The 55867-nt window shown below is 65.7% G+C and carries 52 protein-coding genes (1 of these 52 running past the window's edge); 26 read left to right on the forward strand and 26 right to left on the reverse strand.

The features are described 5' to 3' along the window. Window positions 1-908, reverse strand: the 5' portion of a protein-coding gene (locus tag ACGTNF_RS05090) for a TolC family protein (protein WP_394600715.1). The gene continues 457 nt to the left of window position 1, outside the view; only the first 908 of its 1365 coding nucleotides appear in the window; it begins with the start codon at window positions 906-908; its stop codon lies beyond the left edge, outside the window. Window positions 909-1225: 317 nt separating this feature from the next. Here ACGTNF_RS05090 and ACGTNF_RS05095 point away from each other — a divergent pair, with 317 nt between their 5' ends. The 3 genes from ACGTNF_RS05095 (at window position 1226) to ACGTNF_RS05105 (ending at window position 4018) form a co-directional block, all read left to right on the forward strand. After that, a complete protein-coding gene (locus ACGTNF_RS05095) occupies window positions 1226-2167 on the forward strand; it encodes an ABC transporter ATP-binding protein (protein ID WP_152479254.1) in 942 nt (313 codons plus the stop codon). Next, window positions 2164-2925, forward strand: a complete 762-nt coding sequence (locus ACGTNF_RS05100) for an ABC transporter permease (RefSeq protein ID WP_035596830.1) — start codon at window positions 2164-2166, stop codon at window positions 2923-2925. The genes ACGTNF_RS05095 and ACGTNF_RS05100 overlap by 4 nt, the downstream gene beginning before the upstream one ends. Before the next feature lie 91 nt (window positions 2926-3016). Further along, window positions 3017-4018: a nucleoid-associated protein gene (locus tag ACGTNF_RS05105; protein WP_394600717.1), complete on the forward strand. Its 1002-nt coding sequence runs from the start codon at window positions 3017-3019 to the stop codon at window positions 4016-4018. Between the two features lie 26 nt (window positions 4019-4044). Here the strand turns inward: ACGTNF_RS05105 and trxC are convergent, their stop codons facing one another. From trxC to ACGTNF_RS05120, 3 genes are all read right to left on the reverse strand, one after another. After that, window positions 4045-4482, reverse strand: a complete 438-nt coding sequence (trxC, locus tag ACGTNF_RS05110) for a thioredoxin TrxC (RefSeq protein ID WP_016855394.1) — start codon at window positions 4480-4482, stop codon at window positions 4045-4047. 99 nt (window positions 4483-4581) lie between these two features. Beyond that, complete coding sequence (locus tag ACGTNF_RS05115; protein ID WP_394600718.1) at window positions 4582-6945, reverse strand: DNA polymerase II; 2364 nt, start codon at window positions 6943-6945, stop codon at window positions 4582-4584. Window positions 6946-7466: 521 nt separating this feature from the next. Continuing rightward, a complete protein-coding gene (locus tag ACGTNF_RS05120; protein ID WP_394600721.1) occupies window positions 7467-8351 on the reverse strand; it encodes a LysR family transcriptional regulator in 885 nt (294 codons plus the stop codon). A gap of 108 nt (window positions 8352-8459) precedes the next feature. Here ACGTNF_RS05120 and ACGTNF_RS05125 point away from each other — a divergent pair, with 108 nt between their 5' ends. Then, window positions 8460-8963 (forward strand): lactoylglutathione lyase family protein, encoded by a 504-nt coding sequence (locus ACGTNF_RS05125; protein WP_016855397.1) that lies wholly within the window; start codon window positions 8460-8462, stop codon window positions 8961-8963. An 87-nt stretch (window positions 8964-9050) separates the two neighbouring features. Here the strand turns inward: ACGTNF_RS05125 and ACGTNF_RS05130 are convergent, their stop codons facing one another. The 3 genes from ACGTNF_RS05130 to ACGTNF_RS05140 all read right to left on the reverse strand — a co-directional run bounded on the left by ACGTNF_RS05130 (window position 9051) and on the right by ACGTNF_RS05140 (window position 12229). Then, window positions 9051-9914 (reverse strand): glycine betaine ABC transporter substrate-binding protein, encoded by an 864-nt coding sequence (locus tag ACGTNF_RS05130; protein WP_394600722.1) that lies wholly within the window; start codon window positions 9912-9914, stop codon window positions 9051-9053. Window positions 9915-10051: 137 nt separating this feature from the next. After that, window positions 10052-11302, reverse strand: a complete 1251-nt coding sequence (locus ACGTNF_RS05135) for a M24 family metallopeptidase (RefSeq protein WP_394600723.1) — start codon at window positions 11300-11302, stop codon at window positions 10052-10054. A 36-nt stretch (window positions 11303-11338) separates the two neighbouring features. Further along, the gene (locus ACGTNF_RS05140; RefSeq protein ID WP_394600724.1) at window positions 11339-12229 is read right to left on the reverse strand and encodes a HalD/BesD family halogenase; all 891 of its coding nucleotides are present in this window, start codon (window positions 12227-12229) and stop codon (window positions 11339-11341) included. A gap of 111 nt (window positions 12230-12340) precedes the next feature. Here ACGTNF_RS05140 and ACGTNF_RS05145 point away from each other — a divergent pair, with 111 nt between their 5' ends. Then, window positions 12341-13261: a LysR substrate-binding domain-containing protein gene (locus ACGTNF_RS05145; protein ID WP_394600725.1), complete on the forward strand. Its 921-nt coding sequence runs from the start codon at window positions 12341-12343 to the stop codon at window positions 13259-13261. A gap of 16 nt (window positions 13262-13277) precedes the next feature. Here ACGTNF_RS05145 and ACGTNF_RS05150 read toward each other — a convergent pair whose 3' ends face one another. Then, window positions 13278-14195 carry a LysR substrate-binding domain-containing protein gene (locus tag ACGTNF_RS05150; protein WP_394600726.1) on the reverse strand — a complete coding sequence of 306 codons (918 nt, stop codon included), beginning with the start codon at window positions 14193-14195 and terminating at the stop codon, window positions 13278-13280. A gap of 186 nt (window positions 14196-14381) precedes the next feature. Between ACGTNF_RS05150 and ACGTNF_RS05155 the strand changes: the two genes are divergently transcribed. From ACGTNF_RS05155 to ACGTNF_RS05170, 4 genes are all read left to right on the forward strand, one after another. Next, entirely contained in the window at window positions 14382-15860 is a 1479-nt protein-coding gene (locus ACGTNF_RS05155) for an aldehyde dehydrogenase (protein WP_394600727.1), read from the forward strand. 10 nt (window positions 15861-15870) lie between these two features. After that, window positions 15871-17076, forward strand: coding sequence for an iron-containing alcohol dehydrogenase (locus ACGTNF_RS05160; protein WP_016855404.1), 1206 nt, complete (start codon window positions 15871-15873; stop codon window positions 17074-17076). Continuing rightward, entirely contained in the window at window positions 17073-18263 is a 1191-nt protein-coding gene (locus tag ACGTNF_RS05165) for a mandelate racemase/muconate lactonizing enzyme family protein (RefSeq protein ID WP_394600728.1), read from the forward strand. The genes ACGTNF_RS05160 and ACGTNF_RS05165 overlap by 4 nt, the downstream gene beginning before the upstream one ends. A gap of 153 nt (window positions 18264-18416) precedes the next feature. Then, entirely contained in the window at window positions 18417-20042 is a 1626-nt protein-coding gene (locus tag ACGTNF_RS05170) for a BCCT family transporter (RefSeq protein WP_394600730.1), read from the forward strand. Window positions 20043-20209: 167 nt separating this feature from the next. Here ACGTNF_RS05170 and ACGTNF_RS05175 read toward each other — a convergent pair whose 3' ends face one another. The 7 genes from ACGTNF_RS05175 to ACGTNF_RS05205 form a co-directional block, all read right to left on the reverse strand. Continuing rightward, window positions 20210-20578: a tautomerase family protein gene (locus ACGTNF_RS05175; RefSeq protein ID WP_394600731.1), complete on the reverse strand. Its 369-nt coding sequence runs from the start codon at window positions 20576-20578 to the stop codon at window positions 20210-20212. A gap of 171 nt (window positions 20579-20749) precedes the next feature. Further along, entirely contained in the window at window positions 20750-23260 is a 2511-nt protein-coding gene (locus tag ACGTNF_RS05180; RefSeq protein ID WP_394600732.1) for a CoA transferase, read from the reverse strand. Between the two features lie 74 nt (window positions 23261-23334). Further along, on the reverse strand, window positions 23335-24897 hold the full coding sequence (locus ACGTNF_RS05185) for a BCCT family transporter (protein WP_394600734.1): 1563 nt from the start codon (window positions 24895-24897) through the stop codon (window positions 23335-23337). 62 nt (window positions 24898-24959) lie between these two features. After that, window positions 24960-25799 carry an enoyl-CoA hydratase gene (locus ACGTNF_RS05190; RefSeq protein WP_394600735.1) on the reverse strand — a complete coding sequence of 280 codons (840 nt, stop codon included), beginning with the start codon at window positions 25797-25799 and terminating at the stop codon, window positions 24960-24962. Between the two features lie 186 nt (window positions 25800-25985). Then, window positions 25986-27386, reverse strand: a complete 1401-nt coding sequence (locus tag ACGTNF_RS05195) for a CaiB/BaiF CoA transferase family protein (RefSeq protein ID WP_394600737.1) — start codon at window positions 27384-27386, stop codon at window positions 25986-25988. A 27-nt stretch (window positions 27387-27413) separates the two neighbouring features. Further along, window positions 27414-29078 (reverse strand): GMC family oxidoreductase, encoded by a 1665-nt coding sequence (locus ACGTNF_RS05200; RefSeq protein ID WP_394600738.1) that lies wholly within the window; start codon window positions 29076-29078, stop codon window positions 27414-27416. 108 nt (window positions 29079-29186) lie between these two features. Then, window positions 29187-30698, reverse strand: a complete 1512-nt coding sequence (locus ACGTNF_RS05205; protein WP_394600739.1) for a CoA-acylating methylmalonate-semialdehyde dehydrogenase — start codon at window positions 30696-30698, stop codon at window positions 29187-29189. Between the two features lie 176 nt (window positions 30699-30874). Here ACGTNF_RS05205 and ACGTNF_RS05210 point away from each other — a divergent pair, with 176 nt between their 5' ends. The 3 genes from ACGTNF_RS05210 (at window position 30875) to acuI (ending at window position 33642) form a co-directional block, all read left to right on the forward strand. Beyond that, window positions 30875-31780 (forward strand): LysR family transcriptional regulator, encoded by a 906-nt coding sequence (locus tag ACGTNF_RS05210; protein ID WP_016855412.1) that lies wholly within the window; start codon window positions 30875-30877, stop codon window positions 31778-31780. A 165-nt stretch (window positions 31781-31945) separates the two neighbouring features. Beyond that, window positions 31946-32584: an acrylate utilization transcriptional regulator AcuR gene (gene acuR / locus ACGTNF_RS05215; RefSeq protein ID WP_444875007.1), complete on the forward strand. Its 639-nt coding sequence runs from the start codon at window positions 31946-31948 to the stop codon at window positions 32582-32584. 71 nt (window positions 32585-32655) lie between these two features. Then, entirely contained in the window at window positions 32656-33642 is a 987-nt protein-coding gene (gene acuI, locus ACGTNF_RS05220) for an acrylyl-CoA reductase (NADPH) (RefSeq protein ID WP_394600740.1), read from the forward strand. Window positions 33643-33792: 150 nt separating this feature from the next. On the opposite strand, the gene ACGTNF_RS05225 is transcribed toward acuI, so the two are convergent. The 4 genes from ACGTNF_RS05225 to ACGTNF_RS05240 all read right to left on the reverse strand — a co-directional run bounded on the left by ACGTNF_RS05225 (window position 33793) and on the right by ACGTNF_RS05240 (window position 37373). After that, on the reverse strand, window positions 33793-35472 hold the full coding sequence (locus tag ACGTNF_RS05225; RefSeq protein ID WP_394600741.1) for a bifunctional diguanylate cyclase/phosphodiesterase: 1680 nt from the start codon (window positions 35470-35472) through the stop codon (window positions 33793-33795). 263 nt (window positions 35473-35735) lie between these two features. Beyond that, the gene (locus tag ACGTNF_RS05230; protein WP_394600742.1) at window positions 35736-36044 is read right to left on the reverse strand and encodes an AzlD family protein; all 309 of its coding nucleotides are present in this window, start codon (window positions 36042-36044) and stop codon (window positions 35736-35738) included. After that, entirely contained in the window at window positions 36041-36769 is a 729-nt protein-coding gene (locus ACGTNF_RS05235; RefSeq protein ID WP_394600744.1) for an AzlC family ABC transporter permease, read from the reverse strand. Before ACGTNF_RS05235 ends, ACGTNF_RS05230 begins: the two co-directional genes overlap by 4 nt. A gap of 280 nt (window positions 36770-37049) precedes the next feature. Continuing rightward, a complete protein-coding gene (locus ACGTNF_RS05240) occupies window positions 37050-37373 on the reverse strand; it encodes a gamma-glutamylcyclotransferase family protein (RefSeq protein WP_394600746.1) in 324 nt (107 codons plus the stop codon). Between the two features lie 206 nt (window positions 37374-37579). Between ACGTNF_RS05240 and ACGTNF_RS05245 the strand changes: the two genes are divergently transcribed. Both ACGTNF_RS05245 and ACGTNF_RS05250 read left to right on the forward strand, forming a co-directional pair. Continuing rightward, window positions 37580-38110, forward strand: a complete 531-nt coding sequence (locus ACGTNF_RS05245; RefSeq protein WP_394600747.1) for a TetR/AcrR family transcriptional regulator — start codon at window positions 37580-37582, stop codon at window positions 38108-38110. Then, window positions 38097-39155: an alcohol dehydrogenase family protein gene (locus tag ACGTNF_RS05250; RefSeq protein WP_394600748.1), complete on the forward strand. Its 1059-nt coding sequence runs from the start codon at window positions 38097-38099 to the stop codon at window positions 39153-39155. Before ACGTNF_RS05245 ends, ACGTNF_RS05250 begins: the two co-directional genes overlap by 14 nt. A gap of 150 nt (window positions 39156-39305) precedes the next feature. On the opposite strand, the gene ACGTNF_RS05255 is transcribed toward ACGTNF_RS05250, so the two are convergent. Beyond that, entirely contained in the window at window positions 39306-40214 is a 909-nt protein-coding gene (locus tag ACGTNF_RS05255; RefSeq protein ID WP_394600749.1) for a LysR family transcriptional regulator, read from the reverse strand. A gap of 391 nt (window positions 40215-40605) precedes the next feature. Here ACGTNF_RS05255 and ACGTNF_RS05260 point away from each other — a divergent pair, with 391 nt between their 5' ends. Next, window positions 40606-41622, forward strand: a complete 1017-nt coding sequence (locus ACGTNF_RS05260) for a zinc-binding alcohol dehydrogenase family protein (protein WP_394600750.1) — start codon at window positions 40606-40608, stop codon at window positions 41620-41622. A 131-nt stretch (window positions 41623-41753) separates the two neighbouring features. Here ACGTNF_RS05260 and ACGTNF_RS05265 read toward each other — a convergent pair whose 3' ends face one another. Further along, the gene (locus ACGTNF_RS05265) at window positions 41754-42311 is read right to left on the reverse strand and encodes a carboxymuconolactone decarboxylase family protein (protein WP_394600751.1); all 558 of its coding nucleotides are present in this window, start codon (window positions 42309-42311) and stop codon (window positions 41754-41756) included. A 204-nt stretch (window positions 42312-42515) separates the two neighbouring features. On the opposite strand from ACGTNF_RS05265, the gene ACGTNF_RS05270 reads away from it, so the two are divergent. After that, the gene (locus tag ACGTNF_RS05270) at window positions 42516-43136 is read left to right on the forward strand and encodes a TetR/AcrR family transcriptional regulator (protein ID WP_394600752.1); all 621 of its coding nucleotides are present in this window, start codon (window positions 42516-42518) and stop codon (window positions 43134-43136) included. 384 nt (window positions 43137-43520) lie between these two features. Here the strand turns inward: ACGTNF_RS05270 and ACGTNF_RS05275 are convergent, their stop codons facing one another. Further along, window positions 43521-44243: an SDR family oxidoreductase gene (locus ACGTNF_RS05275; RefSeq protein ID WP_394600754.1), complete on the reverse strand. Its 723-nt coding sequence runs from the start codon at window positions 44241-44243 to the stop codon at window positions 43521-43523. Between the two features lie 137 nt (window positions 44244-44380). On the opposite strand from ACGTNF_RS05275, the gene ACGTNF_RS05280 reads away from it, so the two are divergent. Then, window positions 44381-45292 carry a LysR family transcriptional regulator gene (locus ACGTNF_RS05280; RefSeq protein ID WP_394600755.1) on the forward strand — a complete coding sequence of 304 codons (912 nt, stop codon included), beginning with the start codon at window positions 44381-44383 and terminating at the stop codon, window positions 45290-45292. 124 nt (window positions 45293-45416) lie between these two features. Here the strand turns inward: ACGTNF_RS05280 and ACGTNF_RS05285 are convergent, their stop codons facing one another. After that, on the reverse strand, window positions 45417-46310 hold the full coding sequence (locus tag ACGTNF_RS05285; RefSeq protein WP_394600756.1) for a LysR substrate-binding domain-containing protein: 894 nt from the start codon (window positions 46308-46310) through the stop codon (window positions 45417-45419). Window positions 46311-46443: 133 nt separating this feature from the next. Between ACGTNF_RS05285 and ACGTNF_RS05290 the strand changes: the two genes are divergently transcribed. The 4 genes from ACGTNF_RS05290 to ACGTNF_RS05305 are packed head-to-tail and all read left to right on the forward strand — an operon-like array spanning window position 46444 to window position 49960. After that, on the forward strand, window positions 46444-47625 hold the full coding sequence (locus tag ACGTNF_RS05290) for an MFS transporter (RefSeq protein WP_394600757.1): 1182 nt from the start codon (window positions 46444-46446) through the stop codon (window positions 47623-47625). A 58-nt stretch (window positions 47626-47683) separates the two neighbouring features. Beyond that, window positions 47684-48646, forward strand: a complete 963-nt coding sequence (locus ACGTNF_RS05295) for a TIGR03571 family LLM class oxidoreductase (protein ID WP_394600759.1) — start codon at window positions 47684-47686, stop codon at window positions 48644-48646. Then, complete coding sequence (locus ACGTNF_RS05300) at window positions 48636-49616, forward strand: alcohol dehydrogenase catalytic domain-containing protein (protein ID WP_394600760.1); 981 nt, start codon at window positions 48636-48638, stop codon at window positions 49614-49616. The genes ACGTNF_RS05295 and ACGTNF_RS05300 overlap by 11 nt, the downstream gene beginning before the upstream one ends. A 29-nt stretch (window positions 49617-49645) precedes the next feature. Then, a complete protein-coding gene (locus ACGTNF_RS05305) occupies window positions 49646-49960 on the forward strand; it encodes a putative quinol monooxygenase (RefSeq protein ID WP_394600762.1) in 315 nt (104 codons plus the stop codon). Window positions 49961-50049: 89 nt separating this feature from the next. On the opposite strand, the gene ACGTNF_RS05310 is transcribed toward ACGTNF_RS05305, so the two are convergent. Then, complete coding sequence (locus ACGTNF_RS05310) at window positions 50050-50544, reverse strand: DUF2938 family protein (RefSeq protein ID WP_394600763.1); 495 nt, start codon at window positions 50542-50544, stop codon at window positions 50050-50052. Window positions 50545-50841: 297 nt separating this feature from the next. On the opposite strand from ACGTNF_RS05310, the gene gcvA reads away from it, so the two are divergent. From gcvA to ACGTNF_RS05335, 5 genes are all read left to right on the forward strand, one after another. Further along, on the forward strand, window positions 50842-51753 hold the full coding sequence (gcvA, locus tag ACGTNF_RS05315; protein WP_394600764.1) for a transcriptional regulator GcvA: 912 nt from the start codon (window positions 50842-50844) through the stop codon (window positions 51751-51753). A gap of 153 nt (window positions 51754-51906) precedes the next feature. After that, complete coding sequence (locus ACGTNF_RS05320; RefSeq protein ID WP_394600765.1) at window positions 51907-52494, forward strand: TetR/AcrR family transcriptional regulator; 588 nt, start codon at window positions 51907-51909, stop codon at window positions 52492-52494. After that, complete coding sequence (locus tag ACGTNF_RS05325; protein ID WP_394600766.1) at window positions 52491-53435, forward strand: DMT family transporter; 945 nt, start codon at window positions 52491-52493, stop codon at window positions 53433-53435. Before ACGTNF_RS05320 ends, ACGTNF_RS05325 begins: the two co-directional genes overlap by 4 nt. Before the next feature lie 299 nt (window positions 53436-53734). Continuing rightward, window positions 53735-54544, forward strand: coding sequence for a 2,5-didehydrogluconate reductase DkgB (gene dkgB / locus ACGTNF_RS05330; RefSeq protein ID WP_394600768.1), 810 nt, complete (start codon window positions 53735-53737; stop codon window positions 54542-54544). A 227-nt stretch (window positions 54545-54771) separates the two neighbouring features. Then, window positions 54772-55065, forward strand: coding sequence for an ArsB/NhaD family transporter (locus ACGTNF_RS05335; protein WP_394600769.1), 294 nt, complete (start codon window positions 54772-54774; stop codon window positions 55063-55065). A gap of 130 nt (window positions 55066-55195) precedes the next feature. Here ACGTNF_RS05335 and ACGTNF_RS05340 read toward each other — a convergent pair whose 3' ends face one another. Beyond that, window positions 55196-55345 carry a hypothetical protein gene (locus tag ACGTNF_RS05340; protein WP_394600770.1) on the reverse strand — a complete coding sequence of 50 codons (150 nt, stop codon included), beginning with the start codon at window positions 55343-55345 and terminating at the stop codon, window positions 55196-55198. Between the two features lie 60 nt (window positions 55346-55405). Then, window positions 55406-55720, reverse strand: a complete 315-nt coding sequence (locus ACGTNF_RS05345; protein ID WP_202802766.1) for a winged helix-turn-helix transcriptional regulator — start codon at window positions 55718-55720, stop codon at window positions 55406-55408. Between the last annotated feature and the right edge of the window lie 147 nt (window positions 55721-55867).

Below are 55867 nucleotides of genomic sequence, written 5' to 3' on the forward strand. Positions count from 1 at the left end.
AGCGAGGGCAGCAGGTCCTTGTAGGCCACGTCGGTGCGGCGCTCGGCGGCTTCGATCGCCGCATAGGCGGCCTGGAGGTCCGGACGCCGCGCCAGGGTCTGCTCCGGCAGCTCGGGGCGCACCAGCAGGGTCTCGGGGAAGTCGTCCGGCACCGCGATCCGCTCGGCCGAGGAACGCCCGAGCATTTCCGCCAGCGAGCGACGCCGCTGGGCCAGCGTCTCGCGCTGCTCCTCGAGCGTGGCCCGGGCGCTGGCGACGTTGCTGCGCGCCGTGTCGAGGTCCTCGAGGCTACCGAGGCCCGCGCGATACTGATCGATGATCAGCGCCTGGTTGGTCTTGAGGGTCTCCAGGCGGCGCGACTGGATCGCCACGGCGCGTCGCTGTGCAATCAGGCCCACCCAGGCGCTCATCACCTCACCGGCCAGGGTGTCTCGCGCGGACTGGTAGAGCCCCCGTTCCTCGGCGACGTCCGCCACGGCGGCGGCCTGCTCGTCGGCGAGCTTCCCCCACAGGTCAACCTCCCAGTCGATGCTGACGCTGCCCGTGTAGCCGGCCGCGGCGTTTTCGTCACGGGAGCCTGACAGCCCCGCTTCCAGGCCTGGCCAGCGGTCGCCCGTGGTCTGACGCAGCTCGGCCTGGCGGGTGCGCAGCGTCAGCCAGGTCTGGCGCAGCCCGGGATTGGCGACCAGGGCCTCATGCACCAGCGCCGCGAGATTGTCCGACGGGATCAAGGCGTCGAGCGAACCGGCGCTCTCCGCTTCCGACAGCGCGGGCCAGGCGGCCACCTCCGAGCGATCCGCCTCGGCCCGATCGGCGAGGCCGCCATCGGCGTGATCGAACGTGCTGCAGGCCGACAGCAGTAGCGTCAGGGGCAATACCCAGACGGGCAGCCAGGAACGGTGGGGCATCTCGGCAGACTCCGAAGGCACAGGGCAGCCGGCATTCGCCGGCCAGAAAATGTCGAGGAATGATGCACAATAATGAGGCGAGAGAATGTTAACGAATTCAGCAAATACACCGCCGTTCGAGGGGCGAGAGGCAAAAAAGAGCCGCCCGGGACAGGCGGCCAAGGGAACAGGGAATCACGCCTCTCTCGAGGCAACGCCAGCATGTACCGTCGGAGGTTAGGAAAGCGTTAAGGTGTCGGACGAGGACGCCCCGGACGCGAGGCGTTGCCGACGGGCCAGCCCCTCGCCAGGGCCCACAGCCAGGGAGGTATCGAGCATTGAGCAAGCAAAGCGTGATCCGCGTCGAGGCGCTGTCGAAGACCTACGACAGCGGCTTCGAGGCCCTCAAGGGAGTGGATCTCGAGATCCGGCGCGGCGAGATCTTCGCCCTCCTCGGCCCCAACGGCGCCGGCAAGACCACCCTGATCAGCGTGATCTGCGGGCTGGTCAACGCCTCCGCCGGCCGCGTGCTGGTGGACGGGCACGACAACGTCGCCGACTATCGCCAGGCGCGCCGCCTGATTGGGCTGGTGCCCCAGGAGCTGACCAGCGAGGCCTTCTCCACGGTGTGGGACACGGTGAGCTTCAGCCGCGGGCTGTTCGGCAAGCCGAAGGACCCGGCCCACATCGAGCGGGTACTGAAATCGCTGTCGCTGTGGGACAAGCGCCGCAACCGCCTGATCACGCTCTCCGGCGGCATGAAGCGCCGGGTGCTGATCGCCAAGGCGCTGGCCCACGAGCCGCAGATCCTGTTCCTCGACGAGCCCACCGCCGGCGTCGACGTGGCGCTGCGCCGCGACATGTGGGAGGTCGTGCGCCAGCTGCGCGACAGCGGCGTGACCATCATCCTTACCACCCACTATATCGAGGAGGCCGAGGAGATGGCCGACCGCATCGGCGTGATCCGCTCGGGCGAGCTGGTGCTGGTCGAGGAGAAGCGCGAGCTGATGCGAAAGCTCGGCCGCAAGGAGCTGACCCTGCAGCTCCACGAGCCCCTCGAGCGCCTGCCCGGGGCACTGGCGGCCCACGGCCTGGAGATCGCCGAGGACGGCCAGGCGCTGATCTACACCTACGACGGCCGCCACGACGGCGACGACGCGAGCGGCATCGCCGAGCTGCTCGCCGACCTGGACGCCGCCGGCATCCACTTCAAGGACCTCCACACCCGGCAGAGCTCGCTGGAGGACATCTTCGTCAGCCTGGTCAGGGAGGCCCCATGAACCTCGAATCCGTGAAGACCCTCTACGTCGCCGAGATGTCGCGCAGCCTGCGCACCGTGCTGCAGAGCATCGTCTCGCCGGTGATCTCCACCTCGCTCTACTTCGTGGTCTTCGGCGCCGCCATCGGCACCCGCATCAGCGAGGTGGAGGGCGTCAGCTACGGCGCCTTCATCGTGCCCGGGCTGATCATGCTGATGCTGCTGACCCAGAGCGTCTCCAACGCCTCCTTCGGGATCTTCTTCCCGCGCTTCTCGGGCTCGATCTACGAGATCCTCTCGGCGCCGGTCTCCTACTTCGAGGTGGTGCTGGGTTTCGTCGGCGCGGCGGCCACCAAGTCGGTGATCCTGGGGCTGATCGTGCTCGGCACCGCGAGCCTGTTCGTGCCCTTCACCATCGCCCACCCGCTGGTGATGCTGCTGTTCCTGGTGCTCACCGCCCTGACCTTCAGCCTGCTCGGCTTCATCATCGGCATCTGGGCCGACGGCTTCGAGAAGCTGCAGCTGGTGCCGCTGCTGGTGATCACCCCGCTGACCTTCCTCGGCGGCACCTTCTATTCCATCGACATGCTGCCGCCGCTGTGGCAGGCGGTGACGCTGGCCAACCCGGTGGTCTACCTGGTCAGCGGCTTCCGCTGGAGCTTCTATGGCATGGGCGACGTCAGCATCTGGGCCAGCCTGGCGGTGATCGGGCTGTTCCTGGCGGTGGCCCTCGCCGTGGTCAACGGGATCTTCCGCAGCGGCTATCGGCTCAAGCCCTGACCGTCCCGACTGGATACCCGCCGCGCTATCGCCGCCGCGCCGCGGCGGGTATCATCCCTGCCCCCGTTCACCGAGCCCAAGGGAGGTTCCCATGCCGATCCTGCACAGCATCATCCACCGCATCGACAAGGGAGACGGCGAGACGCCGGCCCGCCTCGTGCCCGCCGAGGCGCCGCTGGCGGCGTCCACGGCCCTGGACGACCTGGTCTCGGGGCTCAACGACGCCTATCACGGCAAGGCCAAGAACTGGGGACGCTTCGCCGACGACGAACCGGCCACCTTTCCCGCGGCCCTGTCGAGCTTCCTCGACGGCGAGCGCGACTTCCCCGGCCTGACCCGGGCGCTGGCCGAGCAGATCGTGCCGCTGATCGACGACCACCTGCCCGTGGGCGGCCACCTGCTGGTCGTCGACCATCGCCAGGGCGAGGCCCGCTACCTGATGCTCGCGCTGCTGCATCACCGCGACGGCTTCGGCATCGACGATGCCCTCGGCGTGGTGCCCGCCCGCCAGCTCAACCTGGCCCAGATGACGCTGGCCGCGCGCCTCGACGTCAACCAGTGGCAGAACGGCTCGGCCTCGCATCCGTATCTCTCCTGGACCCGCGACCGCGGCGGCAAGAAGCTGTCCGAGGCCTTCGCCGAGGCGCTGGGCGCCCGCGAGCAGCGCGACGCCGGCGAGGAGACCCGCACCCTGCTCAAGGCCTTCAGCGACTTCGTCGAGAACGAGGACCTGCCGGAAGAAGCCAGCCGCGAGAAGACCGACGCCCTGGTCGACTACGCCAGCGACCAGGCCAAGCTCGGCGAGCCGATCACCCTCGAGGACCTCTCCGAGCTGGTCGACGAGGAGCGCCCCAAGGCGTTCTATGAGCACATCCGCAACAGCGACTACGGGCTGAACCCCGAGATCCCGCCCGACAAGCGCACCCTCAACCAGTTCCGGCGCTTCACCGGCCGCGCCGCCGGCGTCTCGATCAGCTTCGACTCCCATCTGCTGGGCGCCGCCGTGGAGTACGACGAGGACGGCGACCGGCTGATCATCAAGAAGGTGCCCAACGGGCTGCGCGACCAGCTCAAGCAGCGCCAGGGCGACTGACGCCGGCCGCCCCGATCATCCGCGCCTCAGCCGAGGTGCGGCGCCAGCCACTGGCGCAGCTGCGGCCCCTGCAGCAGCCCCGGCTGGCGGGCCGCCTCCTGGCCGTGCTTGAACAGGATCAGCGTCGGGATGCTGCGGATGCCGAAGCGACTGGCCAGGGCCTGCTCGGCCTCGGTGTCCAGCTTGGCGAAGCGCAGGCGCGGCTCCAGCTCGCGGGCCGCCTCGGCGAAGATCGGCGCCATCGCCTTGCACGGGCCACACCAGCTGGCCCAGAAGTCAACCACTACCGGCAGCGAACTGCGCGCCACCAGCGATTCGAAGTTGGCAGCGGTCAGCGTCAACGGCTCGCCGGTGAACATCGGCTGTTGGCACTTGCCGCAGCGCGGGCCGGCCGAGAGACGCTCGGGGCGAACCCGGTTCATGGCATGACAGTGGGCACAGCCCAGCAGCAGGGCATCGGACATGATGGGACTCCAGAGGGGAAAGACCCGAGAAACTATGTCGCCTGATGCCGGCGCCATCAAGCGCGCCACGAGGATCGGCCATGGCGAACAGGGTCGGGCTCAGAACAGCCCGAGCTGACGGTCGATCAGGGTCGCGAAATCGTCTCCCACGAACGGCAGGATGGCATCCGCCACCGGCTGCAGCTGACGGGTCAGGTAGTGATCGGTGTCGATGGCCGAACACTGCTGTTCCAGAGGCTCCGGCCCCGCCACCGTCATCACGTAGCGAATCCATCCGCCGTGCTGATACCGGCGTGGCCGGCCGAGCCGTTCGCTGGCCTCGTCGGCGAGCCGCGCCGCCCGCACATGGGGCGGCACGTTGCGCTGATAGTCGGCCAGGGAACGACGCAGCCGCTTGCGATAGACCAGTCGATCATCGAAGTCGCCGGCCAGGGTGCGGCGCACATAGTCGCGGACGAAATCCCGATAGGGGTCGCCGTTGAAGATGCGCCGATAGAGCTCCTGCTGGAAGTCCTTGGCCAGGTCCGTCCAGTCGCTGCGCACGCTCTCCAGCCCCTTGAAGACCATCCGCTCGCCCCCGGACGCGTCGCGCACCAGCCCGGCATAGCGTTTCTTGCTGCCCGCTTCGGCACCGCGAATGGTCGGCATCAGAAAGCGTCGGTAATGGGTCTCGAACTGCAGCTCCAGCGCGCTCGCGAGGCCATATTCCCGGGCCAGGTGGTCACGCCACCAGGCATTGACGTGTTCCACCAGGCGCCGGCCGATGGCCTCCGCCTGCCGTTCGGGATGCTCGCGACCGAGCCACACGAAGGTGGAGTCGGTGTCGCCGTAGATGACGGTATAGCCTTCGGCCTCGATCAGCTCGCGCGTGCGTCGCATGATCTCGTGCCCGCGCATGGTGATCGACGAGGCCAGGCGCGCATCGAAGAAGCGACAGCCCTTCGATCCCAGCACGCCATAGAAGCTGTTCATGATGATCTTCAACGCCTGGGAGAGCGGCGCGTTGCCTGCGCGCTTGGCGGCCTCGCGCCCCTCCCAGACCCGCGCCACGATCGCCGGCAGTGCGTGCTGCGACCGCGAGAAGCGGGCCCCGCGAAACCCCGGCACCGAGGCCGCGTCCGAGGGATCGGCGAGCCCCTCCACCAGGCCCGCCGGGTCGATCAGGAAGCTGCGGATGATCGAGGGATACAGGCTCTTGAAGTCCAGCACCAGCACCGAGTCGTAGAGGCCGGGGCGTGAATCCATGACGAAGCCGCCGGGGCTCTCGGCGGCCTCTGCCTCGCCGAGATTCGGCGCCACGAACCCCAGGCGGTGCAGGCGCGGCAGGTAGAGATGGGTGAAGGCCGCCACCGACCCGCCGCTGCGGTCGGCGGACAGCCCGGTGACCGTGGCCCGCTCCAGCAGGAAGTCGAGCAGTTCGGTCTCGGCGAAGATCCGCGTCACCAGCTCGCAGTCCTTGAGGTTGTAGCGTGCCAGCGCCGGCTTGTCCTCGGCGAACATGCGCAGGATGTCATCCAGCCGCTGGTAGGGGTTGTCGATGGCCTTGCCCTCGCCGAGCAGGGCCTGGGCCACGTGTTCCAGGGAAAAGGAAGCGAAGTGCCAGGTGGCCGAGCGCAGCGCCTCGATGCCGTCGATGATCAGCCGCCCCGCCGCCGAGGCGACGAAGCGATGGGCCTGATGGCCCTGGGCACGCCACTCCATCACGGCGCCGCCGCGCCCCAGGCGCAGGGCAACGCCGAGCCGCCGCGCATGTTCGTGGAGGATGCGCAGGTCGAACTGCACGAGATTCCAGCCGATGATGGCATCCGGGTCGTGCTCGGCGAACCATCGGTTGAGCCGCTCCAGCAGGGCCGAGCGGCTATCGCAGTACTCGAGGTCGAAATCGAGCCCCTCGGCCGCCCCGTTGGGCGGCCCCAGCATCAGTACCCGGCGTTCCTGCCCGCTTTCCAGGGCAATGGAATACAGCTCGCCGCTCCCGCTGGTCTCGATGTCCAGCGACACCACCTTGAGTCGCGGACGATAGTCCCGCGCCGGCCTGAGCCGCGTCGCCATCAGGCCGCCCGCGCCGTCGGGCTCCCCCTCGACGCTCACCGGTGCGGTGATGAAGCGCTCCATCAGATAGCGCTCCGGCGGCCGGATATCGGCCTCGTAGACCTCCACGCCGGCGTGCTTCAGGCGTCTTTCCAGGGCCGTCAGCCGCTGATGCTGCCGACAGTAGAGCCCCAGCACGGGGCGCCGATGAAAGTCGCGCAGCGCGAGGGAGCGCAGTTCGACCCCGGGCTCGCCGTGCAGCACTCGATCCGCGCGCCCTCGCTGCTCCGCCGGCAGGAAGGCGACCGACGGCCGCGGCGGCACGCGTACTCGCAGAGGCCCCTCATCGGTGGCCAGCCAGAACTCGCCCTGGGGGCCTTCGGACGTCTCCTGCCAATGTCGGGTCAGGATGAATCCCTGCCGTATCGCCACCACTGCTCCAGGTCTGCCCGCGTGTCGACATGATCTTACCGTGCCATCCGTGGCTTCACACCTCGCTCATCAGATCGGAAATGACAGCGTCCGACATCGATGGGGTTTCGGTGAGCAGGGCTCGGCTCTTATCCACGCCAGCCCTTCCACTCGGCGCGCCCCGGAGACCGAACAAGCACAAAAAAAGCCTCCCCGAAGGGAGGCCAGTTGGAGCACGCCAGCTCACTCGTCGGGCCGGTCGTTATGCTGCGACGCAGGGACGACCGCCGACACCCACCCATTAGCAACGCCTAGACCACAAAGCTGGGAAAGCCTAAGAATCAAATAGTTATCAAAATACGGGGGCATGCTGCGACGATACCGTGCCGAACGCTCACGCTGCGGCGCACCCTCATGGATCGCCTGATGGATGCGATGCGTCATTGAAGAGCGCCGGACGCCGGGCGCGACGCCTGCGCGACACCCGGGCGTGATCATGCCCCACGGCGTGTTGCGCCCGGTAGGCTGGGCCCCAGCTGCCCCTACGTGGATCGGGGGTTTACAACCCGGGCATCGAGCCACTCGAGGGCACGCTCGGCACGAGCGGAGAGTGGCCACTCGGCACGATGCAGCAGCCACAGGTCATCCACCACCTCCGGCGATCCCTCCACGACACGAATCGCCTCGGGGGCCGCAAAGGCCTCACGCGCGAAGCGAGGCAGCACACTGAACCCGAGCCCCTGTGCCACCGGCGCAAGGATCAGGCCTATCTGGTTCGTAAAGCCGCGACAAGGCAGATGACGCACGCCGGGATTACCCGGGAAACGGCGGCTCAGCAGGCGGGTGGCCATATGGTGGCCGTCCGGGTGGTCGATGAAACCGATTCGTGCCAGGTCCTCCCAGCCCTCGACGTCGGCCTCCGCCGGCACCACCAGCTCCAGGGCCTCCCGGGCGAACAGCGACACGGCGAGACGCGGGTCCTCCGGCCGCTGGGAAGCCAGCCCCAGCTCCGCGCGGTTTTCCAGCACGGCATCGATCACCTCCGCCGTCGGCGCGAAGCGGTGGCGGATGGATAGCCCCGGCGCCTGGCGCTGCAGCGCCAGCAGGTGGGGGTAGATGGCCAGCCCGATACTGCCCGGGGTGATCAGCGACAGCTCACCCCGGCTGGCATCATCGCCGGCCAGACGCTGCTCGAGGCGCTGCTCGGCGGCCTGCATCTCCCGGCGATAATCGAGTAGCGCATGCCCCGCGGGGGTCAGCTCCAGCTTGCGCGACTGACGCAGCAGCAGCGGCCCGAGCCGGCTCTCCAGGTGCTTGATGTGCTGGCTGACGGCCGCCTGGGTCAGGTCCAGGCGTTCGGCGGCCCGGGTGAAGTTGCCGAGCTCTACCAGGGCCTCGAAGGTGCGCAGCCACTTCGGCTGTAGCATAAGCATCTCTTATCGTGATCATAACGTCATGGTGGTTTTGATTATGATCGCCGAGGCCTAGCATGCAAGGCGTTCACTGACATTCGCCCAACAGCAGGAGACGTCATCATGAGTCAGGCCTATCCCCGCACCTTTTCCCACATCGGCATTTCGGTCCCCGATGTCGAAGCCGCCCTCAAGTTCTATACCGAGGTCCTCGGCTGGTACGTCATCATGGAACCCACCACTATCGTCGAGGACGACTCGGCCATCGGCGTCATGTGCTCCGACGTCTTCGGTCCGGGCTGGGGATCCTTCCGCATCGCCCACATGTCCACGGGCGACCGGGTGGGCGTCGAACTGTTCGAATTCCAGGGCCAGGAAGACCCGGAGAACAATTTCGAGTACTGGAAGACCGGTGTCTTCCATTTCTGTGTCCAGGACCCGGACGTGGAAGGCCTGGCCGAGCGTATCGTCGCCGCCGGCGGCAAGCAGCGCATGCCGGTTCGCGAGTACTTCCCCGGCGAGAAGCCGTACCGCATGGTCTACATGGAAGACCCGTTCGGCAACATCCTCGAGATCTACAGCCATAGCTACGAGCTGACCTATTCCGCCGGTGCCTATGCCTCCTGAGTGAGGCCGAGCGGCACAAACGAATCGAGCCGGATGATGCTTATCATCCGGCTCGTTACGAGAGAATGAGATCGTGACGACGATCGCCTAGGACGACGCGCTGGCGAACCACTCGTCAATCAGAGCACGATGATCTTCGATCCACCCCTTTGCCCCTTCGGCTGGATCGCCTACCTCTTCGATCCGGGCCATCAAGGAGCCAAGGCTATCATCATCCATCTTCCACGCATTGAGCACAGAGGTCAGCCAGGGATCCTCTTCGTCCAATCCGGGACGCGCCATCCAGTAAATGTCCTCCTCATCGCCATAGATGCCCTCGGGATCCTCCAGGTACTTGAGATCATACTCGGCGAATGCCCAGTGCGGGCTCCACAGCGTCACAACGATCGGCTCATCACGACGATAGGCGCTGTCCAGCGCTGCCATCATCGCCGGCCCGGAGCTGTTCACCTGATTCACGGGCAGCTCGTATGCCTCGATGGCATCCTCCGTCAGGCCTGCGATCGAGGATCCCGAGTCGATGCCAAGAATGGCCGGGCGCCCCTGGTACTGATAGTCCTCTGCCTGCTGCTGTAGCTCGGGGATACTGTCGATGTCGGCGAAGGCGGGCACGACCAAGCCGAGGCCGGTTCCCTCATACCAGACATCATGCACATCGATCCTGTCACGATAAGGCTCCAGGAACGGCGCATCCGTGGTCGGCAGCCAGATCTCAAGAGAAAGATCGAAGTCTCCGCTGGCGAGGCCACTATAGAGCACACTCTTGCCGACATCCGACAACTCGACGTCGTAGCCATGCTCTTCCTCGAGGAGGATCTTCCACATGTTGGCGACGGCGATATTTTCGGCCCAGTTATTGGTACCAATCGTCAGTGACTTGTCGCTGGCAGCGGACACCGTGCCGGCTGACATGACACCGAGCGCCAAGAGAGTCGCGGAAAGCTTCTTCATGCCGTCTCCTTCATCTGATGGTTGGAATCGCAATGGGCCAAGACTAGCATGAGACTGGGCCCATCCATTTGACGCATTTCTCATACCCTGCATGAGTCAAGAGAATGCACCATGGCGGTGGCTCACGCCTTGAGCCATTATCCCAGCAGACGAGCATCAAAGGGATAATCCGATAACAGCTCCACCTGGCCGTCTTCCCGGATATAGAGCTGCTCCTCGAGCTTCACTCCTTCGCCGCCCGCCTCATGGCCGATGAAACTCTCGACGCAAAGCGTCATGCCCGGCGCGATGATGCCGTCGTATCCCTTATCGTCGATATCCTCGCGATGCACGATATAGGGGTATTCCCCGTTCATGCCGACGCCATGCGCCAGGGCGAAGTAGCGGCGTGACTTGTAGGCGGAAGGAATCTGCCAGGCACGCTCGGCGTACTCCTTGAAGCTGACCCCCGGCTTGAGGTTGGCCATGTTGGTCCGAATCTGATCATACGCCATGCGATACAGATCCTTCTGCGCCTGAGTCGGTTGATCTCGACCGCAGAGGAAGGTGCGCGAGAAATCGGCATAGTAGCCATAGCGCCCGACCACGTCGGTATCCAGCGCCACCAGCTCCCCTGCCTGAATGCGGCGATCGGAGCACTCCTGGAACCAGGGATTGGTCCTGGGCCCCGAGTTCATCAGGCGAGTCTCGACGAAGTCCGCATCGGTGGCGATGATGTGCTGGTGCAGCTTCGACCAGGCTTCATTCTCGGTCACCCCGGGGCGGATGGACGCTTCCAGTTGCCGCACCCCCTCCTCGACCGCGCGCAATGAGGAGCGGATCATCTTGATCTCGTTGGGCACCTTGTAGGCGCGCGCCTGTTCGAGCGGTTCCTGGGCATCCAGCACCCGGTAGCCGCGCTCCTTGAGGGCGAAGGCCGCCTGGGAGGTGGCACTCTCCAGCGCCACCTTGCCGCCGCCACCGCACTGACGCTGGATCAGATCATCGATTTCGTCGGCCCAGGCCTCCGTCACCGCATGGGTGTTTCGTTCATTGAAGTAGTACGAGATGGCCTTGGCCGGCCGGATCTCGTCGATGGTGGGAAGATGAGAGGCCAGGTGCTCACACCCGGAAAACTCGAACAGCACCACCGGCCCCTCGGCCGGCACGAAGGCATAACGCGCCGGGTTGCGGGAACTGTAGACCTGCATGTTGCGCGAGCCGGTGGCATAGCGCACGTGTGCCGGGTCGAACAGCACGGCGGCGGAGATGTCGCGCGCCTTGAGCTGTGCCCTCACGCGCCCCAGCCGGTCGCGGAGAATCTGCGGGATCTCCTCTCGCGTGGGCTCGCAGTCTTCGGGGCGATGGGTAGGGGCCAGGATGCCCAGTGCGTCCAGATCCATGTTCATCAGCGGTGCTCCAAAGCGATTCGTAGGGGGGAAGGATCAGTCGAGCAGGCCGTCGACACGTTCGGCGCGGTCCTGCTCGGCCTGGATGTGCAGCTCCGACACCCGGCCATACAGCTGACGCGTGCGCTCGAGCCGGCCGACCACACCCGGTGACTGGGAGTAGGCGAAGATTGCCGTCAACCTCGGGGTGGCCCCCTCGACGCGAGTCACGCGATGCAGGCTGAAGCGCCCCTTGAACAGCTGGAGATCCCCGGGCTGCAGGTCCAGCCGACGCACGTTCTCGCGGTCCTCCTCGCGAATCACCGCCCCGACGCCGGCATAGTTTTCATCCTGCGGCGTCCGGATGTCCGGGCAGTACTCGAAGCTGCCCCCGGCCTCGGGTGCCTGGGTCATCATGGTGACGATGAATTCGTTAGTGTCGTAATGCCACGGCTGTTCGGTGCCTTCCGGCAGGACATTGAGCACCAGCCCGGCATAGGGGTCGGCATATTCGTAGACCTGCTCCTCGCCGAGGCAGCGAGCCACCAGGGACTTCATGCCCGGTGACACGTAGAGTCGCTGCATGATGCGGTCGGCGGTGATCATGTCGCGGGTCACGAAGCCACTGGTCCGGGTCATGAACAGGCGGCGGGGATCCTGCTCGGGGAGCGACGGATCATCGGCGGTGAAGTAGGCGTTGACCTCACGGGTGTTGTAGAAACTCTTCTCGGCCAGTTCCTGACACTCCTCGCGCATCTGCGCCAGACGATCCTGGCGCATGAAGCCGCGCAGCACCGCACAGCCCTCGCGATCCAGGTCGGCACGCGCCTGGGCGATGACGGATAACAGGGCGGGATCATCGGGACGCTCGAGGGGATAACGTTCGCTATCGACCAGATCGGTCAGGTCATGTCGTTCGGCATCGGCCAATTGCTGTGCGGTGAGCATCGGGGTCCTCCGGGGTCACGGGGTAAGGGGTCGACCAGTCGAGGCTGGCCTCGCCTTGGATTCAGCGGCATAGTGAGGAATATCAAACCATCGAGGAAACGATTCGTTCCGATGAATTCCATCGACAAAGCCGATGGCCAGACCCTGCCGATCCTCGACACCGAGCTGCTCAGCGCCTTCGTGGCGGTGATCGAGAACGAAGGTTTCACGGCCGCGGCCCGCCAGCTGCACAAGACGCAATCGACCATCAGCCAGCGCATCCGGACCCTGGAGGCGCGTGTGGGCACGCCATTGCTGCAACGCACCAGCCGGCAGCTGTGCCTGACCCCCGACGGCGAGATCTTCCTGGTCTATGCGCGTCGTCTGCTGCAGCTTCAGCGCGAGGCCATCAGCGCACTCGGCCATGGCGACCGGGAGGGAGTGATTCGTTTCGGCCTGCCCGAGAATTACGCCGAGGCCTGGCTACCACGCCTGTTGGATCGCTTCGCCCAGCGACACCCGCGCATCCGGCCCCATATCCACTGTCGAATGTCCAGCGAGCTGATCGAGGCGCTGGAAAGCGGAGAACTCGACCTGGCGCTGACGGTGCGCCATGCCAATCATGGCAACGGCGACGTCCTGGGCACCGAGTCTCTGGTCTGGGCCGCGCATCGTGACTTCCACCATGACGCAGGGTCACCGCTTCCCCTGGCGCTGTTTCCGGATCACTGCCCCTACCGCCAACGCGCCCTCGACAGCCTGACTCGCCAGGGTCGCCAGTGGTCGCTGCAATACACCAGCCAAAGCCCGACCGGACTGCGCATGGCCATCAACCAGCGCAACGCCGTGACCGTCGCCGACCGCCGCACCCTGCCGGCCGACTGGCAGGTGCTCGACGAGGCCGACGGCCTCCCCGCCTTGCCGCCGGCACAGCTGGAACTGCATCGCTCGCCGAGCTTCCAGCATCCCGCCGGCGACGATCTGATTGAGCTGATCCGGGAGCTACTCACCGTTGAGGATTCGGCTGCCGATCTCGGCCGCGGCGACCCCTGATGGCCCGCTTGCGCCATCAATCGTGGTCGGAAAACCCGGACGGCGGGTCGTGGATCTCCTGCCGCAGCCAGCGACGAAACAGCGCCATGTTGGTGGATTCCTGCTGCTCATGGCGCGTCACCAGCCAGTAGGACTGATGGCCGGTGACCTCCACATCCAGTAGCTGCACCAGATCCCCACGCCTCAGCTCGCGACCGATCATGTGCCGATCGGCCACCGTGACCCCGACCCCGTTGATGGCCGCCTGAATGGCCAGCTCCAGCACGTCGAAGGCCATGCCTCCGCTCGTCTCCACACCGTCGATGCCCGCCGCCTGCAGCCAGTGCTCCCAGGTATGGAAGCGGTTATCGTCACGCAGCACATGCAGCAGGGTGTGTCGGGTCAGATCCACTTCGCTGCCGCGCCGCCCCTCGAGCAGGTGGGGCGCGCAGACCGCCACATGCGTTTCCTGGAGCAGCAGCTCGGCATCGATATCCGACCACTCGCCGGCGCCGAAGCGAATCGCCCCGTCCAGTTCATTGCGCTCCAGGAGCTCATCCTCGAAGCGAGTCGTGATCGACAGTTCGAGCGAGGGATGCAGCGCCTTGAGGCGGCCCAGTCTCGGCACCAGCCAGCGACTGGCGAAGGTCGGGGGCACGTTGAGGCTCAGTCGCGACAGCGTCTGCTGATCGGCCAGCCCTCCCACGGTCCAGGCGATGCGGTCGAAGGATTGGCGCAGCACCGGCAATAATTGATGCCCGGCGGCGGTCAGCTTCAGCTGGCCTCCGCGACGATCGAACAGGACGACCCCCAGCTGCTCCTCCAGCAACTTCACCTGACGGCTCACGGCACTCTGCGTCACGCACAGGCGCGCCGCCGCCTGGGTGAAGCTCAGGCACTGGGCGGCGGCCTCGAAGGCCTTGAGCGCATTGAGAGGTGGCAAGGCTCGCTGCATGGCTCCCCCTAGAAAAAGTCGTGAAGTGGCAATTTTTATCGAGTAAGAGAGTAGAATAACGCACTACCCATGACTTTTATGAATGATATCGCTGCATAAAGGTCGTTTGTTTCGCCGTCGGGCACGCCCCTAGGATGCCTCATCCGTCCATATCCTAGGGAGAACGACACGATGAGCGAGCGCTCCTTGACCGATTGGCAACACCTCGCCAACACCCTGACCCTGCCCCACCAGGCCTATCTGGGCGGCGAGTTCTGCGATGCCGCCGGTGGTGCCACCTTCACGGCCGACAACCCGGCCACCGGCGAGACCCTCACCCGTGTCGCCGCCTGCCAGGCCGAGGACGTCGACCGCGCCGTCGCCCACGCCCGCGCGACGTTCAATGCCGGCACCTGGCGCGACCTGCCGCCGGCCGAGCGCAAGGCCAGGATGCTGGCCTGGGCGCAGTTGATCGAGCACCACGCGGACGAGATCGCCCTGCTCGAGACCCTGGAAACGGGCAAGCCGATCTCCCAGACCACCAGCGTCGATGTACCGGGGCTGGTCGGTGGCCTGCGCTACTACGCCGAAGCCCTCGACAAGCTCTACGGCGAAACCGCCCCCAACGGGCCATCCAGCGTCTGCATGATCGACCGTGAGCCGGTCGGCGTGGTCGCCGCCGTGGTGCCCTGGAACTATCCCCTGATCATCGCCGGCTGGAAGATCGGTCCCGCCCTGGGCGCCGGCAACTCGCTGATCCTCAAGCCCGCCGAACAATCCAGCCTCGCCACCCTGCGGGTTGCCGCGCTGGCCAGTGAGGCAGGCATTCCCGACGGCGCCTTCCAGGTGATCACCGGCCTGGGCCACGAGGCCGGCGAAGCCCTCGGCCGGCACATGGACATCGATGCGGTGGGCTTCACCGGTTCCACCGAGATCGGCAAGCGCTTCCTGGCCTATTCGGCGGAATCCAACATGAAGCGGATCGGCCTCGAGTGTGGCGGCAAGAGCCCCCACATCGTCACTCGAGACGTCGAGGACCTGGACAAGATCGCCATGTATGTGGCCTATGGCGTCTGGTACAACCAGGGCCAGACCTGCCATGCCGGGACCCGGCTGATCGTCGATCGCCAGATCAAGGAGGCCCTGCTGGAGCGCCTGGAAGCCTGGGCGCAGAAGCTCGCCCCCGGCGATCCCCTCGACCCCGACAACCAGATCGGCGCCATGATCGAGGAGCCCCAGCTGGAAAAGGTCCAGCACTACCTGGCCGAAGGCCAGCGCGAGGGCGCCAGGCTGCGCTTCGGCGGCGAGCGGGTGCACCGCGAGAGCGGTGGCTACTACCTCACGCCGGCGGTGCTGGACGAGGTCAGCAACGACATGCGCGTCGCCCGCGAGGAGATCTTCGGCCCGGTGCTGGTGGTACTCACCGTCGATGAACTGGACGAGGCCATCGCCCTCGCCAATGACACCGACTATGGCCTCGGCGCGGCCATCTGGACCGACCACCTGAGCGACGGTCATCGTGCCGCCCGGTCGCTGAGGGCCGGCACCGTCTGGGTCAACTGCTACGACCACACCTCCATCAATGCGCCCTTCGGCGGCTTCAAGCAGTCGGGACAGGGTCGCGACAAGTCGATGCATGCCTTCGACAAGTACACCGAGCTCAAGACCACCTGGATCGAGATCTGAGGAGCGCCGCATGCAACAAGACTACGAGAACGGTCGCCAGGCCCCCGTCATCGCAGGCCCGGGTTGCATGGCCCGCCTGCCGGAACTGCGTCGGCAACAGGGTGCCGCGCGCTATCTGCTGATCACCGATGCCGGACTCGAGGCCAGCGGCATGCTGGCCCCCTATGTGGCCGAACTGGAAAAGGATGCCGAGGTCATCCGCTTCATCGCCCCCGCCGGGGAGCCCAGCGTGGCCACCGTCGACCAGGCGGCGCAGGTGGTGCGTGAGCTCGACGCCCCCCTGGTGCTCGGCATCGGCGGCGGCACCGCGCTGGACATCGCCAAGCTGGTGGCCGCGCTGGCCGCCAGCCCCGGGAAAATGGAGACCTATCTGCTGGGCCGCAGCCCCTGGGTCGGCAAGGCGCCGGCGGTGATGGTCCCGACCACCTCGGGCACCGGCAGCGAGGTCACCCGGACCTCGATCCTGGCCGACGACGCCGGTCGCAAGCTGTGGGCATGGGGCGACGAGCTGCTGCCCGAGGCCGTGCTGCTCGATCCCGAACTCACGCGCTCGCTTCCGGCTGCCTTGACCGCGGCCACGGGGCTGGATGCCTTCGTGCATGCGCTGGAAGCCACCACCGGCCGCAACCGCCATCGGCTGATCGAGAGCCAGGCGCTGGCCGCGATTCGCTTGATCGGGGCGGCGCTGCCGGAGGCGGTGCATGCCCCGGCGAATCTCGAGGCTCGCCAGCAGATGCAGGAGGCCGCCTGCCTGGCCGGAATGGCCATCGACAATGGCGGCACCGGTATCGCGCACAACATCGGCCATGCCCTCGGCAGCCTCTATCACCTGCCCCATGGCGTGGCCGTGGCGCTCGCCGTCGAGGCCACGCTCGCCTGGTCCATCGAGGGCCATGAAGCCGTCTTCGCCGCCGGTGCCCATGCCCTGATGCCGGGCAGTGAGGCGCAGGAACTCCCTGAACTGTTCACCGCGCTGGCCGATGCCAGCGGCTTCGATCAGGCACTGACGCCCTTCGTGGATCTGGAAATGAACGCCACGGCGCTGGCCGAGGTGATGCAGGCCGAGGAAAACGCCCCGATGGCCAGCAATGCCGCCCGCATCCCGGAGCCGGACGACTGGCAGCCGCTGGCCGAGTTGACCGTGGCCACCTTCGAGCGCCGTCGGCAACGCCTGCAGGACATCTCAACCACGACAGAAGCGGAGACGATGGTATGACAGACGCATTGAACGACGAGCGTGCCCCCCTCTTCACGGCGCCGGGGCAGCCGAGTCGCATCGCCCGTATCGAGATCAGCCACCACCAGTGTGAGCTCGACCCGCCCTTCCCCGCCGCCTGGGACAGCCAGCCGCGCCGCCGCTTCCCGGCCACCCTGGTGCGGGTGATCGACAGCGAGGGACGCGAAGGGATCGGATCCGGCGATGTCATGTACGGCTTCGACGACTTTCGTCATCTGTTCATCGGCGAAGACCCGCTGGACCTGGAGCGTCATGCCGGCGTGATCGACAACATCGGCTTTCATGCCGGGCGGTGCTGGCCGCTCGAGGTCGCCCTGTGGGACCTCGCCGGCAAGATCCTCGAGACCCCGGTCTGGCGCCTGATGGGCGGCGTGTCCAACCGCCTGCGGGCCTATGCGTCCAGCGGCACCCACCGCCCGCTCGAGGAAGTGGTGGCCCTGGCCGAGCAGGTCCGTGCGTCCGGCATCCCGGCCTTGAAGCTGCGCTTCGGTCGCCCCCGCCTGGAGGATGACCTGGCCGTGCTCGGCGCCGTGCGCCGCGCCGTCGGCGACGACCTGGAACTGATGGTCGACTGCAACCAGGGCTGGCGGATGCCCTGGGACGTCAAGACGCCCTGGCAGTTCGACCAGGCGCTGGAGGTGGCGCGGGAACTCGAGCGCCAGCGGGTCTACTGGATGGAGGAGCCGCTGTATCGGGGCGACTATGCCGGCATGGCAAAACTGGCCGAGGCAACGTCGCTGCGCATCGCCGGCGGCGAGATGACCCGTGAGCCCTACGAGTTCCGGGAAATGCTGCGCCAGGGCTGTCTCGACGTCTACCAGCCCGATGCCGTCTGTTCGGTGGGCATGCTGGGCCTGGCACGGCTGGCCCGCGAGGTCGTCGACGCCGGCAAGCTGTTCACGCCGCATACCTGGGGTAACGGCATCGGCGTGATCGCCAACCTGCACCTGACCGCCGGCGCCATCGGCCCGGACGGCGCCCCCTATCTGGAATATCCCTTCGACCCGCCCGAATGGACGCCCGAGAAGCGCGACTTCCCGCTCACCACTCCCTTGCTGGCAGATGGCGAGGGCTGGTTGACCCTGTCGGAGTCGCCTGGCCTCGGCCTTGAGTTGGACGAGGAGCGCCTGGCCGCCACCCGTGCCAGCCAGGCCACCTACCAATAGTGCCCGAGCGTCGTCGAAGCGGCTCATCCCCATGATCTGCCATCGACGGCTGACGTGCCTGTCCTCCGGCGTCACCCGATGGTGCCGGAGGACAACCGGCCAGGGGCCTCCCTGCCCCTCGCCCTGCATTCACCTACAACAAAAGGAGTCGCTATGTTCCATCGGATGCGACCGCTGGTCTTCTGGCCACCCTTTATTCTTCTGATGCTGGCGGTCGCTGCCAGCATCATCGACCTGCAAGGCTTCCTCGCCGTGACGGGAAGGCTCAACACCGCCATTCTCGAGAATGTCGGCTGGCTCTTTTCCCTGACCTCGCTGGCCATGGTGATTACCTGCCTGATCGTCTTCCTGTCCCCGCTGGGGCGCACCCGCATCGGCGGTGAACACGCCCGGCCCATGCTCTCGGCCTGGCGCTGGTTCTCGATCACCCTGTGCACCACGGTGGCGGTGGGCATCATGTTCTGGTCCACCGCCGAGCCGCTCTATCATCTGCATTCCCCTCCGGCATCGCTCGATATCACGGCCAACAGCCTGGATGCGGCCCGCTTCTCCCTGTCGACCATGTTCCTGCACTGGTCCTTCACCCCCTACGCCATCTACACCGTGCCGGCGGTCATGTTCGCCATCGCCCACTACAACATGGGCAAGCCGTTCTCGCTGGGCTCCTTGTTCACACCGATCCTGGGTGACCGCCTCATCGGACGCCCGGGACGCCTGCTGGACGCCCTGGCCCTGTTTGCGCTGGTCTGCGGGATGGCCTCATCGCTGGGCACCGGCGTCATGACGCTGGCCGGCGGCGTCGACCGCTTCCTGGGCACCGGCACGGGACCACTTGCCCTGGGCGTCGTGACGCTGGCGATCGTCACGCTGTTCACGGCCTCGGCCGCCAGCGGGCTCCAACGCGGCATCGCCACGCTCTCCGCCCTCAACGCGCGGGCCTTCTTCGTCTTCATGGCCTTCATCTTCCTGTTTGGACCGACCCGTGACATCCTCGGCTATGGCGTGGAGTCCAGTGGCGCCTATGTCGGACAATTTCTGGAAAAGAGCCTGTTCACCGGCGCCCTGGCCGATGATCCCTGGCCAAAGAGCTGGAGCATCTTCTATTGGGCCAACTGGATGGCGTGGGCCCCGATCACGGCGCTCTTCCTCGGCCGTATTTCACGGGGCTATACCGTGCGTCAGTTCATGCTGATCAACCTGGTCGCGCCCGCCCTGTTTGCCATTGCCTATGTCTCGGTCACCAGCGGCAGCATGCTGCACCTGGATCTGACGGGCGACGGCGGCATGTATGCCCTGCTGCAGGAAAATGGTCCGGGCGCCATGGTCTACGCGCTCCTCGACGAACTTCCCTTGGGCGGTCTCAGCGCCGCGGCTTTCCTGGCGATCGCCTTCCTGTCCTACGTGACCGCCGCCGACTCCAACACCGAAGCGATCAGTCAGCTGTGCAGCAACGACAGTCAAACGGCCTTGGCGGGCGACGGTGATGATGACAATGCCGCGGGTCGACTGCCGCTCAAGGTGCTGTGGGGTACCACCATCGGCGCCGTGGCCTGGATCATGACCAGCTTCGTCGGGGTCGATGGCATCAAGATGCTCTCGAACCTGGGGGGGTTCCCGGCGCTTCTGATCGTCATCCTGGCCACGGCCTCTCTGCTGCGCCTGGTCAGCCTGGGCACGGCCGGCGCCGGCATGGAGAGAACGCCGTCGCGCACCTACTCCGAAGAGGCGCACGCGCGCTGGCAGCAGCGCCGTCGCTTGGCCGAGGCTGAACAAGGCTGAAGCCTTCATGCACTATCCGCCCGCAAGAGCGGATAGTGCATCCTGTCGGCCCCCTACCGGGGCCTGTGCCCAAGAGAGAGCGGCTTCACGACTCTCTTCCCGGGCACGAAGCGCCCAGGAAAGCAAAAGGCCCGCATTGAGCGGGCCTTTTGCGCATCCTGTTCGCCTCACTGCGGACAGAACTGCGCCACTCCCCCCCGGAACGACCAATCGATATCACGATTCTCGGTGATGGTGATCATCACGTTGCCGGGATCGACACCGGGATTGCGAGCCAGGGATTCCACCACCCTGGCATAGAACGCTTTCTTGGCATGATCGGGTTGGCCTCCCCGCATCACCAGATGCATCATCACGCGGTCCGTATCGCGCGTCTGGAGCTGAAGATGTTCGGGATCACACTCATGAATCACCTGATAGCGATCGTCTTCGGGAAACCCCATGGTGTCGATCACCGCCGCATTGACCTCATCGGCAATCGCCTGGGTATAGGCTTTCGACTTTCCCTTGAGCACGTTGATGGTAACAAAGGGCATCATTTCCTCCGTGTGCAACCAGGAGTCTGGCTGCTATTAATGAAAATTAAAAATACATGTCCCGCATGTCGAGCATCCAGTGGGCCTCGACGCCAGAAATAGTGAACCGGTTCCGGACCCTACAGCCTTCATGCATAACACCAATTATCCCGAAGAAAGGCCTCGCAACCGTCAGGTCGGAAGGTACTCACGGCTCCAGCTCTCCGACACGACACCCTCCTCGATCAAGCGATCGATCTCTTCGGTCGAGTGCCCTAGCTCCTCGAGCACGCTCCGGGTAGAGGCTCCATACTTTTCGGATGGCGCCAGCGGGTAGATCCTGCCCCGCTTGGGTCGGATCGCATAGGGATCGAGCTGGGTGATCACATGCCCGCTGGGATGATCCTCATAGACAGAGAAGGAGTAGCTTCCCCGGTCAATCCCCGTAGTGTCGTCTGCCGGATGCGCATTGTAGGAGCGCAGCGTCTCGAGGTTCTCACAGACTGCGGCAGCGATGTCGGCCGCCTGCAGGCGTTCTACCCAGTCGAGAGCGCGCATGGTCAGAAAGCGTGGCGCCAGGAAAGCGGCGCGCTCGCTTGGCGGCACCTCCTCAAGGCCTTCAAGGCCCTCGACTTGAGCGAATTTTGGCAGGTCATACTCATAGGCACTGATCAGCAGGATCCCATCAGAAGCGGAATAGAAACGCGACAGGTCATCGTAACCATTGACCTCCCGACCCGCCGGCTCGTCGAATAGCCCACGACGCTCATAGTCGTAGCAGAACGGCAGCTGTGCCAGACCGCTCAGGGCAGATAGCGAGGTCTTTACGCGATCGACCTTGCCGGTCTTGAGCTTTTGATACAGTGCCGTGGCAATACCGAGCGAGGCCCCGAAGCCGCACATGACATCGATGGTACCGACATGGGCATGCTCTTCCGGCGTGTCCATGCTGCCACCGAAGCGCAGCATGATGCCCGTCGTCGCCTGCACCAGGTCGTCGTAACCGAGGTAATTGGTCCGTGGCCCCGGCAGTACACCGCTGAAGCAGTCCATCTGACAGAAGATGGCCTGGGGGTTCAGGCGCTTCATTCCCTCTTCGGTCAGCCCCATGCGTCCCACCTGCTTGTCGGTCGCATTCCAGACCACCACATCGCTCTGGCGGATGAGTTCCTCTAGGATCTCCCGTCCTCGCGGCTGGGTGATATCGGTCAGCACGGATCGCTTGGAACGCATGTGCGATAGCCCGAAGATGACGGTATTCCAGCAGTCATAGAAGGGTTTGGCCGGATCGATCTTGATGATTTCCGCCCCGAAGCGAGCCAGATAAGCCACGGAATGCGGCCCGGCGATCACGTTGCACAGGTCGAGAACACGCACTCCTTCCAACCAGCCATCACGGGCATTCCTGGCGCGTACCCGCGGCAGCTTGGTCTCGATGCTGAGCAGTGCGTTCAGTGCATCCTGAAAGCCCACCCATCGGCGTGGCGTAGGCGACAGCATCTCCGTACCACTGCTCTGCAGCCATACCATCGGACCGGGTTGTGTCATGACGCCAAACTCCGGGTCGTCCACTTCGACCATCAACCCAGCCGTCTCGGCGTGGTCGTCGTGAATCCACTCCTGCAGCCAGCGCTGGGGGGCACCGGGAAACTTTCCGCGGCCGAAGATCTTCTCCCACTCCTTCGAGGTCCGGGTCATGAAGACCTCTTTCATGCGGGCGGCGATGTGATCGGCCCAGTGCTTGGGCAGGGGATAGACGCCCAGCGACATGTCGGAGGCCCATTCGCTGGTCGGCCGGTAGGTATCCGGTTCCTCGTTCATGCCCTCGGCGACAAGCTCATCGTAGATGCCAAGCACCTTCAGGCAGCGCTTGGCATGCTGATTATGGCTCGGACACACCACATAAAACATGCGGCCATCCTTGCACTTGTAGCTACGATAAAAGGGATCCAGCAGTTCCTGGAGTTCATCGTAGCTGAGGTTCATGGGCAGGCCTTCGATACGCCGCCGCTCAATTTCTTTCTCACGCTGGGTCTTGTAGCGCTCCGGCAGGTCATCGATCTTGATCGAGTTGTAGGTCAGCCCTTCCATCAACGCACAGACCAGGGGGACTTCGATTTCATCCCCGAGCCCCGTGCGCTCACGCCCCTGCAGCGCCAGCACGACCGAAGATGCCGCCAGCATGGTGCCGTAGGCAGAGCCCAGTGGCAGTGGCGAGAATGACGGATTGACCCCCATCAACACCCGATTGAGGCCCATGTCCGTGAATACACCGGAATTGGCCGCGATAACGCTTTCGAAGGCGTGCCAGTCACGCCTCAGCTGATCGTTGGAGGCGAAGCCAGGAATCGACAGCGTGATCAATTCGGGACGATCCTGTCGCAGGGCCGTGAAGTCGATACCGAGACGCGACATCACACCGGGACGGAAACTCTCGATGACGATATCGGCTTCTTCGATCAGCGCCAGTGCCTGCTCCAGCCCCTCCTCCTGCTTGAGGTCGATCGATACGCTCAATTTATTACGATTGAGGGTCGCATTGGCGGGAGATTTCCAGATAGGTCCACCTGGAGGATCGACATGGACGACAGTGGCGCCCAGATCCGCCAAGATCATGGCCACCGCCGGACCGGCAATAAACTGTCCAAAGTCGATGACCTTGACGTCTTTCAAAGGCAGATTGGAATTGGGATTCAACGCCATCTTGGGGTTCCTTATCACGCCGATATTGCTTTATTGGATCTAAAGGAGGCTTTTCAGCCTCCTGACATGATCAATTAGTTTCGGTGGTCTTCGATGACGAGATGCGGCTCCAGCACCTTCTTGGCGAAGTCCTGCCGCAGCCAGCGGATCAATGACCAGACCAGAATGCCTAGCACCGGAATCATGGGGAGGGCCACCACGATGGTCGACGTCTGGACGGCCTTGAGTCCGCCCAGCTGGATCAGGGCAACCCCCACCCCCGCGATCAAAAAGGCCCAGGTCAAGCGAATGGAGCGCTTAGGCTCCTGATAACCGGAAAGTTTTCTGGACGTTACCGAGGCCAGGACATAGGCAGAGCTGTCCAGGGTAGTGGCCAGGAAGATGAAGCAGAGCAGGATGAACACGCCAGTGACCACCTCGGACAGAGGCAGCGTATTGAGAATGGCCTCGACGGCTGCCGGAATGCCGCCCTCATCGAGAATACCTGCCACATCCAGTGCACCACTGATCTGAAGATCGAGCGCATAGCCGCCCCAGATGGCAAAGAACACCCAGCACCCGAGTGCACCAAACACCATCTCCGCGATAATGAGTTCACGAATGGTTCGACCACGAGAGATGCGTGCCACGAACAACCCCATCATGGGCGCGTAGGCGATCCACCATGCCCAGTAGAATACCGTCCAGTCCTGCCAGAAGCTCGAATCGCCGACCGGATCGGTCCAGAGGCTCATTTCCACGAAATGAGACGTCATGTTGCCAAGACTGTTCACCCATCCTTCGACCATGAACAGCGAGTCCCCCGCCAGGAAGGTAAACGCGAGCAGGAAGATGGCCAGCCAGACGTTGATATCGGAAAGGATACGAATCCCCTTGGCCAAACCGAACCATACGCTGGCCGAGAAGATCGCGGTCCAGATCAGCAAGACGCCGACGTCGAGCATGAAAGATGGTTCGATGCCGAGCAGCCCACTGGCAAGCTGTGAGACCAGCGGAACCGCCAGACCCAGCGAGGTCCCCACACCACCCACGATGCCAAAGACGACGACCGCATCGAGGATGGATCCTATCCACCGGTCGGCATGATGACCCAGGACACCACGCGAGGCGACAGAGAGCCTGACACCGGGACGGTTGTGGACATACATCGAATAGGCGATGGGAATCGCGGGCAGGCAATAGAACGCCCAGGGCGTGAAGCCCCAATGAAACTGACCGTAGGTAAGCGCCCACTCTGCTGCGGCATCACTCGCGGGCTCGACACCGAAGGGTGGACCCGTGAAGTAGTAAATCGGTTCCACCCATGCCCAGTTGACAATGGCGATACCGATCCCGCCGGCGAAGATCATCGCCACCCAGCTGAAATACGAAAACTCTGGTTTATCGTCAGGGCCACCCAAACGCACATTTCCATACCGGCTCAGCGCCAGACCGATCAGAAACAGGACGACACTCAACCCGGCGATCATATACAGCCATCCAAACTGTCCGGTCGCAAAAGCGAAGGCAGCATTGACCAGGGCAGCCCCTGACTCCGGGAAGATGATCAACGGAACCACCAGCCCAATGATGACGAAGACCGAGGGAAGAAAGACCCTGAAGTCCAGGCTATCGCCTGACTTGCTTGGCGTGCTCATGTGATTTACCTCTTGATTGTTGAAATTGTTCTTCAAGGTGCTTTTAAAGACGTCTTTATACCCTAACGATGACGAAAGACCGGGGCGCGTTTCTTGACGAAGGCGTTCATGCCCTCCTTCTGCCCCTCGGTCGCGAAGGCCGCCTGGAAGAGCAGGCGCTCCCGGCGAAGGCCTTCGTCGAGTGGGGTCTCGAAGGCGGCATTGACGGCGGACTTGGCCATCTTGACGGCCGGCGCGTTGTAGCCGGCGATGGTATGGGCCGCCTCGAGCGCGTTCTGCATCAGCTCGTCCTTGGGCACCACCCGGGCCACCAGACCGATCTCCTTGGCTTCCTGGGCCCCGATGTTGCGTCCGGTCAGCACCATATCCATGGCCATCGCCTTGCCGACCGAGCGGGCCAGGCGCTGGGAGCCCCCGATACCGGGCAGGATGCCCAACTTGATCTCCGGCTGGCCGAACTGGGCGTCGTCCGAGGCGATGATAAAGTCGCACAGCAGGGCCAGTTCACAGCCACCGCCCAGTGCAAAGCCTCCGACCGCGGCGATGATCGGCTTGGAGATCTGGCGCACCTGGTCCCAGGGCGACAGGAAGTCGTCCATGTAGAAGTCGGTGAAGGACTTCTCGGCCATCTCCTCGATATCGGCGCCGGCGGCGAAGGCCCTGGGGTTGCCGGTGATGACGATCGCGCCGATGCCCGGGTCGGCATCCAGCTCGCGCAGTACCGCGAGTGTCTCTTCCGCCAATTGCCGATTGAGCGCATTCAGGCTCTTCGGCCGGTTCAGGATGATGAGCCCGACCCGCTCGCGTCGCTCCACGACGATCATCTCGGGAGCATTGTTATTCGACTCATCAGAAGAGGAGGACTCGACATGTTGCGTTTTCGCTTCCACTTTTTTATCCATCTTCCCACTCCTATTTGTTCTTGGCGGTCTACTTGGCTGTTAGCCCGTGGCTAGAACAGACTTTGACTTATATACAAACTCGAAGGAGGCCCACCCGATGTGCCGCTGACGAGCGGACATGACACTCTCTGTCAGCCGTCAGGAGTGCGTTATGAGCAGACCTTGCCCCCTTCGTCATGCATCACGTTACTTGGTCAGGCTGGGTTGTCGCCTTCCACGAGACGGCTGGCTGCGATCCTTTCTTGCGGGTTCTTGCACGCTCTTCGGCTTGTGCTCGCCACTCGAGTGAGTCGGCGCTGGTGGCTGGGATGTGGCGGGACGAAAGTCCTGAAGGGACATCTCCGTGTCGGATGTTCCGGAGGCCTCGTCCTGCCCTTCCGACGGTGTTGGCAGATGGTACGAACCGTGACGCGCCATCAGTTCGGCCAGGATGGCTTCGCGATGTTGCCCGAGACCCGGTGCCTTGGATGGGACATCACTATCGAAGTCCTCGCGCCCGGTCAGCTTGATCGGGTTGCCTCCCGTCCGGAAGGGCTTGCCGTCCTTGCCCTGGACCTGGACGATCATGTTGCGGGCCTTCAACTGCGGGTGATCGAACAGCTTGTCGATGGTGTTGATCGGTGAACAGGGCACCCCCTCCTCGTTGAGCAGATCCACCCAGTGCTGGACGGGCTGCTGTCGCAGGATCTTTTCCATCTCGGCGACCAGCTCAGGGCGGTTCTGGCAGCGCAGGTCGTTGCTGATGAAACGGGGATCGAAGGCGAGTCTTGCCGCGCCGATGGCATCGGCCATCAACAGGAAGAGGGTATCGTTGCCGGCGGCGATGACGAGCTTGCCGTCCTTGGCATTGAAGCTCTCGAAGGGCGCCAGTGAGGGGTGGCAATCGCCGGTTCGGTTAGGCACCTTGCCCTCGATGTCATAGCGCGCCAGGGCGGTTTCCATCAGCGCCGCCTGGCAATCGAGCATGCCGATATCGACGCGGGTGCCCTGGGCGTCCTTGGTCCGGCTATAGAGCGACGCGATGATGCCCACCGCCGCGAAGAGTGCCGCGCTCAGGTCGCCGAAGCTGGTCCCCACCCGCGACGGTTCGCCGTCGGGCCATCCCGTCAGGCTCATGATCCCGCCCATGGCCTGTACCACCATGTCGTAGCCGGGCAGCTCGCTGAAGGGACCGGTATGACCGAAGCCCGAGATCGAGGAATAGATCAGGTGAGGGTGCGTCCTGGCCAGGCGTTCGGGGCCGTAGCCCAGGCGATCCATCACGCCGGGGCGGAAGTTTTCGACCAGCACATCGGATTCGTCCAGCAGCCGCTCCAGCAACTCGCGGTCGCGGGGCGACTTGATATCCAGGACGATGCTTTCCTTGTTGCGGTTGAAGCAGCTGAAGTACGCGCTCTCGCCCTCGACGAAGGGCCCGAACTCGCGGGTATCGTCGCCGGTACCGATCTTCTCGACCTTGATGACGCGAGCCCCCAGGTCGGCCAGCACCATGGTGCAATAGGGCCCGGCGAGCACCCGAGAAAAATCGAGCACGGTCACCCCATCGAGAGGGCCCTTCTTGAGCTCCGGTTGCGTAAAGGTGGCCATCGGTGTTCTCCCAAGTTCCTGCAGAATTTATTGTGATGTCAGGATCCAGTTCGCGGCCTTCTCGGCGATCATCAGGGTCGGCGAGTTGGTATTGCCGCTGGTGATGGTGGGCATGATGCTGGCGTCCACCACGCGCAGGCCCGCCACCCCCCTGACCCGAAGATGGGAGTCCACCACCGCCATGGGGTCGTCGTCGCGGCCCATCTTGGCGGTGCCCACCGGATGGAAGATGGTGGTGCCGATATCGCCGGCCAGCCGCGCCAGGTCGTCATCGCTCTGGTACTGCACCCCCGGCTTGACCTCCTCGGGCTCGTACTTGGCGAAGGCCGGCTGGGCGGCGATGTGGCGCGTGACACGCAGCGAGTCGGCGGCGACCTGGCGATCCTCCGGCGTGCTCAGGTAGTTGGGGGAGATCGCCGGCGCCTGGCGAGGGTCGCGGCTCTTGATGCGCACCGTGCCGCGGCTGGTGGGGTTGAGGTTGCACACGCTTGCCGTGATGGCCGGGAAGTCATGCAGCGGCTGGCCGAAGGCCTCCAGGCTCAGCGGCTGGACGTGATACTCGAGGTTGGGGTGTTCGTAGTCTTCGGAGCTGCGGGTGAAGGCACACAGCTGGGACGGCGCCATGCTCATCGGCCCGGAGCGCTTCAGGGCGTATTCCAGGCCGATCTTGGCCTTGCCCATCAGCGAGTTGGCCATGGTATTGAGGGTCTTGGCGCCCTTGACCCTGTAGACCGAGCGGATCTGCAGGTGGTCCTGCAGGTTCTCGCCCACGCCGGGCAGGTCGGCCACCACGGGGATGTCGTGCTCGGCGAGCAGCGCCGCGGGGCCAACGCCCGAGAGCTGCAGCAGCTGCGGCGAGCCGATGGCGCCGGCACTGAGCACCACCTCGCGACGCGCCGTCGCCTCGATCTCCTCGCCCGCGCGCTCGGCCTTCAGCCCGCAACAGCGCGGCTTGCCGCCCTCGTCTGATGCAAAGTCGAGCCCCATCACCTGGGTGGAGTGCCAGACGGTCAGGTTGCCGCGCTGCTCGACGCCCCGCAGGAAGGCCTTGGAGGTGTTCCAGCGCCAGCCCGAGCGCTGGTTGACCTCGAAATAGTCCACGCCCTCATTGTCGCCGCGATTGAAGTCACGGGTGCGCGGGATGCCGGCCTCCACGGCCGCGGTGGCGAAATCATCCAGGACCTGCCATTTCAGGCGCTGCTTCTCGATGCGCCACTCGCCGCCATGGCCATGGAAGTCACGGTGGGCGGCGTCGGCATCGCCCCCTTCATCCAGGCGGTGATGATCCTCATGCTTCATGAAGTCGGGCAGGCAGCTCTCCCAGCGCCAGGCGTCATCACCGGTCAGCTCGGCCCAGCCGTCATAGTCACGGGCCTGGCCGCGCAGATAGAGCATGCCGTTGATGCTGGAACAGCCGCCGAGGGTCTTGCCACGCGGATAGATCAGCGAGCGACCGTTCAAGCCGGGGTCGGGCTCGGTGCGGAAACGCCAGTCGGTCCGGGGGTTGTTGATGCAGTAGAGGTAGCCCACCGGAATGTGGATCCAGTGATAGTTGTCGCGACCACCGGCCTCGATCAGCAGCACCCGGTTGGCCGGGTCCGCACTGAGGCGGTTGGCGAGCAGGCAGCCGGCGGTGCCGGCGCCCACCACGATGTAGTCGAAGGCATGGGTGTTGTTGGAATGATCAGCCATGGCGTGCTCTCGCTGGGCATGCCGGCCCGCTCGCCAGCGACGTGGCGGTCGTCGATCGGGGGGAGCCCCCGATCGGCCGGCATGCCGGTCGGTCAGTGGAGGGAGGGATTATTTGGCCGTCGGCATGGCGAATTCGGCGCCCGCGTCGATGGAATCCGACCAGCGCTGCATGATCGACTTCTGCTTGGTGTAGAAGCGCACTCCCTCTTCGCCATAGGCATGGGTGTCGCCGAACATCGAGCGCTTCCAGCCGCCGAAGCCGTGCCAGGCCATGGGCACCGGGATCGGCACGTTGATGCCGACCATGCCGACCTGGATGCGCCGACCGAACTCGCGGGCCACGTTGCCGCTCTCGGTGAAGCAGCTGACGCCGTTGCCGAACTCGTGATCGTTGATCAGCTGGATGGCGGTGGCGACATCCGGCACGCGCACGCAGGCCAGCACCGGCCCGAAGATTTCTTCCTTGTAGATGGTCATCTCCGGGGTGACATGGTCGAACAGGGTGCCGCCCATCCAGAAGCCGTCGGCGCAGCCCTCGCCGGTGGTGCCCGGATCGAAGTCGCGGCCATCGACGACCATCTCGGCGCCTTCGGCCACGCCCTTCTCGATGTAGCCATTGATGCGCTGATGCGCCTGAGCGGTAACGATGGGCCCCATCTCGGCATCGAGCTCCAGGCCATTCTTGACCTTCAGGTCACGGGCCCGCTCGGCCAGCCGCGGCACGATCTTGTCGGCCACATCGCCGACCAGCACTGCCACACTGATCGCCATGCAGCGCTCGCCAGCGGAGCCATAGGCCGCGCCAATCAGGGCATCGACGGCCTTGTCCAGGTTGGCATCCGGCATCACCACCATGTGGTTCTTGGCACCACCCAGCGCCTGGACGCGCTTGCCGTTACGCGCGCCCCGCTCGTAGATCAGGTTGGCGATGGGGGTGGAACCGACGAAGGACAGCGCCTGGACGTCAGGATGGTCGATAAGCGCCTCCACCGAGTCCTTGTCACCCTGCACCACGTTGAAGACGCCATCCGGCAGACCGGCCTGCTTGAGCAGATCAGCCATCATCAGCGAAGCGCTGGGATCCAGCGGGCTCGGCTTGAGCACGAAGCTGTTGCCGGCGGCAATCGCTACCGGGAACATCCACATCGGCACCATCACCGGGAAGTTGAACGGCGTGATACCGGCGACAACGCCCAGCGGCTGACGGGTCGTCCAGTTGTCGATACCTCGGCTGACCTGCTCGGTGTAGTCACCCTTGAGCAGCTGCGGGATGCCACAGGCGAACTCGACGATATCGATGCCGCGCGCCACCTCGCCCTGGGCATCGGTAAATACCTTGCCGTGCTCACGGGTGATCGCTTCGGCCAGCTCGTCCTTGTGCGCGTTCAGCAGCTCGAGAAACTTGAACATCACCCGCGCCCGGCGAATCGGCGGCGTATCAGCCCAGGCGGGGAAGGCGGCCTGGCCGGCGGCCACGGCACTGTCCACGTCCGACTGGGAGGCCAGCGCGACCTGGCCGGTCACCTGACCAGTAGCCGGATTGGTGACGTCTTGGTAACGGTCGTCTACGCCATTAGTCTTATGGCCATTGATATAATGCTCGATGCGCTCGCTGGTCATGGCTGCCTCGCTTCTTATGTTGCACTGCACACTGGATGTCCCGTTCTGCCGGGCCTGGTAGCCCCCCAAACTAGCGAAAGGCGGCGGGGAATCAATTGAGAAAGCCAAAAGCGGGATATAAGCTTTACAAATATCTTCTGCGCATCACCGCGACTGTTACCCGAGAGAGAGAGTCCATGCATGACCTGAAGGCCCTGCGCGCCTTCGTGGCCGTGGCCCACGAGGGCAGCGTGTCCCGCGCCGCCGAGGCGCTGCACCTGACCCAGCCCGCCGTCAGCCTCAAGCTCAAGCAGCTGCAGGAGACCCTTGGCCTCACGCTCTTCCAGCGCCACGCCCAGGGGCTCGCGCTGACCGCCGACGGTCACGCCCTGCTGCCGGCCGCCGAATCGGCCCTCACCGCCTTACAGGCCTTCGACATCAGTGCGGCATCGATGCACGACACCCTGCGCGGCCGCCTGCGCATCGGCACCATCGTCGACCCCGAGTTCATTCGCCTGGGCGCCCTGCTGCACCAGCTGGTGCAGCGGATCCCTCAGGTGGAGACCGAGCTGCATCACGGCACCAGCGGCTACGTGCTCGAGTCGCTGCTGCGTCGCGAGCTGGATGTCGGGTTCTATCTCGAGGCCCCGGGGCAGATGCCGGCGACCGATGAAGGGGCACCGGCGGTGGAGATGATGGAACTGACACAGTTCGCCTATCACGTCATCGCCCCGGCCGGCTGGTCCTCGCGCCTGGCGCGTACCGACTGGCCACACCTCGCCACCCTGCCCTGGGTCGTCACCCCGCCGCGCTCGGTCCACCACCGCCTGCTGAGCGAGCAGCTCGCGCCCCATGGCCTGACGCCGCATCGCGTGGCCCAGGTCGATCAGGAGCCGTGCATGATCGACCTGGTGCGGGCCGGCGTCGGCCTGGCCCTGGCCCGGGATGCCACGGCCTTGCAGGAGCGTCAGGAGCGCGGCCTGGTGATCGCCGAGGGCATCCGCCTGCCCTGTGCCCTGAGCTTCGTCTGGCTCGAGGAGCGGCGCGACGAGCCGGTCATCGCGGCGGTGCGACACGTGATGGCCGATATCTGGTCGCCCTAGACCGGCAGACGAGGGCCCGGTCAACGCCCACGCACGCCATGATCGGCAGCATCGCGTCCATGTGGATCTCACGCCAGGGCGACCGTCCCCGCCACTGTCGCTGCCACCCTCCCTCTTTCCCCATCGGCGGTTGTCACGAATAGACGGTCGGTCTATATTTTGTTCATGACAGCCAACAAAGCCCCCAGCACGCGACGCCGAGGCCGCCCTCCCAAGGTACCGAGGGAAGACCCGGACACCCGCGCCGTCCTCATCCGCAGCGGTCTCGAAGTGCTGACCGAGCATGGGTTCATCGCTTCCGGCATCGATGGCATTCTCAAGCGAGTCGGTGTGCCGAAAGGCTCCTTCTATTACTACTTCGACAGCAAGGAGACCTTCGGCCGTGCCGTGATGGACCACTACGCCGCCTATTTCGCTGCCAAGCTGGATCGTCACCTGGGCGACACGTCACGCCCTCCACTGGCACGGCTGGAAGCCTTCGTCGAGGATGCCGCTGCCGGCATGGCGAGGCATGACTATCGACGGGGTTGCCTGGTCGGAAACCTCGGACAGGAGGCCGATGGACTGCCCGAGAGCTATCGCGGGTGGTTGCTCGAGACCCTGGCCGACTGGGAGCGGCGACTGGCGCGTTGCCTGCACGAGGCTTGCGAGGCGGGAGAGCTCACCGAGGCCTCCGACTGCGAGAGCCTCGCCACGGCCTTCTGGATCGGCTGGGAAGGCGCCGTGATGCGAGCCAGGCTGGAACGCAGCGATCGCCCCCTGAGGGTCTTCATCGCCACTTACCTGAGAGGCTTGCCCCGCTAGCAGGGGCTTTCCTAGACTTTTTTATAGACGATCGGTCTATAAAAGAATCCACCACGACACCGAGGTGCATCATGTTCAAGGCCATCCTGATCGACAAGCAGGACAACCATCAGCGCACGGCGCTGGAGACCATCGACGAGTCGAGGCTGCCCGAGGGCAATGTCACGGTGCGCGTCGACTGCAGCACGCTCAACTACAAGGACGCCCTGGCGATCACCGGCAAGGGTCCCGTCGTGCGCCAGTTTCCCATGGTGCCGGGGATCGATCTGGCCGGCACCGTCGAGCACAGCAGCAGTGACGACTTTGCCCCGGGAGATGCGGTGTTGCTCAATGGCTGGGGCGTCGGAGAAGGTCACTGGGGAGGCCTTGCCGAGAAGGCTCGCCTGGACAGCCGCTGGCTGATTCCGCTGCCGACCGCCTTTACGCCGCGCCAGGCCATGGCGATCGGCACGGCCGGATATACGGCCATGCTCTCGGTGATGGCACTCGAGAAGCAGGGGGTCACGCCAGAACAAGGCGACGTGCTGGTCACTGGCGCCAATGGCGGAGTGGGCAGCTATGCGATTGCGCTGCTCGCGCGCCTGGGCTATCGAGTCGTGGCCTCGACCGGCCGCCCCGAGGAAGCCGACTACCTGCATGAACTCGGCGCCGCCGAGGTGATCGACCGCGCCACACTCTCGGCGCCGGGGCGCCCCCTGGGCAAGGAGCGCTGGGCGGGGGCCATCGATTCCGTGGGCAGCCATACACTGGCCAACGTCCTGGCCTCCACCCGCTATGGCGGCAGCGTGGCCGCCTGCGGCCTGGCCCAGGGCATGGACCTGCCTGCCAGCGTCGCCCCGTTCATTCTGCGCGGGGTGACCCTGGTGGGGATCGACAGCGTGATGCGTCCTGGCGCGGATCGCCTCGAGGCATGGCGGCGGCTGGGAGAGCTGCTGGCGCCTGCCCAGCTCGATGCCATCACTCGCACGATCACGCTTGACGAGGCCATAGACGCGGCGGAAGAGCTGCTGACGGGGCGCATTCGCGGACGTGTGGTGGTGACGATGACGGAGCAATAGGAGCCTGCCGGGATCGCCGAACGCACATCAGTGACCGGCCGCCGAGTGCCGCCACCGCAAGGTGGCGGCTTAGGCCAGGGCCATCAACATGCCTCGACGGCCGACGACGCCTCCCCTTTTTTCCCCTGCCTGGGCGAGCGCCGGTGCCGCCTACAAGTGACAGACCCGATCGCGGCCGTCGCGCTTGGCACGATACAAGGCGGTGTCGGCTCGCTTGAACAAGCGTGCGAAGGGCTCTCCCCTGGCATGCTCACTGAGGCCGCCGCTGATGGTGATCCCCAGTTCAGTGCCGCCAGGCAGCGAGACGGTGCCGGCATTGACATGCTCACGCACCCGCTCCATTGCCTCGATCGCCTCTGGCGCATGTGAACCGCGCAGCACCACGACAAATTCCTCACCGCCCGTCCTGGCCACGATGTCGCCCTCTCGGAGGCAACCCGAAATCCTCGCGCCGAGCCACTGGAGCACGGCGTCCCCGGCATCGTGGCCATGTGTGTCGTTGACCCGCTTGAAATGATCGATATCGATGACGGCGAGCGAGAAGGGAGCCCCCTGGGCATCATGCTCGCGGATCAGCCTCGCCACATGCTGATCCAGATAGAAGCGGTTGGGCAGTCGGGTGAGATAGTCCCGCGAGGCCTTGTCCGCCAGGCGATCGCGCTCTCGACGCACCTGCTCGATTTCCGCCGCATCGGCGATGACCCGCTCTACGGCATTGGCCATCAGCCGGACGAGCTCGATCTCTACTTGGCCAAAGCCGTGAGGGCGAGATCGAGCACTGGAGAAATTGAGCGTGCCCCATACCTCGCCGTTGAGATGCAGCGGCACGCCGATGTACGTTTCCAGACCAAACTGCTGGTAGCAGGGATGACCGCTGATCCGTGCGTCCTGCCCCGCCTGGGTGGTGTGGAAGACATCCTCGACATCAAGCATCAAGCGACAGTAGGTGTCTCCCAGGACGAAAGTATCGCCTGGCGCGATCTCGGCGACCTCTGACGTCGCCCACTGGACGATATACTGATCGTCGATGATGCGGCTGACCAGCCCGATATCCAGCGCGAGATAGGCCAACGCATCACGGAGCAGCGTGTCGATAATTTCGTGGGTGCTGATATCGGTGCGATTCACACCGCTATGGATATCGCGAAGAAGCTGGATCATGGCGCGATATTCCGTAATGTCCTGGATAATGGCGTAGAAGCCCACCACCTCGCCGTCCAGGAAGTCGGGCACATACTGCACTTTGAAGTAATACGTGCGGCCGTCCGCCAGCGAGATCCGGTCTTCGTAACTCACCTCCTGTCCAGAAAAGGCCTGTTGAAAGCGCGGCCAGATCTTGTCGTAGGAGGCGGCATCGAGCACGGCGGAGACCGGTTTTCCATAAAGCGCTTCTCGGCTGATCCCGATGAAGTCTACGTAGGCCTGATTATTGAAGCGAAAGCAGCCCATCCGGTCGACATAGGCCACCATGACCGGGAGCTGGTCGGCGAGCCGACCGACGATGCCCTGATCGATCTGCAGGGAGGACGTGAGCTTGATGACGACGCTGCCATCGGCAAGGCCGTAGTAGCATCCCGCACCGTCTTCGAATCCCCAGGTCTCCCCCGGGCGAATCTCGCGCCTGTTCAGGCACTCCGCGACGGCCACGCCGAGCCGGGCGCGAATGTCTTTCAGCTCATCGGGGGCCATGCCGACCACATCCTCCGGCTTGCGCCCCAGGAGGGTCTGGGTGTCACCCACGGCCTCGATGATCCGCCGGTCGCGAGAGATATGGAGATAGGCTGAGTGCGACAGGGCCAGGACTTCGCCCCACCAGGCTGGTTGAGTCACGATTCCAGGCCCCGCGGTGTAGTGTCCGTTTCGAGGCTTCTACTGTGCCCCTATCTCGGGCACGCGTCTATAAGCAATCCACGGGCATACCCGTCGAGATGCCGCGCGCTCAGCGATAGGCTCTAGCCCCCTCGATGATCTGCTCGCGCTTCGCCGACGCGCCGGACAGGGAGTCCGGATTGACGGCGAGGATGACCCGGCCACAGTGGCTCAGCATCACGGCCGCGGGGCGACCGGACGGGAACAGCAAGACAGCGCGCGTCTCACAGCAGACGCCACAGGGCAGCGGAGGCGACGCCGGCCGCGATGGCGAACAGCGGCTTCTGCGTCGCCAGCATCACGACCAGAGTGGCGACCAGGGCCAGGCGCGAGCCATGGTCTCCGTTGACCGCCATGGGCGTGATCACGGCGACCAGCACGGCGCCTCCCATGGCGTTGATGAACCGCTCGACACGGGGGCCGATCGGCACCCACGACATCACCAGCACGCCCCCCACGCGGGTGAGGTAGGTGACGAGGGCCATCAGGACGATGGCCGTGAAGGCACCCGCCGGGGTGACAGGCAGCGTCATGACGCGGCCCTCCGCGTGGCGGAGCGTGGCGGCACCCAGAGGCCGATGATGCCGCCCGCCAGGGCGCCGACCACCACGTGCGCATTGGCGGGCAGCCACTCGAGGGCCGCGAGGGCCGCGAGGGCCGACGCGCCCCAGGGGAGCAGCACCCAGAGATCCCGCTTGCCGACCATCAACATGGCGAGCAGAAAGCAGCTCATGATCACGTCCAGACCAAAGCGCTCAGGCTCGGTGATACCGCTGCTGAACACGACTCCCATCAGCGTGCCCAGCAGCCAGGCGAGCCACAGCGCCAGCCCGGCGCCGACCAGGACGCCCACGTTGCGTTCGCCGTGCTGGTAATCCGAGGCGGCCATGGCCCAGTTCGAGTCACTGAGCAGGCTCAGGCCGAGATAGCGTTGCTGGGGAGGCAGATGGCAGACCCAGGGGTAGATGGACGCCCCCATCAGCAAGTGGCGAGCGTTGATGGCGAAGGTCGTGGCGATCAGCGCCACGACCGGTATGCCGGGCCCCCACATCTCGAGCACCGCAAATTGGGCCGGGCCTGCGAAGACCAGGCCGCTCATCAGCACCGCCTCGATATCGGACATGCCGCGATGTAACGCGGCAACCCCGAAGGCGAGCCCGAAGGCCATGGTGAAGAGCGATATCGGGGCCATGCGCCGCAAGCCGGCAAGGATCCCGGCTCGATCGAGCCGAACGATGCCCGCGGAAGAGTGGGACATATCAAGTGCATCCAATCGTGAAAATGGGCAGTGACGGCGCCCTCGAAAGCGCCCGGGGCAAGACGATCGTATCGAGTCACTTGACACGATTCATCCTTGACACGAAGGCAACATGGTACGCGCTTAACGTAACAAGACCAGGTGGCGCGTCGGGATCACCTGGCCCTTGGTCGCGCGATGCTCGGCCCCGTTCCCGGCCCTCACTCGCCATCACCGTCGGCAGTGACCGTCGCCCCCCGGCCACGCAGACGGCCGAGGGATGTCGCACGGCCCTCGACGCTCAACGCAGGGCGTAGACGTAGGCCTCGACCGTGCCTCCCGCGGCGAGGCGGACGGTGACCGGGGTGCGCTGGTACTCGGCGCCCTCGAAGTCGTCCAGCGCCGCCCAGTGATCGGGCAGAGCGTCGGAGACGAAGACGTGGCCCGGGATGTCGTCGCCGGCCTCATCCAGCACCAGGCCGGGGAAGCCCATCTCCGCGCCCCACCCCGCCTGCCTCAGGCGCCCCTTGATGCGCCCCGGCTGCCAGTGGCCACCGATGGCCTGCATCACGTGTTCGTTGGGCCCGCCCGGCCCCAGTGTGCCGTAGATAAACAGGCGTTCCATGACGCGCCTCCTGAGCAATTAGTTAAACGGCTAATTATGTACGCCAGGCCGTCGGCGGGGCAAGTTCGGGTTGCCCTGCCCCCGCCGAGCGCGTCATCGATGCCGGCCGAGGCCCCTGTTCCCGATATCCGCCCCCAGCGTTGACGAATGTAGAAAGAACATTCTAGCCTAAAAGTAGAATGATCTTTCTACCGATGAGGCATGACATGGACAAGGATCGGATCGCGGCACGGCTGGAGGCGCTCTTCAGCCAGCAGGGCTTCGCCACGCCCAGCGTGCCCGAGATCAAAGAGGCCGCCGGGGTGAGCATGCGGACCCTGTATCGCCACTTTCCCTCCAAGGAGGCCATGGTGATCGGCGCCCTGGATCATCGCCATGCTCGCTATCTCGCCTTCCTGTCGAGGGATGTCTCGTGCCCGGAGGCCGAGGCCATCACCCAGCTGTTCCAGCGCCTGGCCCAGTGGATGGAGCACGAAGCGCCCCATGGCTGCCTGTCGATGAGCGCCTTCGCGGCCTTTCCCCACAACGTGCGGGTCAATGATTCGGTGAAACGGCACAAGCACGAGATACGCCGGCTGCTGGCGACCCTGAGCGGACGCGAGGCACTGGCGGGCGAGCTCTTCCTGCTTCACGAAGGGGCCTCGGCCGCCTGGCCCACCCTGGGCGAGGAGGCCATCCGATCGGCACAGACGGCTGCCTACCAACTGATGAGGAGAACCGACAATGACGCTGCCTGACACGATGTTCGGCATCCAGCTCACCGGCCATGGCGGCGCCGAGGTGCTGCACGCCCGTCACGATATTCCCGTGCCGAAGCCCGGGCCGGGCGAGGTGCTGATTCGCGTCGCCGCCGCCGGCGTCAACAACACCGACATCAATACCCGTCTCGCCTGGTACTCGAAAGGCGACGCCGACGGTGAGGATGCCAGCTGGTCGGGCAAGCCCCTCCAGTTCCCGCGCATTCAAGGGGCCGACGCCTGCGGCCGGATCGCCGCGGTCGGGGATGGCATCAGCCCGGAGCGAATCGGCGAGCGGGTACTGATCGAGCCCTGCCTCCGAGAGCATCGCGACGAGCCGCTGGACCCGCCCTGGTACTTCGGCTCCGAGTGCGACGGTGGGTTCGCGGAATACACCACCGTGGCCGCACGGCACGCCTGCCGCATCGACAGTGGGCTGAGCGACGTCGAGCTCGCCTCCTTCCCCTGCTCCTACTCCACCGCCGAGAACATGCTGACTCGCGCCGAGGTGGCCGCGGGGGAACGCGTGCTGGTCACGGGCGCCTCCGGCGGGGTCGGCTCGGCCGCCGTCCAGCTGGCCAAGGCCCGCGGGGCGCATGTCATCGCCATCACCGGCGACGACAAGGCCGAAATGCTGCGTGAACGGGGCGCCGACGAGATCGTGCGCCGCGAGGACGTCCTCAACGAGGTCATCGACGCCGACAGCATCGATGTGGTGGTGGACCTGGTCGCCGGCGAGCAGTGGCCGCAGTACCTGGAGGTGCTACGCCGCCACGGCCGCTACGCCGTCTCGGGCGCCATCGCCGGCCCGATCGTCGAGCTGGATGTCCGCACGCTCTACCTCAAGGACCTGCGCCTGCTGGGCTGCACGGTGCTGGAGCCCGAGGTCTTCTCCAACCTGATCGCCCATATCGAGCAGGGCCGCATTGCGCCCCTGGTGGCGGCGTCCCTGCCCCTCGAGAAGATCGGCGAGGCGCAGGCGCTGTTCCAGGAAAAGCGTCATGTCGGCAAGATCGTGTTCGAGGTCGATGTCGCCGGCACATAGTGCCTCCGTGGCGTGCCGAGATCACCAGGCTGGACGGGCGACGCGGCGCGCTGAACCCGGTGTGGGCAAGCGTCATGCCCCCTTCGGTCAAGGCTGATCCTGCCCCGCCGGGATCGACGCAGGGATCCGGCGAGCCCCGACCCGCCAGGTTCAGCCCTGGCGGGGCAAGGCCTGGCGCAGGGCAAAGGTCTCGATCAGATGATCGGCCAGCGCCGTGACCCGGTGCGGCCGGGTGCGCGACGGGGGGAACAGAAGCTGCACCGGGACGGGGGCCGCCGCGTAGTCGGGCAGCAACTCGATCAGCCGGCCGCGGCGAATGTCGTCCGCCGCGTCCAGTTCCGACTTGAGCACGATCCCCCGGCCCTCCAGCCCCCACTGGCGGACCATCGCCCCATCATTGGCGACGCGATCGCCCTGCACCGTCACGATCTGAGGCCCCGCCGGGGTCTCGAAGCGCCACTGGTTGTCGAGGTTCTGTCCGAAGCGCATCACCAGGCAGTTGCGTGAGCGGAGATCGGCGGGCTCACGGGGCGCCCCGTGGGTCGCGAGATAGGCCGGTGACGCACAGACCAGCCGCCGGGCATCGCCCAGGGCGCGCACCCTCAGGCTACTGTCCATGATGGCCCCGAGACGCAGGGCCAGATCGACGCCCTCCCCCACGATGTCGACGTAGCCGTCCGACAGCAGCAGCTCGATCCGGATGCCCGGATGCCGGTCCTGAAAGATGCTCAGGGCATGGGAGAGCAGATGACGCCCCGTGTCGCTCGGCGCACTCAAGCGGATCGGCCCCGTCAGTGTCTCGGCACCGTGGCGGATGCGGGTATCCAGGTCGGCCACGCCGTTCAACAGCTCCCGGGCACCGTCGACCAGGGTGCGTCCCTCCTCGGTGAGGCTGAGGGCGCGGGTGGTCCGGTTAAGCAACACCACCCCGTAGTGCGCCTCCAGGGCGGCCAGACGCTCCGAGACCGAGGTTGGCGACAGGCCGACCTCGCGCCCCGCCGCCGTCAGGCTGCCCTTCTCCACGATAGTCAGGAACAGCGCAATGTTGTCGAGCAGCATTCTACGGGGTCACCGGAAGATGTTGGCGATCACAGGCCGTTTTCCGCCTGTGCGAGATGACGAGGATACCGCAAATGGCAGGAGGTCGCGGCATGGACGGGCCTCGTCCGCTCCCTGGGCACGACGCCATGTCAACGAAGCGTCCGGCGGACAGCCTGACATCCTGACGCTGGCGCCCTGATCCCGATGCCCTGGAGAGGCGTTGGCACCCGCCTCGTGATTATCCGGACCAGCCGGATTATGTCTTCGCTTTCGGCCGGTTTTTACGGCATCTCGGCGGCACTATGATGCCCCCACTCAAGGCGACGGGCCACGCGACGAGACGTGGAGACATTCTCCCGTCGCCCCTCATCCCACCATCACTGATCCCCCGATCACGGAGCGTGAAACCATGAAAGCCATTGGCTATTACGAGACAGGTTCCATCGACCGCGATGACGCCCTGGTCGATCTCGAACTCGCCACCCCGACCGCCGTCGGCCACGACCTGCTGGTCAAGGTCGAGGCCGTCTCGGTCAATCCGGTGGACTTCAAGATTCGCCAGAACCGAGCCCCGGCCGAGGGCCAGGCCGCCGTGCTGGGCTGGGACGCGGTCGGGGAAGTCGTCGCCGTGGGCGACAGCGCCTCACACTTCTCACCGGGCGACAAGGTCTGGTACGCCGGCGACATCAGCCGGGCCGGCACCAACAGCGAATACCACCTGGTCGATGAGCGCATCGTCGGTCACGCGCCGAAGTCCGTGCCGGCCGCCCAGGCCGCCGCCCTGCCGCTGACCACCCTGACCGCCTTCGAGATGCTGTTCGACCGCCTGCGGGTCACCGAGCCGGTGCCCGGCGCGGCACCGGCGGTGCTGATCATCGGCGGTGCCGGCGGCGTGGGCTCGATCGCCATCCAGCTGCTGCGCGCCCTGACCGACCTGACCGTGATTGCCACGGCGTCACGCCCGGAAACCCGGGCATGGGTCGAGGCGCTGGGCGCCCATCACGTCGTCGATCACCGCCGGCCGCTGCCGGCACAGATCGAGGCGCTGGGCATCGGCCAGCCCGGCTTCGTGTTCTCGACCACCCACTCCGGGCAGTACGCCGAGCAGGTGGCGGAGCTGCTGGCCCCCCAGGGGCGCTTCGGCCTGATCGATGATCCCGAGACGCTGAACGTGCTGCCGTTCAAGACCAAGGCGGCCTCCATCCACTGGGAGCTGATGTTCACCCGCGCCCTCTTCACCACCGCCGACCTCGACCGGCAGGGCAAGATACTGGACAGGGTGGCCGGCCTGCTGGACACCGCCATGATCCAGTCCACCGCCACCGAGGCCTTCGGCACCATCAATGCGGCGAATCTCAAGCGCGCCCATGCGCTGCTGGAGAGCGGCAAGGCCAGGGGCAAGATCGTGCTCGAAGGATTCGCCTGACGCCCGGCGCGCCTGCCCGACACGCCACGAGGCGGCCGATCCCTCGGCCGCCTCGTGGCGATTAGGCGATACTGGCGGGCGGACCTCGTGGCGGCCCGCTCGGGCGGCGGGGCCGTGGCCTCGCTCCCCCGTTACCCCTTGGACTTTTCCCAGGCGAAGGGCTGGAAGGGCTCGTCGACCGGCGTCTCGGCCAGATGGTTGGTGTAGTTGCTCATCACCTTCTGAGAAATCCCCAGGACGATCTCCAGCACCTGCTGGCGGGTGAAGCCGGCGTCGAGGAAACGCTGCACGGTGGCCTTGTCCACCTCGCCGCGCTCCCGAACCATCGCCAGGGTAAAGGTCCGCAGCGCCTCGAGACGATCGCTGGGCAGCGGGGTCTCGTTGCGCAGGGCCTCGGTGATCGCGTCATCGACCTTCATCGACTTGGCGATGGCGGTATGGGCCGGCACGCAGTAATGGCAGGCATGCTCGACGTTGATCGTCTGCCACACCACCGTGATCTCGTCGGCATCGAAGCTGGTGCGCTGGAAGAGATCGTGGAGAACCTGATAACCCTCCAGCAGCGTCGGCGCCTCGGCCATCACGGCGTGCAGCCCGGGAATCATGCCGAAGCTCTTCTGGGAATTGTCCAGAAGCGGTTGGCTCTCGGCCGGGGCCGTCTCCGGGGTATGCAGGGTAAAGTCGCTCATGTCGTGCTCCTTCGGGAAGAGTGTTAGCAGGGAGAGGCCCTGCCCCCACCCCTTTTTGAGCGATCGCTCAAAAAGGGGTACAGGAAGGGATATCCCCATCACGATTCAAGAGGCTAGCTGTTTTTGAGTGATCACTCAAGCTACAATTTGAGCGATCACTCAATATTCATGCGCGAGCCACCCACTCGCGAATCGGAGAGCGCCATGTCTCGCCCCAGCCATTACGACCGTCACACCGCGCTGGACCAGGCCATGCAGCTGTTCTGGCGCCAGGGGTTCCATGCCACCTCGCTCAAGGACATCGAACGCGCCCTCGACATGCGCCCGGGCAGCATCTATAGCCACTTCGGCAGCAAGGAGAAGCTGTTTCGCGAATCGCTGGAACGCTATACGCGGCTGGGGCTTGCCGAGCTGGAGCGGGCCTTGGACGAGGGCCCCACGCCGCTGCGAGCCCTGGCCGACTACCTGCGTGGCCTCGGCACGCTTTACGACCAGGCCTTGCCCAGCCGCGCCTGCATGCTGGTGAAGAGCCTGCTGGAACTCGACGAGCGCGAGGCGGCGGCGCGCGAGCACGTCAATACCCTGCTGGCCGGCATGGAGGCGCGCTTCCACCAGGCCCTTGAGACGTCCCGCCGGCGCGGCGAGCTGCCCGATGACCTCGATACCCGACGCCTCGCCCGCCGCCTGCAGGCCGACGTCATGGGGCTGCGGGCCTTCGCCCAGCGCGATGTTGACAGGCAGGCCGTCGAAGAGCTCGCCGAGGACATGGCCCGTGCGCTGGAGTCCCTCGGCACCTCCCGCCTCGGCGATAGCTCCACCGTCTGAGCAGGCGGCGACAGGGCTCAGCGATCACCCGAGCATCAAGCAGGCTCCCATCGAGCGGGCCCCTCTTGAGCGTCGTTGGCGTTGTCGTTGGCGCGGCCATCGATTATCGCCCCAAGCAAGAGGCCCGCGTTGAGCGGGCCTCTTGCGCAGATTCCATCACCTCACCCTCGGCAGCCCCGTGCGCCCCTATCCTGAAAGGACCCATCGATCTCCCGGTTCTCGATGACGGTCACCATCACGTTGCCAGGGGCGATTGGACGTTATCCTCTGCTAGCCGTCGGAGCGCTTCTTCAGCCATTCATCCGGCGGCAGACTCATGGACATCAGGTGGCATGAACAGGCCAGCACGACACCGAAGATCCGCGTCAAGATTCCGCGACCGACTCACGCCGGCTGGCGCGTGGCCGCAATGGTGATATCGCGGATATTGACGTGCTGTGGCTGCTGGTACATATAGACGGCCGCCGCGGCGACATCCTCGGCGGCCAGCACGCCTCCCATGGCGTGCTTCCACGCTTCGTAGCCGGCCTTGATCTCTTCGCTGGTGGTGTGGCTCACCAGCTCGGTGTCCACCGCGCCGGGATGAATGGCCATCACCCGCACGCTGCTGTCGGCCACTTCCTCCCGCAGGTTCTCGGTGATGGAGGTGACCGCAAACTTGCTGCCCACGTAGGCGGCGTGACTCGGGAAGCTCTTCTTTCCTGCAATGGAGCTGATGTTCAGAATCGTCCCCTGGCCGCGGGATGTCATATCGGCCAGAACCGCGTGAATGCCGTTCAGCAGCCCCATCACGTTGACATCGAACATGCGCTGCCACTCAGCGGGGTCCTGCGTGTCCAGCTGACCGAGCAACATGACACCCGCGTTGTTCACCAGCATATCCACCGGCCCATAGAGCGCCTCGGCTTCGCGGATGGCCCCCCGAAACGCTTCCGCATCGGTGACGTCGACCTGGCGGCAGAGCGCGTTGGGCAGTGCCAGGGCTTCGATCCGCTCGAGGCGGCGAGCCAGCAGCAGCAGTGGATGGCCAAGCGCTGAGAGCTGTTGGGCAATGGCGGCACCGATGCCGGATGAGGCGCCTGTCACCACGACGAGCGGTTTGGTCATGATACGTCTCCCATGAAGCTGGCCTGCCGCGATGGCAGGCGTGAATCATCAACAGGGGCACATGGTGAGCAATGCCGTTATGATGAAAAACACCCCCATTCTGAAAAGACTGTTCACTTTTTATGAACGACATATCGTTGCGCTGGGTACGTGCCTTCCTGCTGGTTGCGGAACATGGCAGCTTCACCGCGGCGGCGAAGGCCTCCGGCCACTCCAAGGCCAACCTGAGCCAGCAGGTCACGGCGCTTGAGCAGGCACTGGCCGTACAGCTGCTGCACCGCACCACCCGAAGCCTGCGCCTAACGCGCATCGGCGAGGGATATGCCGAACGGTGTCAGCTGGCGTTTCGCCAACTGGAATCGGCGAGCGAGTGGGCCATGCAATCGACCCGTGAGCTGAGCGGACGGATTCGCATGAACTCGGTCGGAGGACTCATCGGTGAAGAGCTGGTGGCCCCACTGGTGTTCCGCTTCCAGCAGCGCCACCCGGGGGTGGAGATCGCGCTGGACTTCTCCAGCCTGCGTGAGGATCTCATGGACAGCCCCTACGACCTGGTGGTGAGGATGGGAGAATTGGCCGACTCCAGCCTCGTGGCCCGCCGGCTGCATCGCGTCATGACCCGCTATGTCGCCAGCCCGGCGTTCCTGGCCCGGCACGCCCCCATCCAGGTCCCCGACGACCTGAGCGCCCTGCCACTGATCTACGGCAGCGTGGATCACTGGCTCTTGGCGCGAGGCAGCGAGCAGCGGCTCATCCAGGCCAGTCGCGGCTACAGGATCATCAGTGGAAGGGCCATGCGCCAGGCGGCGCTGTCCGGCCTGGGGGTGACTCGATTGGCCGACGCCTATGTCCAGGCAGACATTGCCCGCGGGACGCTCGTCGAGGTGCTTCCGGACTGGGCCGAACCCACGCCCTTGTCGATGGTTTGCCCCCCTCACCGCTTCCAGCTGCAGCGTGTCCGGGGGCTGATGGACTGGCTCAAGACGCACTTTGCCGGTGTTTATGAAAAGGCCCTGGTACAAGGCCTGCCGGAGGGGCCCATGGCCTGAACCTGGCCATCGTGTCGCTCCCCTCGACGGCACGGGCAGCCGCCCTCTCCACGCTGGTCCGGTGCCTCCCCGAGGCGCTCATGGCAGTGCCTCGCCGCCCCTGGACCCATCATGGCCGATGCCATCACAGCCTCAGGCGCGGCGCGATGAAATCGAGGAAGGCGCCGATGCGCCCCGACAGGGCCGTGTTGCGATAGTAGACGGCCTGGACCGACTCCCGGGGATTGGGGCTGATCATGCGATCCGCCATCAAGGTCACCAACCGCCCCTGCACGAGATCCTCCTGAATCATGAAGCGGGACAGGCAGGCGATCCCCTCGCCGGCCAGGCACAGCTGGCGCATGACCTCCCCGCTGGTGGTGCTCAGCTGCGAGCGGATGTTGGGGGCCTCTTGCGCCAGCCCCTCGACGGGCCAGCGATTGAGATTGTCGGCATTCAAGAATCCCAGCAACTGATGGTCACGCAACGCCGCGGGGCTGACCGGCACGCCATGGCGCTCCAGGTACTGCGGGCTGGCGACCAGCTGCAGCGGCGAGCGCCCCAGCGAACGGGCATGCAGGGTGGAATCCTCCAGGCCACCGATGCGAATCGCGACGTCCGTTCGCTGCTCGAGCAGATTGATGACGTCATCCGAGGCGGAAAGCTCGAGCTCGATCCCGGGGTAGTGTTCGCGAAATGGCCCGATCAGGGGCACCAGCTGATGCAGCACGAAGGGCGTGGCGGCATCGACCCGCAGGCGTCCCCCGGGGCGCTCGCGACTCAACCGCATCGCCTCCTCGGCCTCTTCCAGGGTGTTGAGCCCCTCCCTGACCCGGTCGATGAAGAGACGCCCCTCGCTGGTCAGGGTCACGCTGCGGGTGGTGCGGTTGAGCAGGGGCGTATCGAGCTGCTGTTCCAGGCGCTGCACGGCGCGCGACACTCGTGCCACCGGCACCTCCATCAGCCTCGCCGCCGCACTGAAGCCGCCGCTGTCGACCACGGCCACCAAGAGTTGAAGATCCTCGGTCCGACTCTGCATCTTCCCTCCCAGGGCACGATACTGTTATCAAAAGCGTAAAGGTGTTTTGATTTTACCCCGGTTTATCGAATAAGACAGCCGGCGCAGACTCCGCAGCGTGAAACGTTCCCTCGCTTCCCCAAGGAGATCTGCCATGCCCATTGCATTGTTTGCACTGACGCTCAGTGCCTTTGCCATCGGCACCACCGAATTCGTGATTGTCGGCCTGGTGCCCACCATCGCCCAGGACCTGGGCGTATCGTTACCTTCGGCCGGCCTGCTGGTCAGCCTCTATGCCGCCGGCGTCGCCGTCGGTGCCCCCGTGCTGACCGCCCTGACCGGGCGCCTGAACCGCAAGCTGGTGCTGCTGGGGCTGATGGCCCTGTTCATCATCGGCAACCTGCTGGCCTGGCAGGCACCCGGCTACGGCTCGTTGATCACGGCGCGCATCCTGACCGGCCTGGCCCACGGCGTGTTCTTCTCCATCGGCTCGACCATCGCCACCAGCCTGGTCAGCAAGGACAAGGAAGCCAGCGCCATCGCCATCATGTTCACCGGCCTGACCGTGGCCCTGGTCACCGGCGTGCCCCTGGGCACCTGGATCGGCCAGAACTTCGGCTGGCGTGCCACCTTCCTGGTGGTCTCGGCGCTCGGCGCCCTGGCCCTGATCGGCAGCGCCCTGCTGGTGCCTCGCAACCTGAAGCAGGCCGCGCCGGCCTCGATCGGCCAGCAGCTCAAGGTCCTGACCCATCCGCGCCTGCTGCTCGTCTACCTGATCACCATCCTGGGCTACGGCGGCACCTTCACCGCCTTCACCTACCTGGCGCCCATTCTTCAGGAGGTCAGCGGCTTCGGCGATAACGCCGTCAGCCTGATCCTGCTGGTCTATGGCGTCTCGGTGGCCGTCGGCAACATCTACGGCGGCAAGCTGGCCGACCGCATGGGCCCCATCCGGGCCCTGACCCTGATCTTCACGGGCCTGATCGCCATCCTGCTGGTGCTGACGGTCTCCGCCACCCATCCCGTGGCCGCGGTGCTGACCGTGCTGGTCTGGGGCGCCTTCGCCTTCGGTAACGTGCCGGGCCTGCAGGTCTATGTGGTGCAGCAGGCCGAGCGTTTCGTCCCCGAGGCCGTCGACGTGGCCTCCGGCCTCAACATCGCCGCCTTCAATATCGGCATCGCCCTGGGCTCGGTGGTCGGCGGCTACATCGTCGACGGCATGGCCCTGACCGATACCGCCTGGATCGGCGCCGGCATCGTGGTGCTGGCCCTGGCCATGACCCGGCTCTCCGGCAGCCTCGACCGTCGTGGCCAGGCCGAGACCGTCGCGGCCTGATGTCCCTTCCTCTGCCCGGCCTATGCGCCGGGCAGCCGCTTGCCGACAGGAGATCGACATGTCATTGACCCGCCTGACCCAAGGCCCGCTGACCCTCGGGGTCGAGCTGCCACTGGATAACGACTGGAGCCCGAGCGGCGAACGCGCCCGTCGCGACGAGGCCCGCCCCTTCGGCGTACCCGACATGGCGGCTCATGCCGAGCGCATCGCCCAGGTCGACCGCCTCGGCTTTCGCGCCGCCTGGCTGCGCGATGTGCCGCTCTACGACCCCAGCTTCGGCGATGCCGGCCAGGTCTTCGAGCTGTTCACCTATCTCGGCTACCTGGCCCGCCACACCGACCACCTGCTGCTGGGCACCGCTGCCGCCGTGCTTCCCCTGCGCCAGCCCTGGCTGGTGCGCAAGGCGGCCGCCACCGTGCAGGCGCTGAGCGACAACCGCCTGCTGCTGGGGGTCGCCAGCGGCGACCGCCCTGCCGAGTACCCCCTGTTCGGGGTAGACTTTACCCAGCGGGGCGCCCGGTTCCGGGATGCGGTGGAGGTTCTCAAGGGGCAGGCGGATACCCGCCTGTCATCGGGGCAGGCCGTGTTGCCCCATGCCCCTCAACCACCGCTGCTGGTGGCCGGCCTGGCCCAGCAGACACCGCCCTGGGTGGGTGAGCAGATGGACGGCTGGCTGGCCTATCCCGGCACGCCGCAGGACCACATCCAGCGCGTCGGCCTGTGGCGCCAGGTGGCCGGTGACAAGCCCTATGTCAGCTTCATCCACCTGGACCTGCTCGAACAACCCGACGCCCCCACGACCCGGCACCGCTTCGGCATCAGCGCCGGCCGCGAGGGGCTGATCCGCGAGCTCGAGGCGATGCAGGCGGCCGGCGTCAACCATATCGGCCTGCACTTCCGCCGCAACCAGCGGCCCCTGGAGGAGACCCTCGACGAGATCGGCCGAGAGGTGCTGCCGCGCTTCCAGGACCACACGCCCGTCATCGACCCCCATGCCAAGGAGACCGCCCATGTCGACTGACCACACGACCCTCCCCGAGACCTTCGAGGCCTGGACCTGGACCGGTCCGGGTGAGCCGGAGGCGCTGACGCGGGAGCGGCGCGCACTGGAGGCGCCCGGCGATCAGGAGGTGATCGTCGCCACCCGCGCCATCGGGCTCAACCCGGTGGACTGGAAGTTCATCGCCATGGACAGTGCCCTGTGGCAAGCGGGCCAGATTCCCGGGGTCGATGCCGCCGGCGAGGTGCTGGCCTGCGGGGCGGGCGTCACTCACGTCGCCCCCGGCGATCGCATCGCCGTGCATACCACCCTGGCCGGCCCGGGCAGCTTCGCCACCCACCTGCGCCTGCCTGCCCGCGCCGTCATCCCGCTGCCGGAAACGATCGACTGGGCGACCGCCGCGGCCTTTCCCTGCCCGGCCCTGACCGCCTGGCAGGCCATCGAGAAGCTGCCGGTCAAGCCCGGCAAGCGGCTGATGATCACCGGCGCATCCGGCAGCGTCGGGCGCTGGCTGGTACAGCTGGCCGCGGAGCGCGGTTTCCGGGTCATCGCCATCGCATCAACCAAGCGGCATGAGGCGCTCAGGGCCCTGGGCGCGCAGGAGGTGCTCGAGACGCCAGAGGCCCTGTCGGCGCCGGTCTTTGCCGTCATCGATACCGTCAATGGCGAGCACGCGCGCCGGATGACCGATCACCTGGGCGCCAACGGCCATATCGTCTGCGTCCAGGATCGCCTCGAGGCGGCCGCGGCACCGGCGTTCGGCCGCGCCCTGTCCCAGCACGAGGTCGCCCTCGGCGCCCTGCATCAGGCCGGCAGCGACGCCGACTGGGCCGAGCTGCGCCAGGCGGGACGCACCCTGCTCGAACGCGTGGCCGACGGCGAGTTGACGCTGTTGACGCCCGAGATCGATGACTTCGCGCACCTCCCGCAGCGCCTTAGCGAGCTCAAGCACGCCAGGGTGCGCCCGCTCAAGACCGTCATCACCCTGTAATCCCCCAACCTTCGAGAAAGGAGACCGCCATGCTGTGGGTCATCGCCACGATCACCACCGCCCCGGGACACGACAAGGACGTGCTGAACGCCTTGCTGGACATCGCGCCGACCGTGCGCCAGGAAGCGGGTTGTCAGCTGTACCAGCCGAGCCAGGATCATCCCGAGGGACCGACGGCCTACGCCCCACCAAGGCGCGACACCGTCACCGTCATCGAGGCCTGGGACTCCCGGCAGGCGCTGGACGACCACATGGCCACCCCCCACATGACGCGCTTCAGCGAGGCCACCTCGGAATGGGTGACCCATGCCGAGATTCGCCTGATCGATCCCGTCGGCGCCTGATCCCTGGCGCAGCACCGATCGCCGCAGGAAAGCAGCAGGGAGACATTCCCCTGCTGCTTCCTGCAATGCCAGCCCTTCATGCACCGGCCCTATGCCACCCAGGGGGCTAGCAGAAGCGCCACGGCGTACATCGACAGGCCAAAGACCCCGTGCCCGGCCACGCTTTTCCACCGGGCGACCCAGGGCCTGGCACTCTTCGCGGCGGCGACGCCCTGCCCCATTCCCGGCATCATGACGAGAAAGGGCAACACCAGCAGCATGAGCGCGAGCACCAGCGGCTCGACCAGGGTGGGCGAGGACAGCCAGTCGCTTCCCGTCATGGCGACCAGGCCCACGCCGTAACCCGCCCCGATCACATAATGCACGCCCCAGCCGATGGCGGCCTCGCCCGCCACTGGCGCGGCTTCGGCAAGCCGAGGCTGAACGAACTGGCCGTGCCGCATAAGCCCCACCCAACGTCCGACCAAGGCCCAACGGGTCATCGGCACCCGCAACCCGTTGGCCATCCCCCAGGCGTAGACATCAAGCAACAGCGTGCCCCCCACGCCGATCACGGCTCCCGCTATCAGACTTTCCCAGACCATACCGTCCCTCTTTCTCGCTCTGCTTCGGGCCACCATCGCAATGGGCAGCTCCCCGTTTATCCGTGGCGTCCGGCCATCACTCCGCCATCGACATCCCAGAGGGCACCCGTGACGATGCCGGCCTCTCATGTCATGGAAGATTGAAAATAAAAACTTTTCTTCAAGCGTCTCGATCATCGACGCTGAAGGCGGCCAGACACATCACATCTCCGGCCTACCGGGGTGAATTTTTCAATGCTTCCGCGTTCGCGACAAACGAGATAATGTGTGCGAAACCTAAAGAAAAACTTTATCGACATGGCCACTCCCGCACACCTCAACGCGTTACGCGCCTTCGAGGCCAGCGCACGACATGCCAGCTTTTCGGCCGCCGCCAGGGAACTGAACGTCACACCCGCTGCGGTAGGCCAGCTGGTCAAGACGCTAGAAGACTGGCTGGGTACCCCGCTGTTCCATCGGGCCAGCAGCGGCAAGGCACGGCTGATCCTCACCGCGAGGGCGGAACGTGCCCTGCCCGACATTCGCGCGGGTCTCGACAGCCTGGCGACGGGGGTGGAAATACTGCGAGAAACGGACGAGAGGCAGGTGCTGACCGTCACCGTCAGCCCCGCCTTTGCCGCCAAGTGGCTGCTGCCGAGGATCGAGCGCTTTCATCACGCCTGGCCCGAGCTGGATCTACGACTGGACACCCAACACCGGCCGCTGGATCTGGCCGCACATGGCATTGACGCAGGGATTCGCTATGGCGCGGGTCACTGGCCCGGGCTGCTGGCGACAAGACTCATGGAGGAAGAGGTCTATCCGGTGTGTGCGCCCGCCTTGCTGGAGAACGGCGGCCCCTTGATCCATCCGGGCGACCTCGCCGGCAAGGTCCTCATCCACGACCTTTCCATGCAAGGTCATCGCGACTTCCCCACCTGGCAGGCATGGCTGACCAAGGCGGGTGTTCCCCAGGTGAACAACGGCCGCGGCATGCAGATCAACAACTCGGCCGCCATCCTCCAGGCGGCGATCGACGGGCATGGCATCGCCCTTGCCCGCAGCGTGATGGTTCACGACGACATCAAGGCGGGTCGGCTGGTGCGTTTGTTCCCGAGCTTCCGCCATGCCTCGCCGCTGGCCTACCACGTTGTCTGCCGGCCGGAATGCGCCGCGCTGCCACGCTTTACCGCCTTCAGGGACTGGCTGCTGGACGAGGTGGCGTCATAAGGCGCGGCAGGCGTCACGCCTGCCTTCAGGGCGCCGCCAGGAGGCCGGCGCCCTGAGATGAGCACCACTTGTCACCTAAGCCCGCGTCAGGAGTCGTTGCTCTCATGGCGAGAGTAAGTAGACTGGTCTACCTACTCTCGCCATGAGGTTCCCATGTCTCGCCTATCGCCCAACGCACCCGCCAGCGCCCAGCAGCGCCTCATCGAGGCGGCCGCCGAGCTCTTCTACAACGATGGCATCACCGCCACCGGCATCGACACCATCGTCAAGCACGCCGGGGTCGCCAAGAAGAGCCTCTATAACAACTTCGCCTCGAAGGCCGCGCTGGTGGCGACCTACCTCGAGGTACGCCATGCCGAATGGCTGGACCTCTACGCCACGCGGCTGGCACAGGCCCACACTCCCCAGGACAGGGTGATGGCGGTCTTCCTCGCCTACGAGGATCATGCCGAGCACGCCTATTCGCGCGGCTTTCGGGGCTGCGGGCTGCTGAATGCGGCCGCCGAACTGCCGGCGGGCGCGGGCGGCAGGGACGTGGTGCGACGGCACAAGGAACAGGTCGAGGCCTTGCTGGCGGAACACCTCGAGGCGCTGTTCCAGGACCGGGCAAGGGCCCAGCAGCTGGCACAGCACCTGGCCTTCCTGCTCGAGGGGGCCATGGCCCGGGCGGGCCTGGAGGGCGAGAGCGACTGCCTGCGGCAGGCGCGCACCATGGCAGCGGCCATGCTGGAGGTCGCATGACACGGCAGGGCAACGAACGGTTACTGGGCATCCTGACCGTGCTGGTGGCGGCGGTGCTATGGGGCACGACCGGCACGGCCGCCACCTTCGCCCCGGATGTCGGAGCGGTCGCCATCGGGGCCGTCGCCATGGGCGGCGGGGGATTGATGCAGGCGATGCTCTCGGCAGGCAGGATTCGCCACCACCGATCTCGGCTCAGGACCCACTGGCGCTGGCTCCTGATCGGTGCGGTCGCCGTGGCCATCTACCCGCTCGCCTTCTATGCCTCCATGCGCCTGGCCGGCGTGACCATCGGCACGGTGGTCTCCATCGGCTCGGCTCCCCTGCTCTCGGCGCTGATCGAGTCGCGGCTGGACGGGCTGCGCCTCGGGGCACGCTGGATGCTCGGCGCCGGGCTGGGGCTCTCCGGCATGCTGCTGCTGTGCGTGGCCGAGGGAGCGGGGCATGTCCCGGCGGGCACGACGACCGACGTGCTCCCGGGCACCCTGCTCGGCCTGCTCGCCGGCCTCAGCTATGCGCTGTATTCCTGGACGGCGCGCCGCCTGATGCAGCAGGGCATCCCCTCGCGCGCCGCCATGGGCGCCACCTTCGGCATCGGCGGCCTGCTGCTGGTGCCGGTCCTGCTGCTGACCGGCGCCCCGCTGCTGGCCTCCTGGAACAACGCCGCCGTCGGTCTCTACATGGCCCTCGTGCCGATGCTGCTGGGCTACCTCTGCTTCGGGCATGGCCTGGCGAGGGTCCCGGCCAGCACGGCCACCACCATCACCCTGTTCGAGCCCGTCGTGGCCGCCGGCCTGGCGGTGATCATCGTCGGCGAGCGCCTGCCGGCCACCGGCTGGCTGGGCATCGTGCTGATCCTGGCCTGCCTGGTCTGCATCAGCGCACCGGTGGGACGCACTCGGCCACGGGGCGAAGCGCCACGGCAACAGACCGCTCGCTGACCCACTCGTTCGCCTGCCTGGGCACACCGACCACGGGAATCACCGCCGAACGGATCGACCCTCGGGCCTCGGCGCGGCACCGTCGTCCGACACGGTGCCGCGCTCCTTGTCGATCTCTCGGGCCATCGGACCTTTTCAATTAGCAAAATAATCTTTTTCGCCGAGCGGCATTGTCTCATCGTCCCTTCGCCCCCAGAGTGATCGACACGTCTTCTCCTCCTTGGGAGGGAGGGGGCCATCAGCATGCCGAGAAGCCCCCGAGGACATTCAGGGACACTTCACCACGATCAGGAGTCTTCATGACCGCGACAACACTGCCCAACCCGGGCTTTGGCACCTTCCGCCTCGAGGGCGACACCCTGCGAGACAGCCTGACCACGGCCCTGGAGGCGGGCTATCGCCATGTCGATACCGCCCAGTTCTACGGGAACGAAGCCGAGGTCGGTGACGTCCTGGCCGACAGCGGCATCGCCCGGGACGAGATCTTCCTCACCACCAAGGTGTGGCATGACCGCCTGGTACCGGGCGACCTGGAAAAGAGCGTGGACGAAAGCCTCGAGCGCCTGAAGACCGACTACGTGGACCTGCTGCTCATCCACTGGCCGTCACCGAACGACGAGGTCGCCATGGAGGACTACCTGCCGGCGCTCCAGAAGGTCAAGGCGGCCGGCAAGGCGCGCCACATCGGCGTCTCCAACTTCACCTGCGCGCAGCTGGACCGTGCCGTGTCGATTCTCGGGCGCGGCGAGATCCTGACCAACCAGATCGAGGTTCACCCCTTCCTGCAGAACCGCCAGGTGATCGAGAAGTGCCGGGAGCACGGCATCGAGGTGACCGCCTTCATGCCGCTGGCGGTGGGCAAGGTCATGGAGGATGCGACCCTCAAGCAGATCGCCGAGCGCCATGACGCCAGCCCGGCGCAGATAGCCCTTGCCTGGCTCAAGGCGCAGGGCATCGTGACCTTCCCCTCCTCCACCAAGGAAAAGAACATTCGCAGCAACCTGGCGGCCTTCGAGCTGACGCTGAGCGACGAGGAGATGAAGGCCATCGCCACCCTCGACCGTGGCGAACGCATCGCCGACCCGGACTTCGCGCCGGACTGGGATTGAGCCCCGGAGCCCCGACAAGGGCGTGATCGGGAAACAGGAGCGTAACGGGCGCGGTGTCGAAGGGAGAGTCGAGCCAGCCCGCCACCGCGACAGAATGGCCAGGGAAGGCCATTCACGCGACCCCATGGCCTGAGACGCAGCCGCTGCGACAAGGGCAAACATACCCAACGGTAGCCCCATCGAGGCCGTATCCCCCTCAGGCGTCTCTTGCCGCTAGCGCCTCGCTGATGAACAACATGCCCTCGACCCTGGTGGGGGCGCTGGCCATCGACCAGGCCCAGGTCTCGGCGACGACCCAGCAGCTGATGGTCTATGCCAACATCATCGGCAACGACCTGGGGCCCAAGTTCACGCCCATCGGCAGCCTCGCCACCCTGCTCTGGCTGCACGTGCTGGCCGGCAAGGGCTACCGCATCGGCTGGGGGCAGTACATGAAGGTCGGGTTGATCATCACCCCGCCGGTGCTGCTGGCCGCCCTGGTGGCCCTGGCCCTCTGGCTGCCCATGCTGACGTCGAGCTGACGATAAGGAATCAGCCTCTCGGCCCCGACGGCCGAGAGGCCCCGCCGATCCCCTTTCATGACGGTGGCCCCCCGCCCGCTACCAGGCCCCCTTCGCCAAGGGGCCGTGGCTTTTTCGAACGACGGTTCCATCACGCCATCGCCTCGGCGGCTCGGGAGCGGTTCACCCTCCCCTGGAGCCACAGCGCGCCCAGCGCCAGCATCGCCAGGCCACTGCCGGCCAGCGGCGTCATCTCCAGCGCCTGCTGTGCGACCAGCGCGAAGCCACGGGCTCTGATCACGAGGCCTCCTGGAGGTCGCGGTATTCACCTAGTGATCCTGTACATGGTGCTTTCACGCCGTCACTCCGCCACGACATCGGCCGGCAAGGACTCGCTCCATTCGCGCAGCTCATCGAGCACCTTGATGGCCGTCTCCCCCAGCGGCGTGATCGCATATTCCACGATCACCGGGGACGTCTCGCGCACGTGGCGGGAGATCAACCCCTTCGCCTCGAGGAAGCGCAGTCGCTCGGTGATCATCTTCTTGCTGGCCCCTCCCACCATCCGGGCCAGGTCGTTGAACCGCACCGGCCCGTCCTTGATGTGCCACAGCAAGGACCCCGTCCACTTGCCACCGAGCACGCGCATGCCCTTCTCGATGGCGCAGGGTTCCATGCAGGGCGCCGCGACCCGGCGCCGGCCTTTCGGATCTTCCGTCACAAACGCATCCAATCGCACACCTCCTGTCGTGTCTGCCCAGCGCCAATCGGGTTCTGGGCCTGAAACCGCTCATCGATTCCCGAGGGCTCCCCGGAAGAGGCC

Origin of the sequence: Halomonas sp. B23F22_10, from assembly GCF_043496975.1 — a bacterium.
Classification (GTDB): domain Bacteria; phylum Pseudomonadota; class Gammaproteobacteria; order Pseudomonadales; family Halomonadaceae; genus Halomonas; species Halomonas smyrnensis.

What these genes read in the sequence shown, in the direction of transcription:
- ACGTNF_RS05100 (WP_035596830.1), top strand. Translation starts at nt 2,164, where the DNA reads ATGAACCTCGAATCCGTGAAGACCCTCTACGTCGCCGAGATGTCGCGC.
- ACGTNF_RS05105 (WP_394600717.1), top strand. Translation starts at nt 3,017, where the DNA reads ATGCCGATCCTGCACAGCATCATCCACCGCATCGACAAGGGAGACGGC.
- trxC (WP_016855394.1), bottom strand. Translation starts at nt 4,482, where the DNA reads ATGTCCGATGCCCTGCTGCTGGGCTGTGCCCACTGTCATGCCATGAAC.
- ACGTNF_RS05120 (WP_394600721.1), bottom strand. Translation starts at nt 8,351, where the DNA reads ATGCTACAGCCGAAGTGGCTGCGCACCTTCGAGGCCCTGGTAGAGCTC.
- ACGTNF_RS05125 (WP_016855397.1), top strand. Translation starts at nt 8,460, where the DNA reads ATGAGTCAGGCCTATCCCCGCACCTTTTCCCACATCGGCATTTCGGTC.
- ACGTNF_RS05130 (WP_394600722.1), bottom strand. Translation starts at nt 9,914, where the DNA reads ATGAAGAAGCTTTCCGCGACTCTCTTGGCGCTCGGTGTCATGTCAGCC.
- ACGTNF_RS05135 (WP_394600723.1), bottom strand. Translation starts at nt 11,302, where the DNA reads ATGAACATGGATCTGGACGCACTGGGCATCCTGGCCCCTACCCATCGC.
- ACGTNF_RS05140 (WP_394600724.1), bottom strand. Translation starts at nt 12,229, where the DNA reads ATGCTCACCGCACAGCAATTGGCCGATGCCGAACGACATGACCTGACC.
- ACGTNF_RS05145 (WP_394600725.1), top strand. Translation starts at nt 12,341, where the DNA reads ATGAATTCCATCGACAAAGCCGATGGCCAGACCCTGCCGATCCTCGAC.
- ACGTNF_RS05150 (WP_394600726.1), bottom strand. Translation starts at nt 14,195, where the DNA reads ATGCAGCGAGCCTTGCCACCTCTCAATGCGCTCAAGGCCTTCGAGGCC.
- ACGTNF_RS05160 (WP_016855404.1), top strand. Translation starts at nt 15,871, where the DNA reads ATGCAACAAGACTACGAGAACGGTCGCCAGGCCCCCGTCATCGCAGGC.
- ACGTNF_RS05165 (WP_394600728.1), top strand. Translation starts at nt 17,073, where the DNA reads ATGACAGACGCATTGAACGACGAGCGTGCCCCCCTCTTCACGGCGCCG.
- ACGTNF_RS05170 (WP_394600730.1), top strand. Translation starts at nt 18,417, where the DNA reads ATGTTCCATCGGATGCGACCGCTGGTCTTCTGGCCACCCTTTATTCTT.
- ACGTNF_RS05175 (WP_394600731.1), bottom strand. Translation starts at nt 20,578, where the DNA reads ATGCCCTTTGTTACCATCAACGTGCTCAAGGGAAAGTCGAAAGCCTAT.
- ACGTNF_RS05180 (WP_394600732.1), bottom strand. Translation starts at nt 23,260, where the DNA reads ATGGCGTTGAATCCCAATTCCAATCTGCCTTTGAAAGACGTCAAGGTC.
- ACGTNF_RS05185 (WP_394600734.1), bottom strand. Translation starts at nt 24,897, where the DNA reads ATGAGCACGCCAAGCAAGTCAGGCGATAGCCTGGACTTCAGGGTCTTT.
- ACGTNF_RS05190 (WP_394600735.1), bottom strand. Translation starts at nt 25,799, where the DNA reads ATGGATAAAAAAGTGGAAGCGAAAACGCAACATGTCGAGTCCTCCTCT.
- ACGTNF_RS05195 (WP_394600737.1), bottom strand. Translation starts at nt 27,386, where the DNA reads ATGGCCACCTTTACGCAACCGGAGCTCAAGAAGGGCCCTCTCGATGGG.
- ACGTNF_RS05200 (WP_394600738.1), bottom strand. Translation starts at nt 29,078, where the DNA reads ATGGCTGATCATTCCAACAACACCCATGCCTTCGACTACATCGTGGTG.
- ACGTNF_RS05205 (WP_394600739.1), bottom strand. Translation starts at nt 30,698, where the DNA reads ATGACCAGCGAGCGCATCGAGCATTATATCAATGGCCATAAGACTAAT.
- ACGTNF_RS05210 (WP_016855412.1), top strand. Translation starts at nt 30,875, where the DNA reads ATGCATGACCTGAAGGCCCTGCGCGCCTTCGTGGCCGTGGCCCACGAG.
- acuR (WP_444875007.1), top strand. Translation starts at nt 31,946, where the DNA reads ATGACAGCCAACAAAGCCCCCAGCACGCGACGCCGAGGCCGCCCTCCC.
- acuI (WP_394600740.1), top strand. Translation starts at nt 32,656, where the DNA reads ATGTTCAAGGCCATCCTGATCGACAAGCAGGACAACCATCAGCGCACG.
- ACGTNF_RS05230 (WP_394600742.1), bottom strand. Translation starts at nt 36,044, where the DNA reads ATGACGCTGCCTGTCACCCCGGCGGGTGCCTTCACGGCCATCGTCCTG.
- ACGTNF_RS05235 (WP_394600744.1), bottom strand. Translation starts at nt 36,769, where the DNA reads ATGTCCCACTCTTCCGCGGGCATCGTTCGGCTCGATCGAGCCGGGATC.
- ACGTNF_RS05240 (WP_394600746.1), bottom strand. Translation starts at nt 37,373, where the DNA reads ATGGAACGCCTGTTTATCTACGGCACACTGGGGCCGGGCGGGCCCAAC.
- ACGTNF_RS05245 (WP_394600747.1), top strand. Translation starts at nt 37,580, where the DNA reads ATGGACAAGGATCGGATCGCGGCACGGCTGGAGGCGCTCTTCAGCCAG.
- ACGTNF_RS05250 (WP_394600748.1), top strand. Translation starts at nt 38,097, where the DNA reads ATGACGCTGCCTGACACGATGTTCGGCATCCAGCTCACCGGCCATGGC.
- ACGTNF_RS05255 (WP_394600749.1), bottom strand. Translation starts at nt 40,214, where the DNA reads ATGCTGCTCGACAACATTGCGCTGTTCCTGACTATCGTGGAGAAGGGC.
- ACGTNF_RS05260 (WP_394600750.1), top strand. Translation starts at nt 40,606, where the DNA reads ATGAAAGCCATTGGCTATTACGAGACAGGTTCCATCGACCGCGATGAC.
- ACGTNF_RS05265 (WP_394600751.1), bottom strand. Translation starts at nt 42,311, where the DNA reads ATGAGCGACTTTACCCTGCATACCCCGGAGACGGCCCCGGCCGAGAGC.
- ACGTNF_RS05270 (WP_394600752.1), top strand. Translation starts at nt 42,516, where the DNA reads ATGTCTCGCCCCAGCCATTACGACCGTCACACCGCGCTGGACCAGGCC.
- ACGTNF_RS05275 (WP_394600754.1), bottom strand. Translation starts at nt 44,243, where the DNA reads ATGACCAAACCGCTCGTCGTGGTGACAGGCGCCTCATCCGGCATCGGT.
- ACGTNF_RS05285 (WP_394600756.1), bottom strand. Translation starts at nt 46,310, where the DNA reads ATGCAGAGTCGGACCGAGGATCTTCAACTCTTGGTGGCCGTGGTCGAC.
- ACGTNF_RS05290 (WP_394600757.1), top strand. Translation starts at nt 46,444, where the DNA reads ATGCCCATTGCATTGTTTGCACTGACGCTCAGTGCCTTTGCCATCGGC.
- ACGTNF_RS05295 (WP_394600759.1), top strand. Translation starts at nt 47,684, where the DNA reads ATGTCATTGACCCGCCTGACCCAAGGCCCGCTGACCCTCGGGGTCGAG.
- ACGTNF_RS05300 (WP_394600760.1), top strand. Translation starts at nt 48,636, where the DNA reads ATGTCGACTGACCACACGACCCTCCCCGAGACCTTCGAGGCCTGGACC.
- ACGTNF_RS05305 (WP_394600762.1), top strand. Translation starts at nt 49,646, where the DNA reads ATGCTGTGGGTCATCGCCACGATCACCACCGCCCCGGGACACGACAAG.
- ACGTNF_RS05310 (WP_394600763.1), bottom strand. Translation starts at nt 50,544, where the DNA reads ATGGTCTGGGAAAGTCTGATAGCGGGAGCCGTGATCGGCGTGGGGGGC.
- gcvA (WP_394600764.1), top strand. Translation starts at nt 50,842, where the DNA reads ATGGCCACTCCCGCACACCTCAACGCGTTACGCGCCTTCGAGGCCAGC.
- ACGTNF_RS05320 (WP_394600765.1), top strand. Translation starts at nt 51,907, where the DNA reads ATGTCTCGCCTATCGCCCAACGCACCCGCCAGCGCCCAGCAGCGCCTC.
- ACGTNF_RS05325 (WP_394600766.1), top strand. Translation starts at nt 52,491, where the DNA reads ATGACACGGCAGGGCAACGAACGGTTACTGGGCATCCTGACCGTGCTG.
- dkgB (WP_394600768.1), top strand. Translation starts at nt 53,735, where the DNA reads ATGACCGCGACAACACTGCCCAACCCGGGCTTTGGCACCTTCCGCCTC.
- ACGTNF_RS05335 (WP_394600769.1), top strand. Translation starts at nt 54,772, where the DNA reads ATGAACAACATGCCCTCGACCCTGGTGGGGGCGCTGGCCATCGACCAG.
- ACGTNF_RS05345 (WP_202802766.1), bottom strand. Translation starts at nt 55,720, where the DNA reads ATGGAACCCTGCGCCATCGAGAAGGGCATGCGCGTGCTCGGTGGCAAG.